We start from the raw sequence: 56,391 nt of genomic DNA, 5'->3' as shown, positions 1-56,391 counted from the left end.
TATCGGCAAAGTAACCGATGTCGATGACTTCCTGAATGACTACCAGCTATACAGTTACGCGATGGAAGCCTACGGGCTTTCGGACATGACCTATGCCAAGGCGTTTATGAAACAGGTGCTGACGAGCGACCTCAGCGACTCCAGCAGTTTCGCCAATAAGCTGACCGATCCGCGCTACAAGGAAATGGCGGCCGCGTTCAATTTCGGCACGGGCAGCACGAATACGGCACAGACCGGCACGCAGGAAGACGATCTCATCGGCCTTTATCAGCAGTCGTTTACGAATGAGGAAACGGCCGCGGCGACCGAGACGAGCTATTACAGCCAGAATATCAGCGCCGTTAAGACGGTCGATGATCTCCTCGGCAATGCCCGCCTGCGCAATTATGTCCTGCAGGCCTATGGCATCGATCCGACCTATGCCTCGAACTCGATTCTGAAGCAGATGCTGACGAGCGATCCCAGCGACCCCAACAGCTATGTCAATCAGAATGGCAGCGCCGCCGACAAGGCGATGGTCGCGGAATTCAATTTCAACGCCGACGGCACGGTCAAGACATCGACCGCGGACAGTGATACGGCCTATTACGAGGCCAATATCGGCAAGATCACCTCGGTCGATCAGCTGACGTCCAATCTGCAGCTGTTCCAATACGTCAAGACGGCATTCAATATCCCCGCCTACATCACGGCCGATCAGTTCAACGCTTCGGCCAAGGATGCAGGGACGGCGAGTTCGAACGGGCTGACGGATGTCATGGCCCAGTTCAACTTTGAGAGCGATGGAACGGTCGCCTCCGGCTCGCAGGCGCAGACCGCGGGTCAGATCAGTGCCACAACGGCGGCCTATGCCGCAAACTATCCGGGAGGACCCCAGACCCTCGGCCAGCAGGCCGATGTGATGAGCGCCTATAATTCCACCGTGCCCTCCTTCGTCACGAGCGTCGGTGCGGCCGACAATGACCTCTACTACAAGAACCACATCGGTTCGATCACCTCCGTCGACCAACTGACCTCGGATACGCGCCTCTTCGATTACATCAAGCAGGCCTACAACATCGATCCGACAACGCCGGCGGTCGTCTTCAAGAATGCTTTCGCCGATCCGTCGACCGCCGCCATCTTCGGCCTGACCGATGTCGTTTCGCAGTTCAATTTCCAATCGGACGGCACCCTCGCTTCCGGCCAGACCGCGCAGTCACAGGATGAGATCGACGCGGCATCCAAGGCCTATATGAGCACCTACAAGTCGTCGCAGTCGGCGCTGACGACGGATGCCGTCAACAACTACAAGAACCGCATCGCCGACGTGAAGACCATCAAGGATTTCTTCACGAGCAACACGGCCGACAGCGATTCCTCCAACGACAGTGCGCCGGAACTCTACGAGATGGCGCTGCGGGCTTATGGCATCGGCGAGGACGAAGTCACGAAGTCGCAGCTGACGAAGATCCTCGAAAGCGATCCCTACGATCCGAAGAGCTATGTCAACTCGCTGAAGGATCCGCGCTTTACCGAGCTTGCCAAGGCCTTCAACTTCGACAGCAAGGGTAATCTGAAGGCGCCCGTCCAGTCTCTGTCGCAGACGCAGATCAACAGCTATATCTCCGATTATTCCAGCCGGACTAGGACCGGCCTGACGGGTGCCGAGCTGACCAAGGCGACCAGCGATGCCAAGGACGCCGGCACCTATTTTGCGACCAATATCGTCAAGATCACCAGTGTCACGGATCTGCTGGCCGACAGCAAACTGACCAATTTCATCCTGACCGCCAACGGCATCGATCCCAAGACCGTCGATACGGCGACGTTGAAGAAGGCGTTTGCTTCCGATCCGTCCGATCCGAAAAGCTTCATCAACACGAATGACGGCGCCAAATTCAAGAGCATCGTCGAGGCCTTCAATTTCGGCACCGACGGCAACCTGACGGACAGCAAGCTCGGCGCGGCGCAAAACCAGGGCGCTCTTGCGGCGACCAATGATCTCTTCCTGCATCAAACGCTGGAAGATCAGCAAGGCGAGACCAATGCCGGCGTGCGCCTGGCCCTCTACTTCCAGCGCAAGGCGTCGGATATCAATTCGGTTTACGACATCATGGGCGATCCGGCGCTTTATGAAGTCATTACCACGACCTACAACTTGCCGAGTTCGATCTCCAACATGGATGTCGATACCCAGGCCAAGATGCTGAGCAAATTCATCGACGTTACCGACCTGCAGGATCCCGACAAGGTCACCAAGCTGCTGCAGCGATTCTCCGCGATGTACGACCTTGAGAACAAGACGACCTCCTCGACATCGCCGGCACTTTCGATTCTCACGGGCTCCTCTTCCGGCTCCGGCATCAGCGCCGACACGCTGTTTTCCATCGCGCAACTGTCCTCATCGCGATAGCAGGCTCCAGCAAAAAATTTAACCGGTCTTCCCTTCCCCGTTCCGTGCGGGGAAGGGGCCGCCATGCGCTTGTTTCCGTAGGATTTTCTGGGATGCGCAGGTCCGTTCGACGGGTGCAGGATGGCTGCTTTCCACAACGGCAGGAAGGAACTTATTAACCATCCTTGCCCTATTCGATTTGGGAAGCCAACGGCAATATCAATGACTGGGTTGCAGGTCTCATGCGTCTTTCCCGAACGACACTTTCCAATGCGTCTCAAGGCGTCCAGCCGGAGGGCGATCTCGACCCGGAGCAGGCGGCCGAAGAGGCACGCCGGGCCGAGCAGATCGCTGCTCGCCGTGCCTTCCTGGAAGAGAAGATTCGCAACGCCCGCGAAGCCAAGCGCAAGGCTGAAGAGCAGCGCCGCGCCGAGGATAAGCGCCTTGCCGAAGAGGTAAGGAGGCGCACCGCCGCCGCGCCGCCGCCGGTCGTGGAAGCGCTCAAGGCAGCCGCCGCTACGAGCGAGCAGGAAATGCCGGTTCTGCCGCAGGGAATCTCCGCGGAAGACCTCGCATCACCGGATTGGCAAAACGCGTTCCTGATGGGTCCCAACGTGCGCTTCACCCGCACGCGCGAAAACGAAATCATCAGCCGTCGCCCGCCGGTCGAGCCGAAGGCCGAGGTTCGGCAACAGGTCTCCGCGCACGCTACCATGCGCGTGATGGAGCCGCCGGTTGTCGAGGCGGCCGCAACCCCGCCCGCAACCATCGTTCCGTCCGCGCGGACGGACGAATTCCATCTGCCGCCGCTGGAGGACATGCCCTTTGCGGTGCAAAACTACATGCCGACAGTAATTCAGAATTCCCCGGCAACCGAGCCGGACGCATTGGAGATGACCGTTATCGCTACCGCATTTTCGAAAGCTCCCGCGATCGCGCTGGATGCTTCCCCTGTTCAGTCGAGTGTTCCCGAGTCCCTAGCCGCGCCTGTGGTCGAGTCGCGTCTTGCCCATCTTTCCGATTTCGCTTTCTGGGATGCGATGCCGTTCGACGGTGAGTTCGTCTCCGCCCTCAAGGGTGAGCCGAAGCAGCCGGCGACGCCGTCCAAGCCGGAAGTCGATGCTGAATCGATCATCGCCAAGTTCCGCGTCGTCGAGTGCCGTCGCCCGACTGTCGCCGTCGAGGCGCAGCCTGTCGTCATGTCGGCTCCGGCGGTCGAAGTTGCGGCACCCGCCGAACCCGCTTCCAGCCAGGCGGCGGCGCATTTGAGCAATCCCGCCCTGGATGAACTCGCCGCATTGGAAGCCGTCGTTTTGGCTCCCGCCATCGAAGAAACGCCGGTCGTCGCTGAAGCTCCTCCAGCCGAGCAGCAGATTGTGGCGGAGCCGGCCGAGACATTCGTCCCGCCTGCCTTTGTCACCACCGTTTATGGCGCTGAAAGCGCTCCTGCCGTCGAAACTCGCCCCGCTCCGGTCATGGTTGTGGCACCAATGCCGGCGAAAGTCGCCGCTCCGGCTGCCGTTGAACCGGTCGCCAAGGCTGTATCCACCATTCCAGCGGTCGAGGCCGCTGCTCAGCGTTTGATCGATGCTCCACCGTCGCCGATCTCGCCGCGCCGGCCCGTCTCCCTGACGCCGCCCGAATGGCGCCCGATCGCCCGTACTATGGACGGCGAATACGAACTGCCGCCGCGTGAATTGCTGCAGGAACCCGTTGCCCGTTCCGGCGTGATCATGACGCAGGAAACGCTGGAGCAGAATGCCGGCTTGCTGGAAAGCGTGCTGGAGGATTTCGGCGTCAAGGGCGAGATCATCCATGTCCGTCCCGGCCCGGTCGTCACTCTCTATGAATTCGAACCGGCGCCCGGCGTCAAATCCTCGCGCGTCATCAATCTCGCCGACGATATCGCTCGTTCGATGTCGGCCCTCTCGGCCCGCGTCGCCGTCGTTCCCGGCCGCAATGTCATCGGCATCGAACTGCCGAACGTCAATCGCGAGACGGTCTATTTCCGCGAGATGATCGATTCGCCCGATTTCGAGAAGAGCGGTTACAAGCTGGCGCTCGGCCTCGGCAAGACGATCGGCGGCGAGCCGGTCATCGCCGAACTTGCGAAGATGCCGCATCTGCTCGTGGCCGGCACCACCGGCTCGGGTAAATCCGTCGCGATCAATACGATGATCCTGTCGCTGCTCTATCGCATGACGCCGGAGCAGTGCCGTCTGATCATGGTCGATCCGAAGATGCTCGAACTCTCCGTCTATGACGGCATTCCGCACCTCCTGACCCCCGTCGTCACCGATCCCAAGAAGGCCGTCATGGCGCTGAAGTGGGCGGTGCGCGAAATGGAGGATCGCTACAAGAAGATGTCGCGTCTCGGCGTGCGCAATATCGACGGCTACAACAGCCGCGTTGCCTCCGCCAAGGAAAAGGGCGAGACGATCCACGTCATGGTCCAGACCGGCTTCGACAAGGGCACTGGTGCCCCGATCGAGGAGCAACAGGAAATGGACCTGACGCCGATGCCTTACATCGTCGTCATCGTCGACGAAATGGCCGATCTGATGATGGTCGCTGGCAAGGAGATCGAAGGTGCGATCCAGCGTCTGGCACAGATGGCGCGTGCCGCAGGTATCCATCTGATCATGGCGACGCAGCGTCCGTCCGTCGACGTCATCACCGGCACGATCAAGGCGAACTTCCCGACGCGCATCTCCTTCCAGGTGACGTCGAAGATCGACAGCCGCACGATCCTCGGCGAGCAGGGTGCCGAACAGCTCCTCGGCCAGGGCGACATGCTGCACATGGCCGGCGGCGGCCGTATCTCCCGTGTCCACGGCCCCTTCGTTTCGGATGAGGAAGTCGAGAAGGTCGTGGCGCACCTGAAACTGCAGGGCCGTCCGGAATATCTCGACACGGTCACCGCCGACGAGGATGAAGAAGACGAGGAAGAAGATACGGCCGTCTTCGACAAGGGTGCGATTGCCTCGGAAGACGGCGACGATCTCTACGAGCAGGCGATCAAGGTGGTCATGCGCGACAAGAAGTGCTCGACCTCCTACATCCAGCGCCGCCTCGGCATCGGCTACAACCGCGCTGCATCTCTTGTCGAGCGCATGGAAAAGGACGGTCTGGTCGGCCCCGCCAACCATGTCGGCAAACGCGAGATCATCTCCGGCAACCGCAATGGCGGCGGCAATTCGGGCAATGAGGATTTCGATTGATCCAGCTGGGGGGCGACGCTGGCCGCGGTCGTCGCGGAGAGTGCGCACCCCCTCTGTCCCTATCGGGACATCTCCCCCACAAGGGGGGAGATTACCGGCCCACAGCACTCTTTCGCCTCAAGCTGATATCGCGTCTGTTGAAATCGAAGTTCTGTTTTTAACGAGCGCGGCCGTCAAACTCCCAACGATCTCCCCCCTTGTGGGGGAGATGTCACGAAGTGACAGAGGGGGTCTCGGACGCTCGGCATATTCAAAGCTGACTTCTCCCTGCACAGAACGCATCACATCGATCTCGATATCAAACGCGCTCAAGCTTCACATGCGGCAGTGGCGGCAGCTCGACGCGGATCGCATCATTGCGCTGCACCCGGCCGCCCTGTACGACAATACTCATGATCCCCGCCTTGCGGACCAGACCGCCGTCGGCATCCTTGTCGAGCACCGCGTGCAGCAAGCCCTTCCGGAAATTGTCGATCTGCTTGCAGGGGTTGCGCAGGCCCGTGACCTCGACGATCGCTTCCGCGCCGATATGCAGGCGTGTCCCCTGGGGCAGCGAGAGCAGGTCGATCCCTCGGGTCGCAATGTTCTCGCCCATGTCACCCGGCGAAACGGAAAAACCCTTTTCAGTAAGCTCGTCGAACAGCTCTTCCTGAATGAGGTGCACCTGGCGCAGGTTGGGTTGGGTCGGATCGATCGCGACGCGTGAGCGATGCTTCACCGTCACCCCCATATGCGCGTCGCCCTCCACGCCGAGCCCGGTCAGTAGTTGAATGTAATGTTTGGTCTGCTTGCTGAACTCGTGCACGCCGCTGCTGCTGACCGAAGTCACATATATGCGCTTGTCGCCCATGCCGAACCCTTCCATAAATGATCTGGATCTTTATAAATTGGTATATACCAATTTCAAGGCGACAGTATTGTGATGGACGAGAAAAATCGACAGGGCGAAGGCGCAAAAGTTGCTGGAGGCTGGGTGAGCGTTGCCGCGGAACTCCGACGCGCTATCGACAAGGGCAGTCATGCTCCAGGCAGTCGCCTGCCGAGCGAGCGGACCCTGTCCGAACAATTCGGCGTCTCCAGGGTGACGATGCGGCGTGCGATCGCAGAACTGGAAGGGGAGGGCTTGCTGCGAGTGGCGCGCGGCAGCGGCGCCTATGTCCGCGCCGACATGCCCGTCCGTTTCCAATTGGGCGACAAGGTGCGGTTCAGCAAGGATCTGACTGCGACGGATGCGAACCTCACGCGCAAGGTTTTCTCGGCGAAGGAGGGGCCGGCATCCGCCGATATCGCCGCAAGGCTGAATTTGCAGCCGGGCGAGGCCGTGCTGGACATGTGCCTGGTCGCCTATGCCGATGCACTTCCCGTCTCGGTCGTCATGCGCAGCTGCTCGGCAAAGCGCTTCCCCGGTCTAGCGGAGAAGTTCGCCGCAATGGGCTCGTTCACGGCAGCCCTGAGAGATTATGGCGTGACGGATTATTGGCGGCGCTCCACCGACATCACGGCGCGCATGCCGACTGAAGCCGAAGCACGCCTGCTGCAGCAATCGCGCCTGACACCAGTGCTGGCCTATGCCGGCGAGGATATTGATGCCGATGGTACCGTCATTTCCTGCCAGATCGGCTGCTTCGCTTCCGAGCGGGTCGTCGTCACGGTCTAAACCTCAGATATTGAGGACCTTGCCCGGATTCATGATGCCTGCCGGGTCGAAGGCCGTTTTGATCCGCCGCATCAGGTCGATCTCGATATCGGAGCGGATCGAAGCCAGTTCGTCGCGCTTCAGCTGGCCGATGCCGTGCTCGGCGGAGATCGAACCGCCATGCTGCAGAACAAGCCCGTGCACGATCTTGTTGATCTCGCGCCAGCGGCCGATGAACTCGGCCTTGTCGGCGCCGACGGGTTGCGAGATGTTGTAGTGGATATTGCCGTCGCCCATGTGGCCGAAGGCGCAGACGCGCGCGCCGGGCATGGCGGCGACAACGGCCTTTTCGGCTTCCGCCATGAATTGGGGGATTTGCGCGACCGGCACGGAAACATCGTGCTTGATCGAGCCGCCCTCCGGCTTCTGGGCGTCCGACATGCTCTCGCGCATATGCCAGATGGCCTTCTGCTGCGCTTCGGAGCTGGCGATGGTCGCATCCTGCACCAGACCGTCTTCGTAGCCCTTTTCCAGCAGCGTCGTCATCATCCGCTCGGCCGTTTCGGCCGAATCCGAGGTGGAGATGTCGATCAGCACATACCAGGGATGGGTCGTCTCCAGCGGATCGCGCACGCCCGGAATATGTCGCGTGGTGAATTCGACGCCGATGCGCGGCATCAGCTCGAAGCCGGTCAGCGCCGTGCCGCAGAGGCTGGAGGCATTCTTGAATAAAGTCAGCGCGTCATCGACCGATTGCAGGCCGGCAAAGGCCACCTGATGGCCGAGCGGCTGCGGAAAGAGTTTTAGCACTGCGCCGGTGATGACCCCGAGCGTGCCTTCCGCGCCGATGAAGAGATCGCGCAGATCGTAGCCGGTATTGTCCTTCTTCAAACGGCGCAGGCCGTTCCAGATCTCGCCCGTGGGCAGCACGACTTCGAGGCCGAGGCAGAGCTGGCGCATATTGCCATAGGCGAGAACGGCCGTGCCCCCGGCATTGGTGGAAAGATTGCCGGCGATGCGGCAGGAGCCTTCGGAACCGAGCGAAAGCGGAAACATGCGGCCGTGCTCGGCCGCAGCCTTATGAACATCGGCGAGAACGCAGCCGCCGTCGACGATCATGGTATTTCCGACCGGATCGATATCGCGCACGCGGTTCATGCGTTCCAGCGACAGGATGATGTCCGAGCCGCCCTCGCGCGGCGTCTGGCCCCCGACAAGGCCGGTATTGCCGGTCTGCGGAACGATGGCCGCGCCGGTTTCGCTGGCAAGCTTGAGGATGGCCGAAACCTCTTCCACCGAGCCGGGCTTCAGCAGCATCGGCGAGGCACCGTGATAGAGCCCGCGATTTTCTACGAGATGTGGCGCGATTTCCGCAGGGTCCCGCACGGCATGTTTTTCGCCGACGATGGCGGTGAAGCGGTCGAGAAGGTCGGAAGAGGGGGCGGAGCTGCTCATGGCGTGTCCTTTGCCTGATGGTGTCGGGCGGATTTATTCTCTGGGCGCGGCCGCACGGCGCAGCCGGTCGTTGATGGCCTCGCCGAGGCCCTCGTCAGGAATATGCGAAAAAGCAATGGTCGCGGCTCCCGTAGCATCGGCGCGCTTCATGAAATCGAAAAGATTCGCGGCGGCTTCCGAGAGATCGCCGTTGGCGCTCAGATCCAGCACGGCAATAGCCTTTTCGGTGCCAGGAATATCAGGCGTCCCGAAGCGGATCAGCACCTCGCTTGCGGAAACCTCCGTCGCGTCGAGCCGCACCGCCGCTCCCGGCGCATAATGCGAGGCTAGCATGCCGGGTGCCTCAATGGCAGCCGAAGCCTTTTTCTTGCGCTTCAGCGCCTTGCCGGCCACCCGTTCGATCTCGCTTGCCGCGAGGCCACCCGGCCGCAGGAGGCGCATCTCGCCATCCTCGACCTTGACGATGGTCGACTCCACGCCGACAGCTGACGCTCCGGCGTCGAGGATGAGCGTGATCCGCTCCCCGAGGTCGTCACTAACATGATCGGCGCTTGTGGCGCTGATCTTGCCCGAAGTATTGGCGCTCGGCGCCGCAAGCGGCCGGTCGAAGGCGCGGATCAGCTCGCCGGCAAAGCCCTGCGGTACGCGGATGCCGACCGTGTCGAGGCCGGCGGTCGCCAGCGGATGGATGCCGCTGTCGGATCTCAGCGGCAGCACCAGCGTCAGCGGGCCGGGCCAGAAGGCTTCCGCCAATTTACGGGAGATAGGATCGAAGACCGCATAGCGTTCGGCCATGGCGAGATCACTCATGTGGCAGATCAGCGGATTGAAGCGCGGACGGCCCTTCGTCTCGTAGATCCGGGTAATCGCGGCAGGATTGGTGGCATCGGCGGCAAGGCCGTAGACCGTCTCCGTCGGCAGTCCGATCGGCAGCCCCTCGGCAAGGGTCGCCGTCGCCACTTCTATCGCCGTTTGCGGATGTTCGAGAATATCTATGTGTCGTGCCATGGCCTGCCTGCTTGCAGTTCAGGCCGTTTCTTATGCTCTTCGAGTTTTCGGATCAATCGTCAAAGCTGGCGAATGATGTCGCGAAGCTGCTCGTTGCGGGCGCCGAGGAGAAGAACATTGCGGATGGCGATCTGCGGATCGTGGGTATGAAAAAGCACGCCATTGCCGCGGATGTCGCGGTTGATCGTCAGCTTCTTGTCTTCGGCTTGCCTGTCCGGATGGATGGCGATGGCGAAATACATCCGCGAATATTTCAGGCTGATGTCTTCGAAGAAGTTCTCTTCCTGGCCGATGCGGGCAAAGAAGTTGGCGATATAGAAAGCCCAGTTCACTTCCTCATATCGTGCGAACTGCGTCCGCGCCGCCGTGACATGGCAATAGCCGAGATGCGGCGTGTCTTTCAGCGTATGATGAAAGATAAGCTTCGGAAAGCGGATGGACTTATGGAAGTTGTTGAGCCGGTCATGGGTCTTTTCGCCGGCATTCCTTAGCTTCTGTGCCGTACGCTCAGCCACCTGTTCATGGGTGAGGTATTCCCGCTCTTCCGCCAGCCAATGCGGCCTGTTGCGGTTGATGCGGCCGGTGCGCAGGAATTCGCTGTACCCCGTCGTCGATACCGGTGGCGCCGGTTCGGGCTCGGCGGGCTTCCCAGCGTCGAAATATCTGAGTTTGGCCATGCCGGATCTCGCTTTAGATGTCTCTGGACGGCATTGTAGAGGGAATAGCTTGAGCCGGGCTTAACCGTTTTGAGACGCCGAACCTTGAGGAGACAGAGAACATGCCTGGAATAATCGATCTCAAGCAGCTTCTGTCCGAGATGAAACCGAATCTCGCCGAGGGCGAATTCGTCTATTGCAGTGTGCCGGCATCGACACTGGCGGATCATTTGCATCTGGATCCGATCGGGCTGTTCCGGGAAAAGGAGGGTGTGACGCTGATCCTTCCGCTGGAGACGGCCCGCATGGCGGGATTTCCAGCCGCTCCCGCCATGCGCATGATCACGCTCGAAGTGCATTCGTCCCTGGAGGCGGTCGGACTCACCGCAGCCTTTGCCACGGCCCTTGGAAATGAAGGCGTTAGCGCCAATGTCGTCGCGGCCTATTACCACGATCACATCTTCGTTCCGGCCGCCGACGCGGATCGCGCCATGACCGCGCTGCTGGCGCTTGCCGCCACCTAGGCGACCCGTCGATAACAGCCCTGTCGCATTCAGGATAAAGCGTCATCAGTTAGGGGCGGATTGACCGCATGCCCGCATTTTGGTGCGGCCGTATAAGCGATTGAATTATTTTTCTATATCGCTTCTTTCTGGAACCGTCCCGGCGTCCCGTTTCGCCTGTCGTCAATTTCGAAGCCGATGTCGCATTGCAGCACAGCGGGCGCTCGGGCCGAGCGATATGATGACATCAATCTCAAGGTGCCGTCTGCTAGGGAGACGGAGAATTGGGAAGCCGGTCAAAATCCGGCGCTGCCCCCGCAACGGTGGTGGAGTGAGGCATGGCGAATAAAGCCACTGGGTCGATCGACCTGGGAAGGTGCCATGGGGCTCTGGAAACAGGGCCGCTCCAGAGCCCGGAAACCAGCCTTGGGCACATATGGTTTACTGACCGCGGCGGGCGGCCGGGACATTGCTTTCGGCTGTCTTCAACCAGCCATGCATGTCCTTCGCCCGTTTCCTGGTACTGCGAAGGATAGGCAAATGGATATCGGCAGCAAAGTTCTGCGGCAATTGAAGAACCACCGGACAGGTTTCAGCCTGGAGCAACCATTCTATACCGACCCGGATTACTTCAAACTCGATATGGAGACGATCTACTATCGCGACTGGCTGTTCATCGGTCATGATTGCGAAGTGCCGCGCGCGGGCAACTACTTCACCGTCCAGATCGGCGATTATCCCGTCGTCATCGTCCGTGGCCGCGATCAGGTCATCCGCGCCTTCCACAACAGCTGTCGCCATCGCGGCTCGCGTGTCTGCACCACCGAGCGCGGCTCCTCGGCGAAGCTCGTCTGCCCTTATCACCAGTGGACCTACGAGCTCGACGGCTCGCTGCTCTTTGCCCGTCAGATGGCCGAGGATTTCGACAAGAGCCAGTATTCGCTGAAGCCGGTTCACTGCGAAAGTGTCGGTGGCTACATCTTCATCTGCCTGGCGCAGAACGCTCCGGATTTCGCACCGGTTCGCGCCACGATCGAGCCCTACATGGCCCCACACCGCATCAGCGAAGCCAAGGTCGCCTTCCAGAGTACCATCATCGAAAAGGGCAACTGGAAGCTCGTCTGGGAAAATAACCGCGAATGCTATCATTGCGCGGCCAACCACCCCGAACTTTGCCGCACCTTCCCGGAAGCGCCGACCGTGACCGGCGTGCAGGGCGCGATGAGCGATCCTGTCATCACCGAGCACTGGCAGCGCTGCGAAGCTGCCGGACTGCCGAGCGAGTTCAAGATTTCGCCGGATGGCCAGTTTCGCGCCGCGCGCATGCCGCTGATCGAAGGAGCCGAGAGCTACACCATGTCCGGCCAGAATGCCGTCAGGCGGCCGCTTTCACCGGATGTGACGATCAATGGCATCGGCACGATGCTGCTGTTCCACTACCCGACCACGTGGAACCACATGCTCGGCGACCATGCGATTTCCTTCCGTGTCCTGCCGATCAGTGCCGAGGAAACCGCCGTCACCACGAAGTGGCTCGTCCACAAGGATGCCGTCGAGGGCGTCGACTACAATCTCGAGGAATTGACCCACGTCTGGACCGAAACCAACGATCAGGATCGCCGCATCGTCGAGGAAAACGCCTTCGGTATCCGCTCGCCGGCCTATGAGCCTGGCCCCTATTCGGAAATCCACGAAGGCGGCGTCATGCAATTCGTCGAATGGTACACGACGTTCATGATCAACCGGCTGCAGGGTGACCAGTCCAAGCTGTCGGCGGTTGCCTGAGCATGAACATGACCGTCTCCCTTCCGCATCGTCACCTCGATCAGATGCAGCCCTGGAATGACAGGCAGCATGTGCTCGAATGCCTCTCGGCAACGCCCGAAGCGCCCGAAGTGATGACCTTCACGTTCCGCTCCGACAAGGATAACTGGTTCCGCTATCTGCCGGGCCAGTTCGTGACGCTGGAGCTGCCCACGGCTCCGGAGCCGGTCATGCGCACCTATACGCTGTCGTCGACGCCGTCGCGGCCCTTCTCGGTCGCCGTGACGGTGAAGGCGCAGAAGGACAGCATCGGCACGCGCTGGATGTTCGAGAACCTGAAGCCCGGCATGCGCATCAAGGCGTTCGGCCCGCTCGGCGATTTCAGTCATATCCGTCATCCCGGCGAGAAATACCTCTTCATCTCCGCCGGCTCCGGCATCACGCCGATGATGTCGATGACCCGCTACATGTCCGATACCGCGCCGCTGTCTGATATCACCTTCGTCAACTGCTCGCGCGGCCCGGCCGATATCATCTTCCGGTCCGAGCTCGAATATCTCGCGCGCTTCATGCCGAACCTCAATCTCGGCTTCATCGTCGAGGGCTGCGGCCGCACCGATCTCTGGTCGGGATTGAAGGGACGCATCGACAAGGCGAAGATCGGCCTGCTGGCGCCCGATTTTATGGATCGGACGATCTTCTGCTGCGGCCCGGAAGTCTTCATGGATGCCGTGCGCTCCATGCTGGAAGCCCATGGCTTCGACATGTCGCGCTACCATCAGGAAAGCTTCCAGCCGGCCAATGCGGCGACACCGCTTGCGGAGGTTTCCGATGATGCATCGGGCGAGGCCGCGACGACGATTCGCTTCACCATGGCTGGCAAGGATGTCGTCTGCGCGGCGGGACAGACCGTGCTTCAGGCGGCGCGCGGTGCCGGCGTGCGCATCGGTGCGGCCTGCGAATCGGGGCTCTGCGGCACATGCCGGGTGTTGAAGCTTTCGGGCGAAGTCGAGATGAGCCACAATGGCGGCATCCTCGATGACGAGATCGACGAGGGCTATATCCTCGCCTGCTGTTCGCGTCCGAAGACGGACGTCCAGGTCGAGGCCTAGAGCCGGACGATTTTAGGTCTATTCGACCTAAAATTTGAATCCGCTCTAGAAGCAAAGAAGTAGAGCGTGATGTTGTCCGAAAACCGCCCACACTTTTCGGCATCACGCTCTAGAAATCCTGATAGTTCAGCTCGTTGATCTCGACCGGCGTCGATTGCGGCGTTGACGCCGTGACGACCGGGTCGATATCGGCCACGAGCGAAACGAGCGTCTGCCGCGGCCCGTTGCACATCCGTGCAAGCGCGATCGTCAGGTCCGGCGCGGGCAGCGGCTTGGCCGGCAGGAGATCGCCCTGGGGCCAGACCTTGGCGAGCTGAACCTTCGTCATCGGCACGACATTGACATCGATGTCGGTGAGCGTGCCCGGCACGCGATAGGGACAGCTCTTCTCCGAGCAATTGTCCGAAGAAGCGAACTGCCAGATGGCATAATTGTCCCAGTTGCCGAGCGGGAATGTGCCTTTCAAATCCGGCTTGTAGCGCGCATACCACAAGGGCAGCCGCGACAGCAGCGGATAGGTGCCGCGGTGGTCGGCTATGTATCGCGCCGTGTTGTGATTGACGTAGAGAATGGGGTAGCGGCCGGTTCTGACCTTGATGTGGGCGACGTAGATCTGCGCATCGTCGAGTGACATGAACTGTGTCGTGTCCATGCCGTCGATATCGAGCACCATCAACTCATCGGGCTGCGGATCGGCATAATCGAGAAAATGATTGGCCTGATTGATCGGATTGCCGGGTCGCCCCAGATGATAGGCGCCCCACAACAGGCCATTCGCCTTTGCCAGCATGCGCCGCGTCTGGAACAGCTCGCGGCTGACAGCATATTTGCGCCACATCGTCCTACAATGGGCCACCGTATCGCCGCCGTGGTCCCCGGTGCAGCTGAAGCTTTCGGGCAACCCGTCTGAGGCCTTGGAGATGAAGCCGGCTATCCGTTTGTCCTGTAGAAACGCGTTCCAGTCGATGGTGTTCAGCTCGTAAGCATCGACGATCAGGGCGTTTTTGGGATCGCCCCAGGGCTGGCTTTCACCGGCCGAAGGCTTGGAGACCGGCCCCATCAGGGTCAGGATCGTCAGCAAGCCGTAAATGAGGAGGTTACTCTTTCGGTATCCTTTCATGAAATAATAGTAAGGATTGCTGGTTAATCTTGGGTTAAGAAAGCGATCACTATAAATTCATCGTGGAGCCCCTCGTAACTCCTTAAATCGGTAGGGATTTGAGGAACTAAATAACGCGCTGCCGCGTTTCTTGCCATCTATTCGGATATGCGACGAAGCAGGCGGCGAAACCTTGCTCGGGAAGCATTCCCGACATGAAACGCTACAGGCTTGAGTACAAGTCGAACCAGGGAATGGAGATGAAAATGCTTGGTTTCCGTGCAAAAATCGCGACTGTCGCCTTAACGGCCGCCGTCGCTCTGACGAGCTTCACACCGTCTTTCGCCATGCAGATGCCCGCCGCACCGATCGTAAAACAGTCCGCGCCCACCCAGGCCGCGCCCGGTAATGTCGAACAGGTGCAGTGGCGCCATGACGGTTACTATCGCCGCGGCTGGTATGGCGGCTACCGCGGCTATCGCGGCGGCTATCGCCATGGCTATCGCTACCACGACGGCTATTGGTTCCCGCTGGCAGCCTTCGGCGCAGGCGCGCTGATCGGCGGCGCGATCGCCAGCCAGCCGCGTTACTATGCGCCGGCTCCGGCTCCGAGCGCCGGGATCAATCCGCGTCACGTTGCTTGGTGCGAGTCGCGTTATCGCTCCTACCGTGCTTACGATAATACGTTCCAGCCGAACTACGGTCCGCGCCGCCAGTGCTATTCGCCGTATTTCTAAGCGGCGGTTCCAGATTGCCGATACCAGCCGTCCGGTCCCTTCCGGGCGGCTTTTCCATGTCTCAGCCCTAGAGAATGTTGACCCGCTTGAGCAGCCACCATGCCAGCAGCATGGAGGCGACGATGAAGCCGACGGCATATTCCGTACCACCCACGCCGCCGGAAAGCGGCAGGTTTGAGGTGTTCATGCCGAAGAAGCCGGTCACCAGCGTCGGCGGCAGCAGAAATGCGGTCATGATCGACAGGATGTAGAGATGTCGGTTGATCTCGGACCCAAGCTTCGAATCGATTTCTTCATGCAGCAGCCTGGCTCGCTCCTGCAATGCATAGACATCGTGTTCGACTGCCTCGAGCCGGCCCGTCAAGCGCGCGGCGACGTCCTCGAAACCGAGCGGCATTTCCTCATCGTCGGAGGCGGCCGCATGGCGCATCAGCGACAGCACCGTGCGCAGATGCCGATGGAGCCGTACGATCGTCCGCCGCACGGGCGGCAGCCGCGCGCGTTCGTCGCGTGACGTATTTCCATGGACGAAGTCTTCGATGAGGTTGAGCTCTTCGCCGATCTCGATGACGACCGAAATCAGGGTGCGCTGGAATTCGACGACCAGCAGCTCGAAAATATCGAGGGGACGGGAAAACTTCGTGGCATTCTTGTCGATCAGCATTCGCGCCCGATCCAGGCTACGAAGCGGCTGCAGCCGGCTGGTGATGAGCATGCGATCGGTCACGGCAAAATGCAGCCAGCCGATATCATGGGTATCCCTCGCAAAGTCGCGTTGAAAATCGACCAGCGTGCCGAAGAGCATCTGTTCGTCGACGGTGACTGCTGCATGTGTCTCGTGGCTTGTCAGCGCGATGCGTGCGGCTTCGTTCAGGCCCGGCGCATCCTCCAGAAAAGCCGGAACGCGCGCATCGACAAGATTGAGATGCAGCCATAGGAAGCCGTCGCCGCTAAAGAGCGTTGAACGATCGGTATCGTCGGGCAACCGCTCCGGCTTGGCTTCGCCCGGGCGGAGACGATAGGCCCAGATGAAGCCGGGTATCGTGTTGACTGACGTGATCGTGTTCATGGCTGTATCATTCGGTTTCTGAACAGTTGCCTTAGTCTTCGTTCATGACGATTGTTTATGCAAGTCCGCGCGCTGGTGGAATAATCGCGGCTGCGGGCGGCGATGTCACAGCCGTGCGGCGCGCGCAAGACGTATGGGAGCTGAAGGTTCGCAAGGCGGTGGAATCAACATCTTTGCCACCTCACTTAAATTGACGTTTACGTAAAAATAAACTAGCTATGACCACAGACGAGCGATGATCCGGGTGAGGCGGGTCATTGCCGGCACCAATGCGGAGGAGGCAGCATGTACAAGGCGCCAGTCGAAGAAATCGCGTTCACGCTAAAGCATATCGCGGGCATGGAGCGCGCGATGGACGAGGGCATTCTTGGCGATTTGAGCGCCGATGTCGTCGATGCCATCCTGTCGGAAGCCGGTCGTTTTGCCGGCGAGGAGATGGAGCCGCTTGCCGAGATTGGCGACAAGCAGGGGGCGAAACTGGTCGATGGCAAGGTGGTGCTCCCGGATGGCTGGGAGAAGCTCTATCGCGACTGGATCGCCGGTGGCTGGAACGGCTTGACCGCGCCCGAGGAATTCGGCGGGCAGGGCCTGCCGCATATGCTGAATGTCGCGACGCTGGAAATGTGGAACTCCGCTTCCATGGCATTCGGTCTCGCCCCGACGCTGACCATGGGCGCGGTCGAGGCGCTGATTGCCCATGGCAGCGACGACCTCAAGAGAAAATACCTGGAAAAGCTCGTATCCGGACAATGGTCCGGCACGATGAACCTGACCGAGCCGCATGCCGGCTCCGATGTCGGGGCGCTGCGCACCCGCGCCGAACGCCGCGACGACGGCACCTATCGCCTTTTCGGCCAGAAGATCTTCATCACCTGGGGCGATCACGAGGCGGCGGAGAATATCGTTCATTTCGTTCTCGCCCGTCTTCCCGATGCGCCCGCCGGCACGCGCGGCATTTCGCTGTTCCTCGTGCCGAAATTCCTTGTCAACGACAATGGCTCGCTCGGCGCGCGCAACGATTATTTCGCCCATTCGCTCGAACACAAGCTCGGCATCCACGGTTCGCCGACCTGCACGATGATCTATGGCGATGGAAAATACGGGTCGGAAAAGGGCGCCGTCGCCTGGCTCGTCGGCGAGGAAAATAAAGGCCTCGCCTGCATGTTCACGATGATGAACAACGCGCGTCTCGCTGTCGGCATCCAGGGTGTCGCGATTGCCGAGGCTGCGACCCAAAAGGCTATTGCCTATGCCCGGGAGCGTACGCAGGGCCGCGCGCCCGGCACGGCATCGTCTGGCATGAGCCCGATCATCGAGCATCCCGATGTCGCACGCATGCTGCTGACGATGAAAGCCCTGACTCAAGGGGCGCGCGCCATCTGCTACGCCTGTGCCGAGGCGATCGACATGTCGCATCGCGATCCGCAGAAGGCCCGTTTCTGGCAGGAGCGCGCCGCGCTGCTGACGCCGATCGCCAAATCCTTCTCCACCGATGCCGGCGTCGATGTCGCCTCGCTCGGCATCCAGGTTCATGGCGGAATGGGCTTCATCGAAGAGACCGGTGCGGCGCGCCTGCTGCGCGACGCGCGCATCGCGCCGATCTACGAGGGCACCAACGGCATCCAGGCCATCGATCTGGTAACGCGCAAGCTGACGATCGCCAATGGTGATCACGTGCGCGGCTTCATCGCAGAACTGCGTGATATCGCCGATATGGTCGCCAAGTCCAATCTCGACGGTTTCGGGGAGACTGCGCCGCGGCTGCGGGCGGCCATTGCCGATCTCGAAAAGGCGAGCGATTGGCTGTTGTCGAAGCAGGCCGAGGGCGCCATTGCTGAGGCCCTTGCGGGCGCCACGCCTTACCAGCGGCTCTTCGGACTGGTGCTGACCGGATCCTATCTCGCCAAGGGCGGCCTCGTCGATGCGGGCGACGGCGAGGGTGGCAAGCGCATCGCGCTTTGCCGCTTCGCCGCCGAGAACCTTTTGGCTGAAACCACCGCCCTTGCCGATCGCGTCGTTGCCGGAGCCGGCAGCCTTGAAGCTGCTCGCATCGCGCTTGCCTAAGGATATATGATGACCGACCATATCCTCATCGAACGCCCCGAGACCGCGCCGCAGGTCCAGGTCATCCGGTTCAACCGACCGGAAAAGAAGAATGCCATCACCCGCGAAATGTATCGGACGATGACCGCTGCGCTAACAGCAGCGGAGGACGCGGCGGATATCCGCGTTCATGCCTTCCTCGGCACGGAAGGCTGTTTTTCCGCCGGCAACGATCTGGCCGATTTCCTCGCCTTCGCCATGAGCGGCAATATGGGGCGCGAAGTGATTGATTTTCTCGTCGCGCTGGCGAGCACGAAGAAGCCGGTCGTCTCCGGCGTCGATGGCCTCGCGATCGGCATCGGCACCACGATCCATCTGCATTGCGATCTGACTGTTGCCTCCGACCGCAGTCTGTTCAAGACACCCTTCGTCGATCTCGCGCTGGTCCCCGAAGCGGCTTCGAGCCTGCTTGCTCCGCGCGTCATGGGGCATCAGCGCGCCTTCGCCCTGCTCGCCCTTGGTGAAGGCTTTTCCGCCGCTGACGCCAGGGAAGCCGGACTGATCTGGAAGGTAACGTCGGCGGACGCGGTGGAGGCCGAAACGCTGTCGCTGGCCGCAAAACTCGCCACCAAGCCGCCAGAGGCGCTTCGGATCGCCCGCGACCTGATGCGCGGGTCACCGGATTCTGTTCTCGACCGAATCCAGAAAGAAGCCGAGCATTTCGCCGCCCAGCTGAAAAGCGCCGAAGCCCGCGCGGCTTTCGAAGCCTTCATGAAGCGGTGAAGCTCACCCGCTCTCGTGCTTCGAGACGGCCCTTCGGGCCTCCGCATGAGGGCTAATCTCTGGCGCATCTCGATCGTGAGCGACTCCGCCCTCATGGTGAGGTGCGAAGCCCGAAGGGCGTAGCCTCGAACCACGAGGGTCGGCCACCCGACTTCTGGCGAAGAGAGCTACTTCTCCAGCGCCGCAACCACTTCGACATGCGAGGTCCACAGGAACTGGTCGATCGGCGTCACCCGCGTAATGCGGTAACCTCCCTCGACCAGAATGGCGAGGTCGCGGGCAAGCGTCAGCGGATTGCAGGAGACGGCGACGATCTTCTTGACCTGCGAGCGGGCCAACTCCTTGCACTGGAATTCCGCGCCGGCGCGCGGCGGGTCGAAGACGACGGCGTCGTAGACCTTCAGTTCCTGCGCCATCAAGGGTCGGCGGAAGAGATCGCGGCGTTCCACGGTGACAGGCTTCAGCCCCTGCGTGTTGCGCGCGGCGTGATCCAATGCGGCGAGCGGCTTTTCTTCACCTTCCACCGCATGCACCCGCCCGATCCGCGCCAGGCGAAGCGAGAAGGTGCCGCTGCCGGCGAAGAGATCGGCGATGCGCTTGGCCTTGCCGACATGGGTTGAGACCAGCTCGGCCATGGCATCCTCGGCCTGCTTGGTCGCCTGCGTGAAGGCGCCCGGCGGCGGTGCGACCGGCACGCCGCCGAAATCGATGATCGGCTTCACCGGTTCCACCAGGATCTCGCCGTTCAGCGAAAGGCGCGCGATGCCGCGAAGCGACAGCACCGTTTCGATCGTGCTGCGGCGCTGCTTGTCCGAAAGCGATTTGATGCCGTCGACGGCGAGATCGAGGCCGGTCTGTGTCTCCAAGACGGAAATGCGGAAGGCTTCGGCGTTAATGGCGATTGCGGCGGCGATCGTCTTGATCGCCGGCAGACGGGCCATGATGCCGGCCGAAGCGATGGGACATTCCTCGATGGCGACGATATGATGGCTTTCAGCCTGGTTGAAGCCGATCAGCATATCCTTTTCAGTCTTACGCGCGGCGAAGACGACCCGGCGCCGTTCGCCCGGATGCGCGGCGACGATATCGTCCACTTCAGGTGTCAGACCCTTCGACCGCAGGGCATCGACGACGAGCTGGCGCTTGAAGGCGCGATAGGGGGCGTCGGCATAATGCTGCAGGGTACATCCGCCACAGGTCCCGTTGACGCCATGCGGGCCGAAGTGCCGACAGTGCGGCTCCTGGCGATCCGGCGAGGCCGCCGTGATCGACATCAGCGTGCCCTGGCTCTTCACCCGCGCGATGGCGACACTTTCGCCCGGCAGCGTGAAGGGTACGTAGATCGGGCCATCGGCGCCCTGCGCGATGCCGTCGCCCTGGGCGCCGAGCTTCTGGATGGTAACGGTTTCGGTGCTCATGGCTTGATCCCTGCGAGAAGAAATTCCTGATTGCCGTCACCGCCAGCGATGGGCGAGGCGATGAGGCCGAGGCTTTGCCAGCCCATGTCTTCGGTGAACCAGCGCTCGAGTTCGGCCGCCACCGCCGGAGCGGAGGTGGGGTCCTTCAAGAGGCCGGCCTTACCGATCGCATCGCGGCCCGCCTCGAATTGCGGTTTTACGAGCAGTACCGCCCGCGCGCCCGGTTCGGCAAGCGCAAGGGCCGGCGCCAGCGCCAGCTTGAGCGAAATGAACGAGACATCGGAAACGACGAAGGAGAAGGGCTCGCCTATGTCCTCGGCGGTCAGATTGCGCGCGTTCAAACCCTCGATATTGGTCACGCGCGGATCGGCGACTATGCGCGGATGCATCTGGTCGTGACCGACATCGATCGCCGTGACATGGGAAGCACCACGCTGCAGCAGCACCTCGGTAAAGCCTCCGGTCGATGCGCCGACATCGAGACAATGCTGCCCTTGCGGATCGAGGCCGAAATGGTCGAGTGCCGCCACCAGCTTCAAGGCCGCACGTGAGACGTAATCCTGCGCGGGATCATCAATGCTGATCTGTGCGTCTTCGGTGAACAGCGCGCCGGGCTTCGTGACGATCCTGCCGTTCACGGTCACCGTGCCGCGCTGGATCGCATCGCGAGCGCGAGAGCGGCTGGCGAAGAGCGAAAGGGTGACGAGGAGCTGGTCGAGGCGTTGCGGTTCGGACATGGGCTGTCCATGCCGGGCAATGGGCCATGTTGCAAGCCCTTTATGTTGATATCGGCGTTGACGACGGATCGCAACCGGCCATAATCGCTGCAATCAACGGGCGAGGGCATCATGCGGAAGATCGGTGGCTATGCGGCGCTAATGGCGATGTTCGCCGTTCCGGCTATGGCAAATGACACGATGGCCGAGTTGAGGACGGGTGGTCTCGCCTATGTCCGCACTGGAGATATCAGCATGGCGCAGGAAAAGCTGTTCATTTCGGCGGAACAGGTCCGCGTCGATTACATCTTCGAAAATACCTCCGACAAGGATGTCGAAAGCGTCGTCGCTTTTCCGATGCCCGATATCAAAGGCGATATAGACAGTATGGTCGATGCAGGGAATGTCGATTCCGACAATTTCCTGGGTTTCACCGTGACGCAGGATGGCAAAGCCATCACGCCGACCTTACAGCAGCGCGTATCGGTCGCCGGGGTCGACATGACGGATGAGCTGAACGCTCGCGGTGTCCCGCTGCTGCCGCTGAGCAAGGCGGCGGCAGATGCTGTCGCCAAGCTGCCAGCCGACGTGCTCGACGATTGGACGGCCCGCGGCCTGATCGCCGATGACGAATACGACGCTGACGGTCAGGGCATGAAGCACCACCCAACGCCGATGTGGACGCTGCACACCACCTATTGGTGGCGCACGAGGTTTCCGGCCAAGGTGAAGATCGCGGTTGAACATCGCTACAAGCCCAGCGTCGGCGGCACCGTGGCGATCACCTTCGCCGGCGAGGAAGACTATCAGAAGCAGCAGCTGCAGGCCTATCGCGCCAAGTATTGTCTCGATGAGCCTTTCCTGAAGACGGCGACCAAGCTTGCCGCCGCAGTCGATAAGGGCGGGCGCGGCTATACCGAAAGCTGGATCTCCTATGTGCTGACGACGGGCGCCAACTGGTCCGGTCCGATCAAGCATTTCGAGCTGACGGTCGATAAGGGCAGTCCCGACAACTACATCAGCTTCTGCGGCAAGGATGTGAAAAAGACCGGCGCGACCACCTTCCAGATGACGGCGCAGGATTTCTATCCCGAACACGATCTGGATATTCTCATTCTCGCTGCCGTGCGGTGAATTAGAGCGGCCGGAAGACGAAACGCACCGTGGTTCGGCGGCATCTCAGTGCGGTTGCGCGGAGTTAAATAAATTTAAAGCCCGAGCCTCTACTGATGCCTGTGATTACGGTGATCGTTTTGAGATCATCGCCTGCCATGAAGGCTTCGCGCGTCTGCGTCCCAATCATGCCCCTCCCTGAATTCTTCGAGCATCGGTCGCGTTTCCTCCCAATCGCGGCCTAACGAGGCTCGCCAGGACCGGCGCTCAGGAGGCGCTCGCCCATGTTTGCGAAAAAACTCTCGCTGAATGGCAAGCTTGCCATCACGTTCACGGCATTGATCGCCATCTTCGCCTGCGTTTCCGCATTCGTCTATTCCAAGGAAGAAGCGTCGGCCGGTGCCGCCGCCGAGCAGACCAAGTCGCAGCAACTCGTCAGCCTGATCGACGACTCCCTGCAGGCGATGCTGGAACAGGCCGTCAATCTGCGCGGCTTCCTGCTGCTGCATAGCGAAAGCACCTATGGCGATATCTTCAACAATCGCGAGCGGATGCTGAAGAGCATCGCCAGCGCCAAGCAGATTGCGGCAGATTCCCCCGATCTGTTGCAGGCGATCGACAATATGCAGAAAGCCGCTGATGTCTATTTCCATCAGCTGGCAGAGCCGCAGGCCAAGGCACGCAAGGAAACCGAGATGCCGCTCGACCAGATCGTCAAGCTCGGGCAGAACGAAACCAAGGGCCAGCTCGATAGTTTCCGCGACGCCGCCGCCAAGATCAAGCAGGCCGCCCGCGCCAAGGCGAGCGATCTGGCAGCCATGCAGGATGACGCCAATGGCGATCTGCGCATGACGCTTATCGTCGGCGGCATCTTCGTATCGCTCGCCGCCGCCGTTCTCGCTTGGCTGCTGTCGCGCCTCATCGTGCGCCCGATCGTCGGCATGACCGCTGCGATGGGCCGACTGGCGAATGGCGAGCATGATGTCGAAGTCCCGGCCGTCGGCCGTGGCGACGAAGTCGGCCGCATGGCCGATGCCGTCCTGGTCTTCAAGCAGGCGGGGATCGAGAAGCTGCGCCTCGCCGGCGAGACCGAGCGCATGCGTGGCGATGCCGAGCGCGAGCGTCAGATGAATGACGAACAGAAGGCGCGTGAGGAGGGCGAGATCCGCTTTGCCATGGAAGCGCTCGCGGATGGGCTCTCCGCCCTGTCTTCCGGCAATGTCGCGACCCGCCTGCGCAACAGCTTTGCGCCGCAGTTCGACAGTGTCCGTAACGACTTCAACAATGCGGTGGAAAAGCTGGAAGCCGCTCTGCAGTCCGTCGGCCGCAATGCTTCCGCCATCAATGCCGGCGCCGACGAGATCCGCTCTGCAGCCGATGATCTGGCGCAGCGCACCGAACAGCAGGCCGCTGCCGTCGAGGAAACGGCGGCCGCACTGGAGCAGGTCACCATAACGGTCCGCGACTCCGCCAAGCGTGCCGAAGATGTCGGCCATCTCGTCGAGCGCGCCCGCCAGGGTGCGGAACGGTCGGGCGAAGTGGTTCGCAACGCCGTCTCGGCCATGCAGCAGATCGAAAAATCCTCGGGCGAGATCAGCAACATCATCAGCGTCATCGACGACATCGCCTTCCAGACCAACCTGCTGGCGCTGAACGCTGGTGTCGAGGCGGCCCGCGCTGGCGAGGCCGGCAAGGGCTTTGCGGTCGTTGCCCAGGAAGTGCGTGAGCTCGCCCAGCGCTCCGCCAACGCCGCCAAGGAGATCAAGGCGCTGATCACGACTTCAAGCGATCAGGTCAATACCGGCGTCTCGCTGGTCGGCGAAACCGGCAAGGCCCTCCAGTTGATCGTCTCCGAAGTGCAGGAGATCAACCGCCATGTCGGCGCGATCGTCACGGCGACCCGCGAACAGTCGACCGGTCTGCAGGAGATCAACACGGCCGTCAACAACATGGATCAGGGCACGCAGAAGAATGCGGCCATGGTCGAAGAACAGACGGCCGCAAGCCATGCGCTCGCCCGCGAAGCCGCGGCGCTCAACGAGCTGCTGCAGCAGTTCCGCCTTGGCAACTCCATTCAGGCGGCGCCCGCGCAGCCAACGCTTGCCCGACCCGTCGCGGCAACGGCGCGTTCGAAGCCGGCGGTGTCTCCGGCCCGCGCTCTCGGGCGCACGGTCGCCAAGGCCTTTGCCGGCAAGGCAACCGCTGCCGCTGCCGCGCCCCAGGACGATTGGGAAGAATTCTGATCGATCTCTGCGAATCGCTGCCGTTAACGTTCTCGGCCCGCCGCTTTGCGGCGGGCCGTTTCGTTTTTCATGGATGATACTATTCCATTGCCACAACTTGCCCAGTTTTGCTGGGGCAATGCGTCTCCCTTTCGGGGATAGGTTGTTTGAGCCGTGGGATCGTTCTCGCGCGCTGGTGAGTCATCCTTTCGGTCGAGATTTGTTAGATATTTTATCGGCGGCAGGGTTGCCCTGAGCGAAGAACCGCTAATTCCGTAAGTCGCACGCTGATCGCAGAGGGAGATTCGAATGGGACAGCTGGTCCGAGTTCCGGCCAATGAAACACAGAGGCTTTTGGCCGTACGGTCCCTGAATGCGATTCACAACAGCCCGACACCCGAGCTTGCGATCCTTGCCGAACTGGCGAGGAGTGTGTTCGAAACGCCCTATGCAGCCATCAATATCATCGATGAGGACTGGCAGCGCATCGCAGGGCAGGCGGGTTTGAAGATTGCCGAATGCTCGCGCGACATGTCGATTTGTACGCGGGTGGTGTTTGACGACGAACTGCTGGTCCTTCCAGATCTTATGGAGGAACCGGAGCTGAAGGCTGCCCCCTTCGTTCTCGATGATCCCTATTTCCGCTTTTATGCCGGCGCTCCGGTGCGACTGGAGAACGGCTTGCCCGTGGGTGCCTTCTGCGTTCTCGATCAGAAGCCGAGGCGGTTCTCTCCAGGCGAAGAAGAGAGTCTCATGCGGTTTGCACAGATTGCCAGTGCGCTTCTGCGGCTGCAGAAGTCAAACCTGCTGATGGGAATCGCCGAGAACAGCTTGCGGGCGGCTGCCATGACCGATCCGCTGACCCGTTTCTTCAACAGGTCGGCACTGGAAAACCTGGTTGATAGCGCATTGAGTTCAGCCATTGCTGCTGGCCGCCACTTCGGCGTTCTCTATCTCGACATGGACGGCTTCAAATCCATCAATGACCGCTTCGGTCATAATGTCGGCGACGAAGTTCTCTGTGAGGCGGCATCCCGCATCCGCTCTGTCATCCGCACCGATGACATCGTCGTTCGTATGGGAGGCGACGAATTCGCCATCTTCGTGCCGGACCCGACCGACAGGAGCGCGCTTGTCTCCCTGTCCGAGCGTTTGTTGGCTGCATTCCGAGCGCCATTCGCGGTAGAGGGCGTATCCGTCTCCGCACGATTGAGCATCGGCGCAGCACTGGCGCCGGATGATGGCGCGACACGTGCCTTGCTGTTGAGAAATGTCGATTCCGCGCTCTATCAGGCCAAGGCCGCCGGTCGAGACCGCGTGGCGATCTTCAACGGGCTCGATGGTTGACGACATCAGGCAGCCCCGGGGCCGCCTGATGTTTGCGTTTATCCAGCGGCTTCGACGATGCGGCCGTGGCCGAGCGTGCGGAATACTGTCTGCACGATGCCGGCACGGTCGAGACCGGCTCTGGCATTCATGGCTTCAGGCTTTGCCTGATCCATCCACATATCCGGCATGACGAGCGAGCGGATCTTCAGGCCATTGTCGAGCAGGCCCTCATTGGCGAGGAACTGCATGACCTGGCTGCCGAAGCCGCCGACCGAACCTTCCTCGACGGTGATCAGCATTTCATGGTGAGCCACGAGTTGTCGGATGAGGTCGTGATCGAGCGGCTTGGCGAAGCGCGCATCGGCGACCGTCGTCGACAGGCCGGCGGCATCGAGATCCTCGGCTGCGGCAAGGCTGTCGGCCAAGCGCGTGCCGAAGGACAGCAGCGCGACTTTCGAACCCTGCTTGACGACGCGCCCCTTGCCGATTTCGAGGATCTGGCCCCGTTCCGGCAGCTCGACGCCGACGCCTTCACCGCGCGGATAGCGGAAGGAAATCGGGCCGAGATCATAGGCGGCGGCCGTGCGCACCATATGCTTGAGTTCCGCCTCGTCGGCGGCGGCCATGACGACGAAGCCGGGCAGGGTGGCAAGAAAGGCGGTATCGAAGGACCCGGCATGCGTCGGTCCATCGGCGCCGACGAAGCCGGCGCGGTCGATCGGGAAACGGACGGGCAGGCCCTGGATCGCCACGTCATGCACCACCTGGTCATAGGCACGCTGCAGGAAGGTGGAATAAAGAGCGGCAAAGGGCTTGTAGCCTTCGGCAGCAAGGCCCGCGGCGAAAGTCACGGCATGCTGCTCGGCAATGCCGACGTCGAAACAGCGCTTGGGGAAGAATTCCTGCAGCTTGTCGAGGCCGGTGCCGTTTGGCATGGCGGCGGTGATACCGACGATTTTGTCGTCGAGGGTTGCCTCCTGGACCAAAGCGTCCGCAAAGACGCTTGTGTAGCTCGGCGCATTCGGCTTCACCTTCGTCTGCGCGCCGGTAATGACGTCGAACTTGTTGACGCCGTGATATTTGTCGGCAGCTGCCTCGGCCGGCGGATAACCCTTGCCCTTTTGCGTCACGACATGGATCAGCACCGGGCCTTGCGCATTGTCGCGCACATTGCGCAGCACGGGCAGCAGATGCTCGAAGGAGTGACCGTCGATCGGGCCGATATGATAGAAGCCCATCTCCTCGAACATGGTGCCACCGGTCACATAGCCCCGTGCGTGCTCGACTGCCCGCGTGATGGCGCGGTCGACCTTCTTGCCGAGATAGGCGGTCAGTTTCTTGCCGAAATCCCGGAAGCCCATATAGGTGCGGCCGGAGGCGAGGCGCGCGAGATAGGCGCTCATGGCCCCCGTCGGCGGGGCGATCGACATGTCGTTGTCGTTGAGGATGACGATCAGCCGTGCATCGAGCGCACCGGCATTGTTCAGCGCCTCATAGGCCATGCCGGCCGACATGGCGCCGTCACCGATGACGGCGATCACACGGCGGTCGGTATTATCGAGCTCGGCGGCAACCGCCATGCCGAGGCCGGCGGAAATGGATGTCGAGGAATGCGCGGCGCCGAAGGGATCGTACTCGCTTTCAGCCCGGCGCGTGAAGCCGGAAAGACCGTTTTCCTGGCGAAGCGTGCGAATGCGGTCCCGCCGGCCGGTCAGGATCTTGTGCGGATAACACTGATGCCCGACATCGAAAATCAGCCGGTCGTCGGGCGTGTTGAAGACGCTGTGGATCGCGATGGTCAATTCGACGACACCGAGGCCGGCGCCGAGATGTCCGCCGGTACGCGACACCGCATCGATCATCTCATCGCGGACTTCGCGGGCGAGTTGCGGCAATTCCCGGTCCTCCAGCTTTCGCAGGTCGGAAGGATATTGGACCCGGTCCAGCAGGGGCGTCTGTGGCATTTGTGTCAAGGCTGATGCCTCTTTCTTGCTATTCTTGGGCGGTGGTCCGCCTTTACGTCAAAACAGATTGCGACAAAAGGCGCCGAATTCAAGGTGCTCCCGAACAAGAAACATGTGGGAGTGTTATGAACCCGTTAGCCTTCCGGCAGGGGAATGAACTCTTCCTCGTCGCCCGGCACGATATCGAAGCGGCCTGTGCGCCATTCTTCCTTGGCCTTTTCGATGCGCTCCTTTGAGGACGAGACGAAATTCCACCAGATATAGCGCTTCGAATTGAGCGCTGCACCGCCAAAAAGCATGAGATGACAGCCTTTTTCGCCTGCCTCCAGCGTTATCGCATCGCCGGGACGGAAGACGAGGAGCTGATCCTGCTCGAAACGGTCGCCCGCGACGATGAGCGAACCGGAGAGAATATAGAGGGCCCGCTCCTCATGCGCTGACCCAAAAGGAAACGTCGTATTGGGCTGAAGCTGCAGATCGACATAGAGCGTGTCGGAGAAGGATTTCACCGACGATTTCAGACCCTCGAATTCGCCGATGACAACGCGCCCGGTCACGCCGCCATCGGCGATCACAGGCAGCTCGTCCTTCTCGGTGTGGGCAAAGGAGGGATCGATCTCCTCCTTGTCGTCGGGGAGCGCCAGCCAGGTCTGCAGGCCGGACATGGCGAAAGGGTGATCGCGCAGGTTCTCCGGCGTGCGCTCGGAATGCACGATACCGCGCCCGGCCGTCATCAGGTTCACGTCGCCGGGACGGATCACCTTGGCCGTGCCGAGGCTGTCCATATGGCGGATCTCGCCGTCGAAGAGATAGGTGACCGTGGAAAGGCCGATATGCGGATGTGGGCGCACATCGAGCGCCTGGCCCGGCCGTAAAATCGCAGGTCCCATGCGGTCGAAGAAGATGAACGGTCCTACCAACCGGCGCCGGCTGCTCGGAAGCGCGCGCCGCACGGAGAAGCCGCCAAGGTCGCTGGTGCGCGGAATGATAAGGTTCTCGATCGCATCGCAGGCGAAGGCATCGCCGGCCTGAGGATCGTTGCCTGGGAAGAATGACATGAAGGCTCTCCTTTCGGTTGGGGCTCAACCTATCGGGAATGCGTGCCAAACTCAAATTTCCCGTTTTGATCCTATGCGCCGTCCAGCGCTTCCGTACCCTGTGGCTTGCCGGCGCGGTCGAGCCGGATCTTCTCGATGCGGTTTTCCGCCGCTGAAAGCAACGCTTCGCAGTGCTTCTTCAGCGCTTCGCCGCGCTCGTAGATCGAGATGGATTCGTCCAGCGCCACATCGCCGCGCTCAAGCCGGGCAACGATGCTTTCAAGCTCCGCCACAGCCTTCTCGAAGGAATAGCCCGAAACATCTGCCTTGGCGTTCTCGCTCATCGTCAACCTTTCATCATGCGTAGAATATGCATCCCCGCCGACTCGGCGAGACCTTCCAGATCATAGCCGCCTTCGAGCAGGCTGACGACCCGGTTCTTGGCGCTGCGGTCTGCAACTTCGAGCAGCCGCCCGGTCGCCCAGTCGAAATCCTCGCCCGTTAGGTTCAATTGCGCCAGGGGATCGCGGTGATGGGCGTCGAAGCCGGCCGAGATGATGATGAGATCGGGGCTGAAGTCGGCGAGCGCCGGCAGGATGCGCGACTTGAAGGCCTCTCGGAAATGATCGCCGCCGGTATTGGGAGAGAGCGGCGCATTGACGATGGTATTGTGGGTGCCACTTTCATCCTTCTTGCCGGTGCCTGGATAGAGCGGCATCTGGTGGGTGGAACAGAAGAGCACGGACGGATCGTCCCAGAAAATATCCTGAGTGCCATTGCCGTGGTGCACGTCCCAGTCGACGATGGCGACGCGCTCGGCGCCGTGGGCCTTTTGCGCATGGCGGGCGGCGATTGCGGCATTGTTGAAGAAGCAGAAGCCCATGGCCTTGGTCTTCTCGGCATGGTGCCCCGGCGGACGGGCCGCGACGAAGACATTGTCGGCCGCACCGGAAAAGACGTCGTCGACCGCCGCCATGGCTCCGCCGACGCCGTGCATGATTGCCTGCAACGTCTTCGGGCTGGCATAGGTATCGGCTTCGAGCTGGTTGATCTCGCCGTCGTCGCCTCTGTCCGGCATCGAACGCAGCACGAACTCCAGATGCTCCTCGGGATGCGCAAGCAGGACTGCATCCTCGTGTGCGGCAGGCGCTTTCCGCCGGTCCAGTCGCTCGAAATTCGGATGCTCCAGCGCGATATTCAGCGAGCGCAGCCGATCCGGCCGCTCCGGGTGGCCAGGCGGAACAATATGTTCCAGGAAGATCGGGTGTTCGTAAAGACGTGTGCTCATGGGGCCAATCTATAAATGAGGTGTGACGCCTATTACAGGACATGGACCATGTCACTACAATGTCAACAATCCATCTTAACCACTTTGGCGTGGCGCCGTTTACTTATCGAGGCGCGGTGTTAAGCTTTCATTAAGGCGAGTATGGCGTCGGCCAGGGTTATTGCGTGATGGCGAGAGCAGAACGATCCGATGTCGTCGAGGTAAGGGTGCCGCCGCGCGATGTCGACCGGCACGGCCAGATGTTTGTCGCCTCCTATATCTCTCAGGCAGAAACGGCGCTCTCGAATTTCTGGCGCACCCGGCCGCTGGTCGAGGACGAACCGCTCTACATCGCCAGGAAGGCATCCTGTTCGCTGCACCGGGCCTTGCACTATGACGATCTTGCCCGCTTTTCGATCAGCGTCAACAAGATCGGCGGCAAGTCGATCGGCTTCATGATCATGGTCGAAACCGGCAACGAACTGGCGGCGGAAGTGGAAATTCTCTGGCTCGCGGTCCGTGGCGATGAACACGATCCGGCGCCGCTGCCGGAAGACACGCGCGACTGGCTCTATAAATACCTGACGTAAGTCACGCTGAGACGCACGTCGCTGCCGTAAAACCGCCGCGCATTTTTAGGCGACGTGCCCTAGCTCCGCTGCGGCAGAAGCGGATAGCCGACCATGACGGCACGGCCGACGAGAGCCGCGACGACGGCCTTGATGACATCTCCCGGCACAAAGCCCAAGGACCCGAGAAACGCCTTGCTGAAACCGATATTGATCGTCAGCCAGGCGATGCCGAACGCATAGAGCACGACCACGCCGCCGATGACGGCAGCGATGAAGAAGCCGACGCCCTGAACGAGGCCGCTCTGTTCCGGCTTTACCAGCCTCTCCGAGAAATAGCCGGTGACGAAGGCCGCGAAGATCCAGCCGACGAAGAAGCCGGCCGTCGGGCCGGCGAAGACGGCAAGGCCACCGCGACCGCCCGACAGCACCGGCAGGCCGATGCTGACAAGGACGACCACCAGCAGCACCGCGATCGCCCCGCGCTTGGCGCCGAGCACGACGCCGGCTAGCATGACGCCGAGCGATTGTGCCGTGATCGGAACCGGAATGATGCCGATCGGGATGAGCGGCAAGAGCCCGAGCGCCACGATGATGGCGGCAAAAAGTGCCGAGAGGACGAGATCGCGGGTGTTCATGGCGGCTCCTTCCGAAAAAGATCTATGTTCATTGACGCCGAATGCCGCGCGCGTCAATCGCGGCGGCGATATTGTCCGCATCGCGCAGCGTCAGGATGATCAGCGGCGCGAGCGTGGTCGCCAGGCGAACCTTGATCCCGCGCGCCTGATGCGCCTCGCGGATCGCACGGTAGCGATCGAGGATCTCGGGGACGAACCGGATGACGAGGCCGATCGCCAATCCAATATCGGCGGCCTTCAGCAGGCCGAACTTTTGGAGCGGCATGGCAAGCGCCGTGATCTCGTCGATGAAAGCAGCCATCGATGTCGTCGCCGTCACCGTGGCGGCAAACAATGCGAGCGCGGTCAATCGCAGGGCGGTGACGATGGCGGCGTGCAGCGGGCCGACGAGTGCGGCGAAGACGGCGAGCACGGCAATCGAGATCAGGATCGGCCGCAGCCGCTTCAATGCGTCTCGGATCGGCAGGCCACTGCGGAAATAGAGGCCGGCGCCGACAAGATTTGCACAGGCAAGCACCGCGACGGACTGCGTCAGGAAAAGCAATACGCCGAATGCAGTCAACGTGAGGAGCTTTACGCGCGGCGAAAGCCGGTGCAACCATGTATCGACATCGACATGCAGCGTCTGCATCAGCCTGCCATCCCCCTGTAGCGAGCGATCGCCTCCTCTGCCGGAGCGTCGGCGACGAGCCGGCCCTGGTCGAACAAAAGCACCCGCTCGAAATCCTCGAGCAGGGGCAGATCGTGGCTGATGACGATGATGCTTTCCGGCAGCTCCATCATGGTCTTCCGCACGAGCGCCCGGTTCTTGAGATCGAGCTGGTTGGTCGGTTCGTCGAGAATGAGGATATCGGGTCCGGTCACGAGTACAGAGCAGAGCGCGGCCATCTGCAGCTCGCCACCGGAAAGCTCATGCGCCCGCCGCGCGCCGAGATGGCCGACGCCAAAGCGGCCAAGAATACCCTCGACCGCCGCCTCGATTTGCGTCTTGTCATATCCGCGCGCCTTCAGCCCATAGGCGATATCGTCGCGCACGATGGGCAGGATGATCTGGTTCTGCGGCGACTGGAAGATATAGCCGACTTTTCCAAGCACCTCGCTGGCGTTGCCGACCGTGTCGAGCCCATCGACCAAGACGCGTCCCGTCGTCGGCTTGACGAGCCCGTTGATCAGCCGCGCGAAGGTCGTCTTGCCGGAGCCGTTGAGGCCGATCACCCCGATGCGGCGCTCCTGAAGCGTGAGATTCAAAGGAAACAGCGCAGTGCGCGTGCCATAATCGACGCCGGCGTTGTCGAAGCGGATATCCAAGCGCTTTCCCTGTTCAACAGTGTGATCGCGGAGCTATAGCGCATCGCTTCGATTTATCAAATCAGGGCCTCTTTGAAAGCATGGGAATTTATGCCTATGATCCGCTTATGACGAATCTGCTTTCGAATCGTGATGCCCGCCGCGTGTTTCTTGCCAAACAGGGGCTTGCCAATCCGCCCAACCGCGCCTTGACAAAGGCGGGGCTGCTGCAGCTCATCCATGACATCGGCTTCGTGCAGGTGGACAGCATCGCAACCGTCGAGCGCGCCCATCATCAGATCCTGTTTTCGCGCAACCAGACCTATCGGCGCGAACATCTGACGGAGCTTCTGGAAAAGGATGGCGCGCTTTTCGAGAACTGGACGCATGATGCCTCGATCCTGCCGAGCGCCTTCTTCGTCTATTGGAAGCACCGCTTTCGCCGTGAAGAGGAGGCGATCATTGCGCGCTGGCGCAAATGGCGCGGAGAGGGGTTCGAGGCGGCTTTCGAGGAAACCTACGAGCGCGTGCTGAAGAACGGCGCCATTACCGCCCGCGAGGTCAAGGCGGAGGATCACGTCTCCGGCGGCTGGTGGAACTGGCACCCGAACAAGACGGCGCTCGAATATTTCTGGCGCACCGGCAAGTTCGCCATTGCCGGCCGCACCAATTTCCAGAAGGTCTACGATCTCGTCGAACGCGTCCTGCCGGCCCATTTCCATGAGCCGGAAGTGGAGCATGACGAATTTGTCGATTGGGCTTGCCGCAGCGCGCTGCAGCGCCTCGGCTTTGCCACCTCGGGCGAAATCGCCGCTTTCTGGGATCTGGTGACGCCGCAGGAGGCCAAGAGCTGGGTCGAGACCCATCGCGACGAATTGACCGATGTGCTGATCGAGCCTGCCGGTGGCGGCAAGCCTCGACCCTCCTTAGCTTTCCTCGACTTTCATGACACGCTCGATAGTCACGCCGAAGCGCCGGCGCGCATCCGCGTTCTCAGCCCCTTCGATCCCACGCTACGCGATCGCAACCGCACCGAACGCCTCTTCGGCTTCTTCTACCGCATCGAGATTTTCGTGCCCGAGCCGAAGCGCGAATATGGCTACTATGTCTTTCCGCTCCTGGAAGGAGACCGTCTGATCGGACGGATTGACATGAAGGCCGACCGCAAGGCGGGAACACTGGATGTCAAACGCCTGTGGCTGGAACCGGGTGTCAAAGCATCTTCCGGCCGGCTGGAGAAGCTGGAAGCAGAGCTGGAGCGCGTTGCCCGTTTCACCGGTGTCGAGAAGGTTGTGTTTCTCGACGGCTGGCGAGAATGACCGATATTCCTTGTTCGGGAAATCGCCTGCGGATTGCGTTGACGGGAGAGCGAAGCGGCCTCTGATCTATGGGAACTGCGATCGCATGGACACTATTCGGATTTTCGATGGGCATAACGACGCGGTCCAGTTCATGCTGGATTATAGACCTGACGGCCGCGATTTTCTGGTTCGGTCCGAGGCCGGGCATCTCGATCTTCCGCGAGCACTCGAAGGCGGCTTGGCCGGCGGATTATTCGCGATGTATGCCGCGCCGGAACATAAGCCGGTGGACGATCTGACGATCACCCATGATGGCTACGAAGTCCGCTATGCCGAGGCCCTGCCTCCGGACCATGCCCACCGGCAAATCGACGGGCAGCTTTCGGCCATAAGGAAGCTGATCGGGCGCTCGGGTGATAGAATCCGTCTGGCAACGAGCGTCAGCCAGATCGAGGCGGCTCGATATGACGGCGCCTTTGCCATTGTGCTCCATATGGAAGGCGCCGACGCAATCGGCCCCGATCTCGCCTATCTGGATAGCCTCTATGATGCCGGCCTTCGGTCCCTGGGTATTGTGTGGAGCCGTCCGAATATCTTCGGCTATGGCGTTCCATTCACCTATCCGAGATCGCCCGATACCGGACCCGGCCTCACCGATTTGGGAAAGGATCTGGTTAGAAGATGTAACGAGCTGGGGATCATGATCGATGTTTCCCATCTGAATGAGCGCGGATTTTGGGATGTCGCCGCATTGAGCACCGCTCCGCTCGTCGCCACGCATACCTGCGCCCATGCCATATGTCCGTCGACCAGGAACCTGACCGATCGGCAATTGGACGCCATTCGAGATACAGGCGGCGTCGTCGGGCTGAATCTTGCCGTCAACGATATCCGCGCGGATGCCAATCTTGACGAGGACACCCCGCTCGAAGCGGTCATCCGCCAGATTGACCATCTCAGCGCCCGCATCGGCGCGGATGGGGTCGCGCTCGGATCAGATTTTGACGGAGCGGTCATGCCTCGTGAGATCGGAGATGCAAGTGGCCTGCCACGCCTCATAGAGGCCATGAGCAAGAGCGGATTCGATGAACAGGCTTTGCGAAAATTCGCCTATGATAATTGGCTTCGCGTATTCGGCCGCACGTGGCGGAATTGATCCCAGGCTTTGTCACCTCCCCCTTGAGGGGGGAGGTCGCCGCGTAGCGGCGGGTGGGGGTGATCGTGTGGAGCATCACCCCACCCCGGAGCTACGCTCCGACCCTCCCCATCGAGGGGAGGGTGGAAATCAGCAGATTTCCGTTGTGGCGATCTTGATGCCGAAGCTTTCGAGGCCGACATAGTGCCGCTCAACACTTGCAAGCTGCAGCAAAACCACTTCTATTAGTTCGGATGCAGCGCGTTTCAGACCGCCACCTCTGGTGGAGGGCATGCTCATGGGGGCGAATAGTCGGAGGAGCACCTGAAAACGGAGGGTTCGTTGTCGTCACCAATTCTCGAGGGCAGAAATGTCAGGCTCCGCCCGCCGTGTGCCGACGACGCCGAAGTGCGCTTCGCTTTGGGTACGAATGCAGAGATCGCGGAGATGTATGGCGTCAACAAGGAGGACATCAAGCCCGTCACCCGGGAGGGCGCGGCGCGATGGGTTCAAGGTATTGCCGATCACCTTCACGCATGGGTCATCGAAATCGACGGCGCCTTTGCCGGCGTGATCAGATTGGACAACGTCAATCGCCAGGACCGGCGCGCGACGATGGCAATCGGGATTTATGATCCGGCGTTGCTTGGCAAAGGCTTTGGCACGGAAGCGATTGCGCTTCTGCTGGATCACGCCTTTGGCGAGATGAAGCTGCATCGCATCGGAATACGCGTGCTCGCCTACAACAAGCGCGCCATCCGAGCCTATGAAAAATGCGGCTTCGTCGTTGAAGGAAGGGAGCGGGAGACCGCTTACGTCAATGGCAGCTGGCACGACGACATCATGATGGGCCTGCTGGATCGCGAGTTTTAGGTACCTCCCCCTGGAGGGGGGAGGTCGCCGCGCAGCGGTGGGTGGGGGTGATCGTGTGGGGCATCACCCCACCCCGGAGCTTCGCTCCGACCCTCCCCCTCGAGGGGAGGGTGGAATCAGCAGATTTCCGTCGTGGCGATCTTGATGCCGAAGCCTTCGAGACCGACATAGTGCCGTTCGCGGCTGGTGAGCAGCTTGATCGAGCTGACACCGAGATCCTTCAGGATCTGTGCGCCCAGCCCGATTTCCAGCCATTCGCTGTCGCGCACCTGTGCCTCGGCATGGCTTTCGCGTTCAGCCTGGCGCGCCTTGCGGCCATTGTCGAAATGACCGACACCGACGGAACCTTCGCGCAGGTAGACGATGATGCCGCGGCCTTCCTCGGCGATCTTCTTCATGTAGAAATCGACCGGACGGCGTTTGCCGAACAGATCCTCGGCGACGCTTTCGGGATGCAGGCGCACCGGGATATCGACGCCGTCGCGGATATCGCCGAAGACGACGGCGAGATGCTGCATCGGGTCCCAGGGCAGCGAATAGGTATGGGCGCGTGCCTTGCCGAATGGCGTTTCGATATCGAAGCTGGTGCCGAGCTCGATCAGTGTTTCCTTGCGCTGGCGATAGGCGATGAGGTCGGCGACGGAGACGAGCTTCAGCCCGTGCTGCTCGGCGAATTCGACCACCTGCTGGCCGCGCGTCACCGTGCCGTCGTCATTGACGAGTTCGCAGATGACGCCGATCGGCGGCAGGCCGGCAAGCTTGCAGAGATCGACGGCGGCTTCCGTATGACCGGAGCGCATCAACACGCCGCCTTCGCGGGCAACCAGCGGAAAGATGTGGCCGGGACGGACGAAATCCGCCGGGCCGACATTCGGGTTGGCGAGGTTGCGCACGGTCAGCGTCCGGTCGTCGGCGGAAATGCCTGTCGTCGTGCCGTGCTTGAAATCGACGGAGACGGTGAAGGCCGTGGTATGGGCGGAGTCGTTTTCCGCCACCATGGCGTTGAGGTTCAGCCGTTTGGCTTCCTCGCGCGGCATCGGCGTGCAGACGATGCCGGATGTGTGCCGGACGATGAAGGCCATCTTGTCCGGCGTGCAATGAACAGCGGCGACGATCAGGTCGCCTTCGTTTTCGCGGTCGTTATCGTCCATGACGACGACGATCTCGCCGGCTTCGAAAGCCCGGATGGCATCGACAACACGCTTCTGGTCGTAAGACATTTCGAATTTCCTACCTCTGCCGGCCCGTCTGGCCGCGATCCCTCAGATAATGATCGGCAACGGCGCAGGCAACCATTGCCTCGCCGATCGGCACGGCGCGAATGCCGACGCACGGATCGTGGCGGCCCTTGGTGCGCACATCGACATTGTTGCCGTCGGCATCGATCGACTGACGCTCGGTCAGGATCGAGGAGGTCGGCTTGATGGCGAAGCGCGCAACGATCGGTTCGCCGGTGGAAATACCGCCCAAAATGCCGCCGGCGTGATTTGACAGGAAGATGCGTTTGCCGTCATTGCCCATGCGCATCTCGTCGGCATTTTCCTCTCCGGTCAGCTCGGCGGACGCAAACCCTTCGCCGATTTCGACGCCCTTGACGGCGTTGATCGACATCAGCAGCGAGGCGATATCCTGGTCGAGCTTCCCGTAGATCGGAGCGCCGAGACCGGCTGGCACGCCTTCGGCCACGACTTCGACTACGGCGCCGATCGAGGAGCCGGCCTTGCGGATGCCGTCGAGATAGTCTTCCCACACCGGCACGATCTCAGGATCCGGGGCGAAGAAGGGGTTCTGGTCAACTTGAGCCCAATCCCAGTTGGCGCGGTTGATCTTGTGCTTGCCGATCTGCACCAGTGCCCCGCGGATGGTCACGCCGGGCACGACGAGGCGGGCAATACCGCCGGCCGCGACGCGTGCGGCTGTCTCGCGCGCAGACGAGCGCCCGCCGCCGCGATAGTCGCGGATGCCGTATTTGACGTCATAGGTATAGTCGGCATGGCCAGGACGGTAGCGCCTGGCGATCTCGCCATAATCCTTCGAACGCTGGTCGGTGTTCTCGATCAGCATCGAGATCGGGGTGCCGGTCGAGATCATCGTCTCGCCGTCCTCATCCATCATCACGCCCGAGAGAACCTTGACGAGATCGTCCTCGCGCCGCTGCGTGACGAAGCGCGATTGCCCCGGTTTACGCTTGTCGAGCCAGGCCTGGATGTCTTCGAGCTTGAAGCGGAGGCCGGGAGGGCAGCCATCGACGACACAGCCGAGCGCCGGACCATGGCTTTCGCCCCAGGTGGTGACGCGGAAAAGATGACCGAATGTATTGTGCGACATTGGAAACGACCGGTTTGCTGCAGCCCGATGAACAGACCGCCTTTTCTCTCTTGCAATTGCGGCACACTCATAGAGCATGATGCCGAAAAGTGTAAGCGGTTTTCGGGCGGCTCCGTGCTCTACTTATTTGATTCCAATGCCGGATGATCGAGGCCGGTTCTGCCTTGCTCATTCGGGGGCCAAAAAGCTGGCCAGACAAAATCTTTCTTTTCGCCGCCACGCAAGCGCCGCTCGACGCCGTCTTCCGCGGGCAGCGGTATGGTAAACAAAGATTAATCCGCACTGTGGATTGTGACGGCGCATTCACCAATTGGGCGAGCGAAGCCACTATTGGGGGCAACTTCCGCCATATTCGGCGTGTTTTCTACACCGCATAAGAAATCACAATCAAATCGACCTGAAGGGTGAACGACCATGCGCTTTTTTGTAGCGACGCTTTTGGCCACGGCAAGCCTGCTTGCGCCCGTCGCAGGCTTTGCCGAAAGCGCCGATGTCGAGGCAACGATCAAGAAAGTCGATGCGAAGAACTTCAGCATCACCCTGGATGACGGCAAGAACTATCAGGTGCCGGAGGATTTCGATTTCAATGGCCTGCAGGCCGGCGTGAAGGTCGTCGTTTTCTACACGGAAGTCGATGGCAAGCGCGTCGTCAACGATCTCGATATCGTTCAGTAAATGCTGGTGCCGCCGGGCGGCCGGCGGCTGGGAAGTTATTCGAGCTCGGGAAAGGTCGTTCCGCCACGGTTTCGCAGATCCTCGCCATCCCTGTTCTCGATACGGAACCGCTTTACATCCAGCCGATGATTTTCATATGCGGATCGACCTTCAGGATCTGGTCCTGATGAATCGGGATTTCGGCGGCCTCTTCCTTTTCGACATCGCCGATCAGGCGAAACAATGTGCGGATGACGCCGCCATGCGTGACGCAGACGGTTGGCCGGTCGACGGATGTCAGCCACGAGCCGACGCGCCAGGAGAGGATTTCGTAGCTTTCAGCATCATCGCCGGGCGGGATGAAATCCCATTTGTTCGCCTTGCGCTCGGCAAGACGATCGGGCTCAGTCGCCTTCAGTTCCTTGAGGGTGAAGCCTTCCCACGCCCCGAACGACAGCTCGACCAGCCTGTCGTCGGTGCTGTAGTCCTTGGGCGGCAGGCCCATGGCGTCCCTCGCGATCTCCATGGTCTCGCGCGTGCGGCGCAGGGGGCTGGCGATGAAGTCGAAGGGCCGGTTTTCGAAGGCGAGGATTTCGGCAAGATCAATGCCGTTCTGCCGTGCCTGCTCGCGGCCGATGGCATTGAGATCGATGTCCCTTTGCCCCTGCAGGCGGCGTTCGGCATTCCAGTCGGTCTGACCGTGACGTATCACATAGAGGATGGGCGACACGGTCAGATTTCCTGTTTTCAGTCCTTCGCGACGGAAATGTCAGGCGCGTCCACGGCCTTCATGCCGACCGTATGGTAGCCGGAATCGACGTGGTGGATTTCGCCCGTGACGGCCGTCGACAGATCGGACAGCAGATAGAGGGCGGAGTTGCCGACCTCGTCAATCGTAACGGTCCGCTTCAGCGGCGCATTGTATTCGTTCCACTTCAGGATGTAGCGGAAATCGCCGATACCCGAAGCTGCGAGCGTCTTGATCGGGCCGGCCGAAATCGCGTTGACGCGGATGCCGCGGCCGCCGAGATCGACGGCGAGGTAGCGTACGCTTGCTTCCAGAGCCGCCTTGGCGACACCCATGACGTTGTAATGCGGCATGACTTTTTCCGCACCGTAATAGGTGAGGGTGATCATGGAGCCGCCGTCATTCATGATTCGCTCGGCGCGCTGCGCAACCGCCGTGAAGGAATAGACGGAGATGTCCATCGTCTTCGTGAAGTTGTCGCGGCTGGTATCGAGGTAGCGGCCGGTCAGCTCATCCTTGTCGGAGAAGGCGATGGCGTGCACGACGAAATCGATCTTGCCCCATTTCGCTTCAAGCGTGTCGATGACGCCATCGATCGTTGCCGGCTCGGTGACGTCGCAATGGCCCGCCATGAAGGCGCCGAGTTCCTGAGCAAGCGGCTCGACGCGCTTCTTGAGGGCGTCGCCCTGCCACGTCAATGCGATTTCGGCTCCGGCATCCGAACAGGCTTTGGCAATACCCCACGCTATCGAACGGTTGTTTGCGACGCCGAGGATGACGCCGCGCTTGCCTGCCATGAGGCCAGTGGATTGAGCCATATTCTGCTCCCTTGAACTTTCGAATGACCCTGCCTATGGCATAGGCCGTTCCCCTGTTCAAGCATCGTAAAGATCATCAACTGTTAGGGATCGTAACAAAGGGTGCTGTTGTCACTAAAATTTCACAGGAAAAGCCCTTCACGCATGCTACGCATCAGATCAGTAACCTTATCATCTGGTTTTTCCCAAAGCATCAGCCGCAATTCGACGACGAGATCACCTTTCCCGCCATTGCCATCGGGCAATCCCTCGCCGGGAATGCGAACGATCTGATCCGAACCGGACCAGGCCGGCACCGTCAGCTTGACCGGTCCGTTCAGCCCCTCGACGGTAGCCTCGCAGCCGAGGACGGCGTTCTCGATGGTGACGGGCAATATCGTGCGCACATCGCTGCCGTCGAGCGTGAAGCGCCCGTCGGTCGACAAATGGACGGTGATGGCAACGTCGCCGCGCAGCATGCCCTGCAGTTTCAACCCCTGGCCCTTCAGATGCAGCACCTGGCCGTTGGCGATATCCGTCGTCGCCTGGAAGCGTGCTTCACGGCCATCTGACAGCGGAACGGTGATCCACCGGCTCTTCAACATGTCGTCGAGCGTCACGGTGGCTTCGGCGGCAACCTCGGGCGTCTTTTCCGGCGGCTTCTCCTGGACATTGCCGCCGGTAAAGCGGCGCACGAGCGAACCGAGGATGCCGAAGGTGGAGCGTGGACCGGCGGGAGAGGTTCCCGTCGCCAGCAGTTCCTCCTCCGTGTGTATTTCTTCAGCGGCGGTCGCGTAGGCCTCCTGCTGCTTTCCGGCGTGCTGCGCTGCGGTCTCGGTGGCTGCGGCTTGATCCTGTTGCTGCGCGCGGCCCGACTTTACCCCGAATATGCGCTCGACCATATCTTCAGGTGTCTCGCCTGCCGCATTGTGCTGAGCCGATGCCGCGGAGGCGGCTGCCTTGCGCGCATTCGCCCGGGCAAGCTCCTCCATGATCTTCTCGGCATTGGCGCGCGCGGCCTTCGCACGATCGGCAGCCTCGCGCGCCGCCTGGCGCTGCTGCATGATCGTCTGTTCCTGGCTCTGGCCCTTGGCTTCCGCCATGCGCGCGATCTGATCGTAACGGCTGCGCTTCTGCGGATCCTTCAGCGTCTCATAGGCGCGGCCGATTTCGGCGAAACGCTCCGACGCCGTTGGATCGCCCAGATTGTGATCCGGATGCGCGGACTTTGCCAGTTTGCGCCAGGCAGCCTTGATTTCGTCGGCTCCAGCATCCTGTTTCACGCCCAACACCTTGTAAGGATCGCGCATCTTTCCCGCCATTATTCATGGGTATGCCAGGCTCCGTCGCAGCATCCCAAGCAAAAACCAATTGATCGCGCTTCATCCCCTTGCTTCCCGTTGGGGGAGGCACGGCCGATGCGCGTATGAACCGATCCTGCGGGAAGAGTTGCTAATCAGGCGTTACGCCGGGCGGAAACCATCGGCTTCCATTTCCGCACATGGTTAGCCGATCGCTAACGACGAATGCCGAGAAGCCGTAATGGCATGGCGCATCGATCATCCTGCCGTTCGGCCAGGTCGATGGCACGCGGAAAACGACACGCGGAAAAAGAGGGTAAAGCGATCAGCCGGCTTGCTGGAAACTCAGCAGCTGCCATTCGCCCTGACCAACGAGGCAGGTCCTGCCGGAAAAGTTGGCGATGCCCTGGTAGGAATGGCGGCTGGTGCGGAACTGCCGGCAAACCACGCCGGATGCATTGCTTTCGACGATCGTGTCGATGACGCCGGCGCTGCCCGTGGAAGCGTTAGCCCAGGGAATGGACTGGCCGTTGAGCTTGTGAAGATCCGCGGAAGTGACTGCGTTGCGCACCGTGGTTTCGTCGGAAATGCTGTCGGTGGTCACAGGCGCCGTCGGCACCGTGCCGGTCGATACGCTGCGATCGACCTTGGCCGAGCTCAGGTAGTCCATGCCGCCGCCAACGCAGCCGCCAAGGGTGAAAAGGGAGACAAGGACGACAGCCATCGTCACGCCTTTTGCAAGCTTGCGCTTTGTATGAACGGTCGACTTTGCTATGACTTCCACCCGAACGTTTTTGGCTAGCCAGAGGGGCCGGCGGTTATTGGGAATTGCGGAGTATTTGAACTAATATGTCGGAAAACGAGTTAACAAGCGGTGACTTCACCGAGCAGAACGAACCTTTCGCTCTTTTCGCGGCCTGGCTGCGCGAAGCGGAGACCACGGAGCCGAACGATCCGAACGCGGTCGCCTTGGCAACGGTGGATAAGGATGGATTGCCAAATGTCCGCATGGTTCTTCTGAAGGGTTTTGATAGCGACGGATTCGTCTTTTATACGAACTTCGAAAGCCAGAAAGGTCAAGAAATTCTTTACCACAAGAAAGCGGCCATGTGTTTCCACTGGAAATCGCTGCGCCGCCAGGTGCGCCTGCGCGGCGTGGTTGAAGTGGTGAGCGACCAGGAAGCGGATGAGTATTTCAAGACCAGGGCGCGGGGCAGCCGCATCGGCGCCTGGGCTTCGAAGCAGTCCCGCCCGCTCGAGGGCCGCTTTGCATTGGAAAAGGCGGTTGCCGAATATACCGCCCGCTATGCTATCGGCGACATTCCGCGCCCGCCCTATTGGTCCGGTTTCCGCATCCGGCCGCTGTCGATCGAGTTCTGGCATGACCGGCAGTTCCGCCTGCACGATCGCATCGAGTTTCGCCGCGAGGTGCCGGAAGGCGCCTGGCAGAAGGTGCGGATGTATCCTTAAGATCCATGCCGTTTCTCAGGCCCCATCAATCGCATGGGAATGCCGGAGGCAAGTGCCGATGCATAGCGGGGCTTCTGGTAATGGCCGTTCAGCGATAGCCGCGGCAGGAGCGTGGCCTCCGTGCCGTTCGCCGGCATGATCGTGCCCGGGCGCGTCGTGACGCCGACGGAAAAGCCCAGTTCTGCCGCGAGCCTGCCCTCGCGTGGCGATACGGCTTCAAGCGTGCCGTAAGGATAGGCGATCGAGATCGGCCGCCGTCCGGTGATATCGGCGACATAATCGGCCGAAAGCGCCATTTCCGCCGCTGCCTCCGCCTCCGGCAGCCGCGACAGCGCGCGATGGCTTACCGTATGCGCGCCGAGCGAGGCGAGGGGATGGCGAGCGAGCTGCGTCAACTCGCCCCGATCCATGATCGATGCGCGGACAATGTCGAGCGGTTCCAGACCGTGACGGCGGGCAAGCGCGTCGATCCGGCCGACGGCTTCGCTTTCATCGTGGCCGTGAACGAAGGCGGCGAAGCGGGCAAATGCCGCATGCTTATGGCTTTCCTTGCCCAGCGGCAGGAATTCGTCGCCGGAGCCGAAATCGAATGTCAGCCGATCCAGCCGGCCGAGCAGCTCGGCGAGCGTTTCCCACCATATGCTGTGGCTCCGCTCCGAGAGCCCCTGGGCAACGAAGACGGTGAAGGGCGCACCGTGACGGGAAAGGACCGGCAGGGCGTGATCGAGGTTGTCCCGATTGCCGTCGTCGAGCGTGAAGGCGACAAAGGGCGGCTTGCCGGCGGCATTCGCCAGTCGCGCCGGAAGAGCGTCAAGAGCGATGAATTCATAGCCATCCTTTTTCAGCCGCGCGATCGCTCGGTCGAGAAAATCAGGTGAGACCTCGAGATGTGCATTGGGCGTAAAGCGGCGGGAAAGGGCAGGGCGGACATGATGAAGAGTGAAGATGGCGCCGAGGCCGGCAACGTCGCGCATCAGGCCGGCACCCTTCAGAATTGCGGCAGCTTCCAGCCCGCTGGAAATCATCCTGCGCTTGAGGCGGACCTTGATGCCCTGTTCCATGCGGATCGACCCCGTTGACCAACGTCAACGCTCTAGCGCATCCCCGTTAAACCTTACTGAATCTTTGCCATAATTTCCAATGCGTTAATGGTTATTTTACCAGGAACGGCAAAATTGAAGAACTATCGAGGCTGTTGCCTCAATATCGCACCGGTATCAGGCTTTTTGTCGCAAAATCATACAGGGATTGATGCGGTGTGTTGGCATTCTTTCGGTTGGGGACAATTATGAAAAGACTTTTGATGGCTCTGTCTGCGGCCGTCTTGCTGCTGAGCGCTCCTGCGGCGAGCTTTGCCGGCAGCGCCTATTTCATCATGGATGCGAAGACCGGCAAGGTACTGGCATCAAGCAATGCCGATGACCTCAACCATCCGGCATCGCTGACCAAGATGATGACCTTGTACATGACCTTCGAGGCGATCCATCGCGGCAAGCTCAGCTGGAGTACGAGAATACCGGTATCGCGTTTTGCCGCCGCCAAGCCGCCGACCAAGCTGGGCCTCAAGCCCGGTAGCACAGTGACCGTACGCGAAGCAGTCGACGGCATGATCATCAAGTCCGCCAATGACGCGGCAACCGCCATGGCGGAGGCCCTCGGCGGCAGCGAAAGCGGCTTCGCCCGGCTGATGACGCAAAAGGCGCGGGAAATCGGCATGCGCCGCACCACCTTCCTCAATGCTTCCGGCCTCCCGAACATGCAGCAGTGGACGACGGCCCGCGATATGTCGACGCTCGCCGTCGCGCTCATCAACAACTACCCGCAGGAATACCGGCTCTTCTCGCAGTCGAGCTTCAGCTATCGCGGCCGTAGCGTTCGCGGTCACAACAATCTGATGTATCGCTATGAAGGCATGGACGGCATCAAGACCGGCTATACCAATGCCTCCGGCTTCAATCTCGTCAGCGCAGTGCGTCAGGGCAATCGCCGCGTGATCGGCGTTGTCATGGGCGGCGCCACGGCGCGCGGCCGCGATGCGCTGATGGCATCGCTGCTGGATCGCTATATCCCGAAGGCAACCCCTGTTCCGTCATCGCGCCTGTTTGCAAGTGTCGGCGGCGGCAAGGTTCCGCAGCAGGTCGAAGTGGCTTCCGTCTCCGACGATGTTGCCGTGGATGTCGACGCCCAGACCACCGCGACGACGACGCCGGCGCCGGCGCGCAAGCGCGTCGAGGTCGTCCCGATGGCATTTGCCGCGGCCTCGAACGTCACCGTACCGATGGATCGCCCGGCTGCGATGGATGAGATCCTCGTTGCCAACAAGCCGGCGGCGACGGGCAGCTGGCAGGTGCAGATCGCCGCGACGCCGACCGCGCAGGCCGCCAAGGATCTGCTGTCCGAGGCCAAGTCCAGGGCCGGCAATGCGCTTGCCAACGCGTCACCCTACACCGAAGCTGTCGGCAAGGGCGGCAACACGGTCTATCGCGCCCGATTCGTCGGTTTTGCGAGCCGCGACGATGCGAATTCCGCTTGTTCCGCTCTGAAGCGCAAGGATTTCGATTGCATGCTGCTGCCGAGCAAGGGCTGAGCATAGTTCCAATTCGATAAAGTCGAGCCGGCGGGGCAAACTCTGCCGGCTCGACTTTTTTGTAGGAATCGTTCATGTCTGTTGAGAACATAAGAGGAACGATATCGATGCTGTCAGATCTGATGAAGCAATTCGAAGCGGCTTCGGCAACCTATGCCGCCGATAACGGCCTGGACCGCGACGACGACTGGTTCGTCCTGAAACTCCAGGAGGAAATGGGCGAGCTGATTCAGATCTGGAACAAGATCACCGGCCGGGGGCGCCGCAAGGGCATGAGCGAGTCCGAGCTGGCAACGGCATTGGCCGACGAGACGGCGGACGTGCTCGGCCACATCCTTCTCTTCGCACACCGCAACGGCCTCGATCTCAACGCCGCGGTCGAGCGAAAATGGCGCTTCCGCCCGCACGAATAAGACCCGTACGAATAGGGAAGGCGGTTTAAGCCTTTGTGCCACCGACGGTGATCTGGTCCATCCGCAGATGTGGCTGACCGACGCCGACAGGCACCCATTGGCCCGCCTTGCCGCAGTTGCCGATGCCGGTATCGAGTTTCGTGTCGTTGCCGATCATCGAAACGCGCTTCATGGCATCCGGCCCGTTGCCGATCAGCATGGCGCCCTTGATCGGCGCGCCGATCTTGCCATCCTCGATGAGGTAGGCCTCCGTGCAGCCGAAGACGAATTTACCCGACGTGATATCCACCTGGCCGCCGCCGAAGGAGACGGCGTAGATGCCCTTCTTCACCGAGGCGATGATCTCGTCCGGCGTCTTGTCGCCGCCAAGCATATAGGTGTTGGTCATGCGTGGCATCGGCGTATGGGCATAGCCCTGGCGGCGGCCGTTGCCGGTTGCCTTCATGCCCATCAGCCGCGCATTCTGCCGGTCCTGCATGTAGCCGACGAGCTTGCCGTTTTCGATCAGCACGTTGTAGGCCGAAGGCGTGCCCTCGTCGTCGATGGTGATCGAGCCGCGGCGGTTCTCGATCGTGCCGTCATCGACGACGGTGACGCCGGGAGCGGCCACTATCTGGCCCAGCAGCCCCGCGAATGCCGACGTCTTCTTGCGATTGAAATCGCCTTCCAGCCCGTGGCCGACGGCTTCGTGCAGCATGACGCCCGGCCAGCCGGAGCCCAGCACGACGTCCATCGTGCCCGCCGGCGCCTCGATCGCCTCGAGATTGACGAGTGCCTGGCGAAGCGCCTCATCAGCGCCGTGATGCCAATTGTCCTGTGTGACGAAATCGCCGAAGCCGATGCGCCCGCCGGTGCCGAAGGAGCCGGATTCCTGCCGGTCGCCGTCACCCACGATCACGGAAATGTTGATGCGCGTCATCGGCCTGACATCGCGCACGCGATGGCCATCGGCGCGAAGGATGTCGACCACCTGCCAGCTCGCGGCGATGGATGCCGTCACCTGGCGCACCTTGTCGTCCTTGTCGCGCAGATAGCTGTCGATCCGCTGCAGGAGCTTGGCCTTTTCCTCGAAGCTTGGCGTGCCGATCGGGTTCTCGTCGCCGTAGAGCACCTTATTGGTGCGCTGTGGTGCGGCCGCATAGGAGCCGGCATAACCCGAAGTGACCGCGCGCACGGCATCGGCGGCGCGTTTCAAGGCGGCTTCGGAAAGATCGCCCGCATGGGCATAGCCGACGGCTTCGCCGGCAACGGCGCGAAGGCCGAAGCCCTGTTCCGTGTTGAAGCTGCCGCCCTTCATCCGGCCATTGTCGAATGTCAGCGATTCTGCCTGGACATGCTCGACGAAGAGCTCGCCGTCATCGGCGCCAGACAGCGCCTCGGCGACGATGCCGCGCAGCTTGGCTTCATCGGCATCGAAAAGGGTAAGGAGATCGGTATTCATGGATCAGTGCTCCGTTCAGAGCCGATGTAGGCTTCGCATCGCGCAAGAGCAAGCCCATCGCGTCAGGGAAGCGCGTCGTAGCCGTCCGCAAAGCCCTTCAAGTCCACAGGAATGCCGATGCCTTCCTCCGGCGACTGGAAGACGATGAAGGTTGCCGTCGCGCCGCTGCGCAGCGTCTTCAGCAACTCGTCCTCGAGCACGACCTCGGCATAGCAGCCATCGGAGAAGCAGCGCACGAAATAAGCGCGGCCGATATCCTTGCCGTCGATATTGAGGCCGAGACCGTTCGGCAGCAGCACGCCGAGCGGCGCAAGCACGCGCAGGATCTTCGACTTGCGATCGGCCGTCTTCAGCACGACGACGGAAAGACCGATTTCCGGGCGGTCCTCGGCGATGACATTCTGCATCAGCGCGCATTGCTCGGTCGAGGCGCCGGCCGGCTTGTCGCAGACGACGGACCATGCGCCGTGGCTGGAGCGTACCGTACCCGGAGGTTGCGGAACCTGGCTCGTGGGAACCTGCTGCGTATGCGGTTGCGGCTGGCCCTGCTGTTGGGGCTGCAATTGTTGGGTCTGCTGCGCCGGCGGCTGAGTCTGTTGCGCCTGCTGCGCCCATGCGGGTACCGCGGCTGCAGCAGCAACGCTGCTGGTGACAAGCAAAAGCCGGGCGAGGGAACGAAAGCCCATGGAAACCTCTAGATTCGAATCAGTGCCGCTATTGTTGAAGCCCAGGCCGGCAAATGAAAAGCCCCGGCTGCTGGATTCCAACCGACTACGGCGGAAATACGACGTCTACCCCATTTTGTCCCGGCGGCGCCATGGACCATCATGCAATTTTTCGTATGATGATGAAATGCTTGCCATGTCCGGGGCAGGCATGGGGGATATTCGCGCAAAAATGCCGCACTAACAAATCTCTTGAGTTGTTGCGGAGCATCCCAAACTGTGGTTTGAAGCGCAATGGATTGTAGGGATACTGCGTTTGAGGAAGATCTGGGATCAAACGCTGGAGGGAGAGACATCGTGATTAAAAGAGCTTACGCGGCTCTGACGGCTATGATCTGTCTGCTTTTTGCGACAGGCAGTTATGCCGATCAGCCGAGACCCTGGGAAACCGGTATGCAGCAGGCGGCGACCGGCAACATGCATCAAATCCGCTGGTTTGAGGCATACACGCTTTGGTTTATCATTCCGATCACGCTGCTGGTTCTCGTCCTCCTGGTGGTGGTTATGGTGAAGTTCCGGGCTTCCAGGAACCCGGTTCCGTCCAAGACGAGCCACAACACCCTGATCGAGGTCATCTGGACCATCGGCCCGGTCCTCGTCCTTCTCTTTCTGGCCATTCCCTCCTTCAATCTTCTCACCGATCAGCTGACATTCCCCGAGCAGACTGACGTGACCGTCAAGGCGACGGCGACGCAGTGGCAGTGGAATTATGAGTATGAGAACACCGGCGCGACGCCGGTCGCTTTCGATTCCTTCATGCTGAAGGAGCAGGATCGCACCGCCGCCGGCAAGGACGACAAGTCCAGATATCCACGCCTTCTCGCCGTCGACAACGAAATGGTTGTGCCCGTCGGCAAGAACGTCCGCGTCCTCGTCACGGCAGCGCCGGCCGATGTCATTCATTCCTTCGCAATGCCTTCCTTCGGCGTCAGGATCGACGCCATTCCCGGTCGCCTGAACGAAACATGGTTCAAGGCCGATCGAGAAGGCCTTTATTATGGTCAGTGTTCCGAGCTTTGCGGCAAGGATCACTCTTTCATGCCGATCGCCATCCGCGTCGTCTCCGACGATCAGTACAAGCAGTGGCTGGCCTCAGCCGCAACTGATCTGAGCAAGGCGAACAAGGCTCTGATGGCCGCCGTCGACCAACCGACGACCGTCAAGGTCGCCGAAAACACGGCCAAGTAGGAGGGGTAGGAACAATGGCTGGATCCAAGGCACACGACGATCACTCGCACGCTCTTCAGGACGCGCACGCGCATGACGATCATCACGCGCACAAACAGACCTTCGCCGAGCGTTGGCTGTATTCGACGAATCACAAGGACATCGGCACGCTCTATCTGATCTTCGCGATTTTCGCGGGCGTGATCGGCTTCCTCCTTTCCGTTGCCATCCGCATGGAATTGCAGGAGCCGGGCATCCAGATCTTCAGCGGTCTGGCGTCGATGGTCTACGGCTTTTCGGGCGATGCCGCCATCGATGGCGGCAAGCAGATGTACAACGTCTTCGTCACCGCTCACGCGCTGATCATGATCTTCTTCATGGTCATGCCGGCAATGATCGGCGGCTTCGCCAACTGGATGGTGCCGATCATGATCGGCGCGCCTGACATGGCCTTCCCGCGCCTCAACAATATTTCGTTCTGGCTTCTCGTCCCGGCCTTCCTGCTGCTCATCCTCTCGATGTTCGTCGAAGGCCCCGCAGGCGCCTATGGCGCGGGCGGCGGCTGGACGATGTACGCGCCCCTATCAGGTACGGTCGGACACCCAGGCCCGGCGATCGATCTGGTCATCTTCGCGCTGCATATCGCCGGTGCCTCCTCGATCCTCGGCGCGATCAACTTCATCACGACCATTCTCAACATGCGCGCTCCGGGCATGACGCTGCACAAGATGCCGCTGTTTGCCTGGTCGGTGCTGATCACCGCCTTCCTGCTGTTGCTGTCGCTGCCGGTTCTGGCCGGCGCCATCACCATGCTGCTGACGGACCGCAACTTCGGCACGACCTTCTTCGCGCCGGAAGGCGGCGGCGACCCGCTGCTCTACCAGCACCTCTTCTGGTTCTTCGGCCATCCGGAAGTCTACATCCTGATCCTGCCCGGCTTCGGCATGATCAGCCACATCATCTCCACCTTCTCGCGCAAGCCGATTTTCGGCTATCTCGGCATGGCCTACGCCATGGTCGCGATCGGCGCCGTCGGCTTCGTCGTCTGGGCCCACCACATGTATGTGACCGGCCTCTCGCTCGACACGCAGCGCTACTTCGTCTTCGCGACGATGGTCATCGCCGTGCCCACAGGCGTCAAGGTCTTCTCGTGGATCGCGACGATGTGGGGCGGCTCCATCCAGTTCCGCACGCCGATGATCTGGGCACTTGGCTTCATCTTCCTGTTCACGCTCGGCGGCGTCACTGGCGTTCAGCTCGCCAATGCCGGCCTCGACCGCGAACTGCATGCGACCTACTTCGTGGTGGCACACTTCCACTACGTTCTGTCGCTCGGTGCCGTCTTCGCTATCTTCGCCGCCTGGTACTACTGGTTCCCGAAGATGACCGGCTACATGTACAATGAGCGGATCGGCAACTGGCATTTCTGGATCACCTTCGTCGGCGTGAACATGGTGTTCTTCCCGCAGCATTTCCTGGGTCGTGCCGGCATGCCGCGCCGCTACATCGACTACCCGGACGCCTATGCCGGCTGGAATTTCGTCTCCTCCATCGGCTCCTATGTCGCAGCCGTAGGCCTTTGCTTCTTCTTCTGGGGCGTTATAGATGCATTCTCGAAGAAGCGCGTTGCAGGCGATAATCCATGGGGCGAGGGCGCAACCACGCTCGAGTGGCAGCTTTCGTCGCCGCCGCCCCACCACCAGTGGGAAGAGCTGCCGCGCATCAAGTAGCCTGTTTCCGGACGCCGTGATAAACGGCGTCCGGCTCAACTGACAATTGGAACAAAGAATGACGCTCATCGACAATCACGACGCGCTCGCAAAGCAAGGCGATACCGGCCTGTCGGAAGCGAGTGCGCGCGATTATTTCGAGCTCTTGAAGCCACGCGTCATGTCGCTGGTCGTCTTCACCGCCTTCACCGGTCTGGTGCTGGCTCCCGGTCATATCAATCCGGTGCTCGGCTTCATCGCCATTCTCTGCATCGCCGTCGGTGCGGGCGCCTCGGGCGCCTTGAACATGTGGTATGATGCGGATATCGACGCCGTGATGAGCCGCACCGCGCGTCGGCCGATACCTGCCGGCCGCATCAAACCGTCGGAAGCGCTGGCCTACGGCCTCGTATTGTCAGGCTTCTCAGTGACGATCCTCGGCTTGGCCATCAATTGGCTTTCCGCTGGCATCCTGGCCTTCACTATCTTCTTCTATGCCGTCATCTACACGATGTGGTTGAAGCGTTCGACGCCGCAAAACATCGTCATCGGCGGCGCGGCCGGCGCCTTTCCGCCTGTCATCGGCTGGGCCTGCGTGACCGGCAGCGTGACGATCGAGAGCATCGTGCTCTTCCTCATCATCTTCCTGTGGACGCCGGCGCATTTCTGGGCGCTGGCCTTGTTCAAGATGGGTGACTACGAGGCCGTCGGCGTGCCGATGCTGCCGAATGTCGCCGGCATTCCGACAACGAAAAATCAGATCGTTGTCTATGCCGTTCTGACTGCCATTGTCGGCGTCGTCCCTGCCTTCATGGGCTTTGCGAGCCTGGGTTATGGCGTCGTCGCCGCGCTGCTGGGGGCGATCTTCGTGCACTGTTCCATCGCCGTCTGGCGCATGGCCGACGGCGACGTGAAGATGGTGCCGGCAAAGAAACTTTTCGGCTTTTCCATCTTTTATCTCTTCGCGATCTTTTCCGCATTGCTGATCGACCGGCTCGTTGCCGTGCTGATATCGGGCGGCGTTGGAGGCTGGCTATGATCGATCTGGTCAAGCTCACGGAAGCGCAGAGGAAATCGCGGCGCGGGCGCAATATAGCGCTTGGCCTGGTGCTTGCTGGCCTGGTGATCCTGTTCTACGCGATCACCATCATCAAGGTCGGCTCCGGACACGTTTGAGGAGGCGTGATGGAGGGGGAGGTCACAAAGAGCACGAGAAGCGGCGGCCGTAACAACGGCATGATCGTTGCCATGTGCCTGAGCTTCGTCGTCGGCATGAGCGCCATGTGCGCCGCTGCCGTGCCGCTCTATCGCATGTTCTGCCAGGTGACGGGTTATAACGGCACGACGCAGCGCGTCGAGCAGGTGTCCAACCTCATTCTCGACAGGCAGATCCAGGTTTCCTTCGACGCGAATGTCGCACCCGGTCTGCCCTGGAATTTCAAGCCGCTGCAGAAGTCGATCAGTCCGAAAATCGGCGAAACGGTCGAAGTCAAGTTCGAGATCGAGAACAAGTCGGACAAGATGGAGCGCGGGCAGGCGATCTTCAACGTCTCGCCGCTGGAAGCCGGGGTCTATTTCAACAAGGTCCAGTGCTTCTGCTTCAATGAGACGGATTTAGCACCTGGGGAAAAGCGTGAGATGTCGGTGGTTTTCTACGTTGATCCCGAGATCGCCAGGGCTGTGGAAACCAAGACGATCAACGCGCTGACACTGTCCTATACCTATTACCCGCGGGAGGGCGCAAAGCCCGTCGCATCCAATGACGGCGCTGTAAAGCCGGTGGAAAAGAAACTTTGATGGAGAGTGCTTTCGGTTTGACCGGGAGCAATATGGGAAAAGTTATTCGGGGATTGCTGATATGGCCGAAGTGCATCAGAGAAAACACGATTATCACATTATCGAGCCCAGCGCATGGCCGATTACCGCGGCCATCGGAGCCTTTGTGATCACCTTCGGCGGTGTCTGCTTCATGCGCTATCTCAATGGCGGCGCGATGCATCTGTTCGGGATCAATTGGGCGCAGCCCTGGCTGTTCTTCATTGGCCTCGCCGTAATCCTCTATGTCATGTACGGCTGGTGGGCCGATACGATCAAGGAGGCGCATGAGGGCGCGCACACCCGCGTCGTGTCGCTGCATCTGCGCTACGGCATGATCATGTTCATCGCCTCCGAGGTGATGTTCTTCGTCGCCTGGTTCTGGGCCTATTTCGATGTCAGCCTGTTCCCGAACGAGGCGATCCAGGCATCGCGCACGGCCTTCCTCGGCGGCCAGTTCCCGCCGAAAGGCATCGAGGTTCTCGATCCTTGGCACCTGCCGATCTACAACACCATCATCCTGCTGCTGTCGGGCACGACGGTCACTTGGGCACACCATGCGCTGCTGCATGGCGACCGCAGGGGGCTGCTCCAGGGCCTGACGCTGACGGTCCTTCTCGGCGCGCTGTTCTCCTGCGTGCAGGCCTATGAATATGCCCATGCGCCGTTCGAATTCAAAAATTCGATCTATGGCGCGACCTTCTTCATGGCGACCGGCTTCCACGGTTTCCACGTGTTGGTCGGCACGATCTTCCTGATCGTCTGCCTGGTCCGCGCCATCAGGGGTGATTTCACGCCGAAACAGCATTTCGGCTTCGAAGCGGCCGCCTGGTACTGGCACTTCGTCGACGTGGTCTGGCTGTTCCTGTTCTTCTGCATCTATATCTGGGGCAGCTGGGGCGCGCCGGTCGCGGCTGGCTGATCGGTATCGATCTCTGGAAAACAAAAGGCGGGCGCTCAGCGCCAGCCCCTAACTGAAATGTGGAATGCTTTCTGTCGCGAAACTCTTATTTTGCGAGCGGGTTTTGCGACAGATTTCCCTCTGAAAATCAGCGGTTCCGATTTTGTCGCAAAACTTAGGAGATTTGCGGCTTTTGCACGACACAGAAAAGATTGCCGTCAGGGTCTTGCAAAACCACATAGTCGGCATTTTCCGGATAGCGCCACGGGTACTGTTTCGCTCCGATCGTCAGCAAACGATTGACTTCCTCCTGCTGGCGATCGGTATAAAGGTCCAAGTGCAGCCAGCTTCTCCGCCAGCCGCTTCGGTCGCGAGCCTGAAAGGAAACATTCGGGCCGTGGCCTTCAGGATCATGAAGCACAACCCAGTCATCGCTCACAGGCTCGCGCGCGACGTAATGCAAGGCTTCCTGCCAGAACGCGACCATGCGCTCAAATTCACAGCAATGGATCACGATCGAGCCAATTTTGATCATTGTGGCTGCCTTCTTCGCGACATGGCGTGCTCTCGAGCGGAATAAAGTGATATGGGCTGTCGCAAAAATCCCCGAAACCTGCGACGGGATGTTTGCCAGATTACTTTCTAAGCATAGGCTAGGCACCAGCCGGAACCGCGAACCCAACATTGTTCAGTTGGTAGGTCATCATTACGGTACAGCCGCGTCACTCTCTTGTGCTCCCCGGTCTCGAATGCCACCGCAAGTGCTTTTTCCGATTCCGCGTCGCGCATTCCTTCACACGGGAAGATGGCCACCGGCGAAATCCATTGCGCATGGAATTCCCCACCCCTGCGCGTCACGAGGAACACCGCTCCTCGGAGGTGCATGTTGTTCCAATTGCTGCTGGTGAATCCAAGGTCGGTCGTCAGCGGGAGGATGAGCCTTCCGCCATCATTGAGCCGGTCCAGCCAGATATCTGCCGGTCGCGTTGCTCCCGCGTTCACATAGATCACATCGGCTGCATCGAAAGCCACGGAGCTTCCATCTCCCTGGACCACGGAAACGTTCCGACAGGGAGTAAGATTTGCTTTCGCCTGCGTAGCAAGCTCCGGATCGAACTCGATCGCCGTCACCTTGCCAGAGGCAGCAACGAGGTTCCCCATGATCGCGGAATAATAGCCGGTGCCAGCCCCAACATGCACGATATGCTCACCTGCTCGCGGCGCGGCTTGCGAAAGCAGGAAGGCATGAAGTGACGGCTGCCCGTTGTTGATGTGGCGCTCCGGGACGATGCCAACGATCTCATCCGTATAAAGGTAGACAGGATCGGCGGTCGGGGTCTGAACATAGGCTTTCCGCATTCGGAAGATCGGCCAGGGGCCAGAACCAAGAAAATCTTCTCGCGGCACTTCGGCAAACGCTCTTTCGATACGCTCATCGACAATTCTAACAGCCGCCGTGATCTGCTTCGCATAAGCTCGACGCACGATCTTCAATTCGTCCGGTGTCATCGGCAGAACCAACTCCAAAGAATAATTTTCCCGTCGCGAAATTCCTAGTCAAAGCGACAGTTCTGCGACGCACGCAGAATGCCCCACGAAGATACTTCCAACAAGATAAACCGCCTGAAACGCTCATGTCACAAGGGGTTCGGTAGCGGCATTTACTTGGATTCCACGTTAGGTCAGGGGCGGGCGCTCAGAATCCGCCCTTTGTTTTGGTATCCTCACTCTCTTGAGGCAATCTTCTCGAATGCCGTCGGATGAGGCAGATCTCTAGCAAGCAACTGCCGGATTTGCTCGGCGCATGCCTTCGGGCTGCTCATGGACGTATCGACCTCCAGATCGTAGATCCCGGGCAGGTGCACCTGTTCCTGCCAGGCGATGACCGGCGCGGGGATGGGCATATCCGCTCCGACAGCGACGTAAGTGCCCTGTCTTTCCGGTCCTTCCGCCAGCCGCCGCTGCATCACGACATCGAGCGGGCAGCGCACGCCAACGAACAGAGC

Annotated in this window: 54 protein-coding genes and 1 riboswitch (2 of these 55 cut by a window edge); of the genes, 26 read left to right on the top strand and 28 right to left on the bottom strand. The window is 60.8% G+C overall.

Annotation, left to right across the window (positions count from 1 at the left end; translation table 11 throughout):
• On the top strand, window positions 1-2,395 hold the 3' portion of the coding sequence (locus tag PH552_RS23125) for a DUF1217 domain-containing protein (protein ID WP_183763285.1). 113 nt of this gene lie to the left of the window's left edge; 2,395 of the gene's 2,508 nt are visible here — the last part of the coding sequence; the start codon falls outside the window, past its left edge; its stop codon occupies window positions 2,393-2,395.
• A gap of 221 nt (window positions 2,396-2,616) precedes the next feature.
• Window positions 2,617-5,595: a DNA translocase FtsK gene (locus tag PH552_RS23120; RefSeq protein WP_285166309.1), complete on the top strand. Its 2,979-nt coding sequence runs from the start codon at window positions 2,617-2,619 to the stop codon at window positions 5,593-5,595.
• A 298-nt stretch (window positions 5,596-5,893) separates the two neighbouring features.
• On the opposite strand, the gene PH552_RS23115 is transcribed toward PH552_RS23120, so the two are convergent.
• Window positions 5,894-6,445 carry an MOSC domain-containing protein gene (locus PH552_RS23115; RefSeq protein WP_112341148.1) on the bottom strand — a complete coding sequence of 184 codons (552 nt, stop codon included), beginning with the start codon at window positions 6,443-6,445 and terminating at the stop codon, window positions 5,894-5,896.
• A 72-nt stretch (window positions 6,446-6,517) separates the two neighbouring features.
• On the opposite strand from PH552_RS23115, the gene phnF reads away from it, so the two are divergent.
• On the top strand, window positions 6,518-7,252 hold the full coding sequence (phnF, locus tag PH552_RS23110) for a phosphonate metabolism transcriptional regulator PhnF (RefSeq protein WP_169644643.1): 735 nt from the start codon (window positions 6,518-6,520) through the stop codon (window positions 7,250-7,252).
• Window positions 7,253-7,255: 3 nt separating this feature from the next.
• On the opposite strand, the gene PH552_RS23105 is transcribed toward phnF, so the two are convergent.
• From PH552_RS23105 to PH552_RS23095, 3 genes are read right to left on the bottom strand one after another with little or no spacing between them, the layout of a single operon-like run.
• Window positions 7,256-8,686, bottom strand: coding sequence for an FAD-binding oxidoreductase (locus PH552_RS23105; RefSeq protein ID WP_183763291.1), 1,431 nt, complete (start codon window positions 8,684-8,686; stop codon window positions 7,256-7,258).
• Between the two features lie 33 nt (window positions 8,687-8,719).
• Window positions 8,720-9,694: an L-threonylcarbamoyladenylate synthase gene (locus PH552_RS23100; protein WP_112341151.1), complete on the bottom strand. Its 975-nt coding sequence runs from the start codon at window positions 9,692-9,694 to the stop codon at window positions 8,720-8,722.
• 59 nt (window positions 9,695-9,753) lie between these two features.
• Window positions 9,754-10,371, bottom strand: a complete 618-nt coding sequence (locus PH552_RS23095; protein WP_285166307.1) for a DUF6656 family protein — start codon at window positions 10,369-10,371, stop codon at window positions 9,754-9,756.
• Window positions 10,372-10,472: 101 nt separating this feature from the next.
• Between PH552_RS23095 and PH552_RS23090 the strand changes: the two genes are divergently transcribed.
• The 3 genes from PH552_RS23090 to PH552_RS23080 all read left to right on the top strand — a co-directional run bounded on the left by PH552_RS23090 (window position 10,473) and on the right by PH552_RS23080 (window position 13,729).
• Window positions 10,473-10,874 (top strand): ACT domain-containing protein, encoded by a 402-nt coding sequence (locus tag PH552_RS23090; RefSeq protein ID WP_112341153.1) that lies wholly within the window; start codon window positions 10,473-10,475, stop codon window positions 10,872-10,874.
• Between the two features lie 218 nt (window positions 10,875-11,092).
• A riboswitch (cobalamin riboswitch) is annotated at window positions 11,093-11,296 on the top strand.
• A 97-nt stretch (window positions 11,297-11,393) separates the two neighbouring features.
• Entirely contained in the window at window positions 11,394-12,638 is a 1,245-nt protein-coding gene (locus tag PH552_RS23085; RefSeq protein ID WP_112341154.1) for an aromatic ring-hydroxylating oxygenase subunit alpha, read from the top strand.
• Between the two features lie 2 nt (window positions 12,639-12,640).
• The gene (locus PH552_RS23080; RefSeq protein WP_112341155.1) at window positions 12,641-13,729 is read left to right on the top strand and encodes an FAD-binding oxidoreductase; all 1,089 of its coding nucleotides are present in this window, start codon (window positions 12,641-12,643) and stop codon (window positions 13,727-13,729) included.
• A gap of 109 nt (window positions 13,730-13,838) precedes the next feature.
• On the opposite strand, the gene PH552_RS23075 is transcribed toward PH552_RS23080, so the two are convergent.
• Window positions 13,839-14,849, bottom strand: coding sequence for a glycoside hydrolase family 25 protein (locus tag PH552_RS23075; protein ID WP_112341156.1), 1,011 nt, complete (start codon window positions 14,847-14,849; stop codon window positions 13,839-13,841).
• Window positions 14,850-15,094: 245 nt separating this feature from the next.
• On the opposite strand from PH552_RS23075, the gene PH552_RS23070 reads away from it, so the two are divergent.
• Window positions 15,095-15,565: a BA14K family protein gene (locus PH552_RS23070; protein WP_112341246.1), complete on the top strand. Its 471-nt coding sequence runs from the start codon at window positions 15,095-15,097 to the stop codon at window positions 15,563-15,565.
• Between the two features lie 67 nt (window positions 15,566-15,632).
• Here the strand turns inward: PH552_RS23070 and PH552_RS23065 are convergent, their stop codons facing one another.
• Window positions 15,633-16,634 carry a transporter gene (locus PH552_RS23065; protein WP_112341157.1) on the bottom strand — a complete coding sequence of 334 codons (1,002 nt, stop codon included), beginning with the start codon at window positions 16,632-16,634 and terminating at the stop codon, window positions 15,633-15,635.
• A gap of 285 nt (window positions 16,635-16,919) precedes the next feature.
• Between PH552_RS23065 and PH552_RS23060 the strand changes: the two genes are divergently transcribed.
• Window positions 16,920-18,698 (top strand): acyl-CoA dehydrogenase family protein, encoded by a 1,779-nt coding sequence (locus PH552_RS23060; protein ID WP_112341158.1) that lies wholly within the window; start codon window positions 16,920-16,922, stop codon window positions 18,696-18,698.
• Between the two features lie 9 nt (window positions 18,699-18,707).
• On the top strand, window positions 18,708-19,460 hold the full coding sequence (locus PH552_RS23055) for a crotonase/enoyl-CoA hydratase family protein (RefSeq protein ID WP_112341159.1): 753 nt from the start codon (window positions 18,708-18,710) through the stop codon (window positions 19,458-19,460).
• 167 nt (window positions 19,461-19,627) lie between these two features.
• Here the strand turns inward: PH552_RS23055 and PH552_RS23050 are convergent, their stop codons facing one another.
• Together PH552_RS23050 and PH552_RS23045 are read right to left on the bottom strand one after the other, a co-directional pair.
• Window positions 19,628-20,878 carry a class I SAM-dependent RNA methyltransferase gene (locus PH552_RS23050; protein WP_113251058.1) on the bottom strand — a complete coding sequence of 417 codons (1,251 nt, stop codon included), beginning with the start codon at window positions 20,876-20,878 and terminating at the stop codon, window positions 19,628-19,630.
• On the bottom strand, window positions 20,875-21,615 hold the full coding sequence (locus PH552_RS23045; RefSeq protein ID WP_112341161.1) for a TlyA family RNA methyltransferase: 741 nt from the start codon (window positions 21,613-21,615) through the stop codon (window positions 20,875-20,877). The genes PH552_RS23050 and PH552_RS23045 overlap by 4 nt, the downstream gene beginning before the upstream one ends.
• Before the next feature lie 111 nt (window positions 21,616-21,726).
• Here PH552_RS23045 and PH552_RS23040 point away from each other — a divergent pair, with 111 nt between their 5' ends.
• The 3 genes from PH552_RS23040 (at window position 21,727) to PH552_RS23030 (ending at window position 26,276) form a co-directional block, all read left to right on the top strand.
• The gene (locus tag PH552_RS23040; RefSeq protein ID WP_183763294.1) at window positions 21,727-22,728 is read left to right on the top strand and encodes a DUF4424 domain-containing protein; all 1,002 of its coding nucleotides are present in this window, start codon (window positions 21,727-21,729) and stop codon (window positions 22,726-22,728) included.
• 263 nt (window positions 22,729-22,991) lie between these two features.
• Window positions 22,992-24,950, top strand: coding sequence for a methyl-accepting chemotaxis protein (locus tag PH552_RS23035; RefSeq protein ID WP_112341163.1), 1,959 nt, complete (start codon window positions 22,992-22,994; stop codon window positions 24,948-24,950).
• A gap of 288 nt (window positions 24,951-25,238) precedes the next feature.
• Entirely contained in the window at window positions 25,239-26,276 is a 1,038-nt protein-coding gene (locus PH552_RS23030; RefSeq protein WP_112341164.1) for a sensor domain-containing diguanylate cyclase, read from the top strand.
• Between the two features lie 38 nt (window positions 26,277-26,314).
• On the opposite strand, the gene dxs is transcribed toward PH552_RS23030, so the two are convergent.
• From dxs to PH552_RS23010, 4 genes are all read right to left on the bottom strand, one after another.
• Window positions 26,315-28,231, bottom strand: coding sequence for a 1-deoxy-D-xylulose-5-phosphate synthase (gene dxs / locus PH552_RS23025; protein ID WP_112341165.1), 1,917 nt, complete (start codon window positions 28,229-28,231; stop codon window positions 26,315-26,317).
• 125 nt (window positions 28,232-28,356) lie between these two features.
• Window positions 28,357-29,280 (bottom strand): pirin family protein, encoded by a 924-nt coding sequence (locus PH552_RS23020; RefSeq protein WP_112341166.1) that lies wholly within the window; start codon window positions 29,278-29,280, stop codon window positions 28,357-28,359.
• Between the two features lie 71 nt (window positions 29,281-29,351).
• Window positions 29,352-29,603 (bottom strand): exodeoxyribonuclease VII small subunit, encoded by a 252-nt coding sequence (locus PH552_RS23015; protein ID WP_015339025.1) that lies wholly within the window; start codon window positions 29,601-29,603, stop codon window positions 29,352-29,354.
• Window positions 29,604-29,605: 2 nt separating this feature from the next.
• Window positions 29,606-30,547, bottom strand: a complete 942-nt coding sequence (locus PH552_RS23010; protein WP_112341167.1) for a histone deacetylase family protein — start codon at window positions 30,545-30,547, stop codon at window positions 29,606-29,608.
• Between the two features lie 167 nt (window positions 30,548-30,714).
• Here PH552_RS23010 and PH552_RS23005 point away from each other — a divergent pair, with 167 nt between their 5' ends.
• The gene (locus PH552_RS23005; RefSeq protein WP_112341168.1) at window positions 30,715-31,116 is read left to right on the top strand and encodes an acyl-CoA thioesterase; all 402 of its coding nucleotides are present in this window, start codon (window positions 30,715-30,717) and stop codon (window positions 31,114-31,116) included.
• A gap of 59 nt (window positions 31,117-31,175) precedes the next feature.
• Here PH552_RS23005 and PH552_RS23000 read toward each other — a convergent pair whose 3' ends face one another.
• From PH552_RS23000 to PH552_RS22990, 3 genes are read right to left on the bottom strand one after another with little or no spacing between them, the layout of a single operon-like run.
• Window positions 31,176-31,733 carry a biotin transporter BioY gene (locus tag PH552_RS23000; protein WP_183763297.1) on the bottom strand — a complete coding sequence of 186 codons (558 nt, stop codon included), beginning with the start codon at window positions 31,731-31,733 and terminating at the stop codon, window positions 31,176-31,178.
• Window positions 31,734-31,761: 28 nt separating this feature from the next.
• On the bottom strand, window positions 31,762-32,364 hold the full coding sequence (locus PH552_RS22995) for an energy-coupling factor transporter transmembrane component T family protein (RefSeq protein WP_112341170.1): 603 nt from the start codon (window positions 32,362-32,364) through the stop codon (window positions 31,762-31,764).
• Window positions 32,364-33,041 carry an energy-coupling factor ABC transporter ATP-binding protein gene (locus PH552_RS22990; RefSeq protein WP_112341171.1) on the bottom strand — a complete coding sequence of 226 codons (678 nt, stop codon included), beginning with the start codon at window positions 33,039-33,041 and terminating at the stop codon, window positions 32,364-32,366. Before PH552_RS22990 ends, PH552_RS22995 begins: the two co-directional genes overlap by 1 nt.
• Before the next feature lie 107 nt (window positions 33,042-33,148).
• Between PH552_RS22990 and PH552_RS22985 the strand changes: the two genes are divergently transcribed.
• Window positions 33,149-34,339, top strand: coding sequence for a winged helix-turn-helix domain-containing protein (locus tag PH552_RS22985; protein ID WP_112341247.1), 1,191 nt, complete (start codon window positions 33,149-33,151; stop codon window positions 34,337-34,339).
• A gap of 85 nt (window positions 34,340-34,424) precedes the next feature.
• A complete protein-coding gene (locus PH552_RS22980; protein ID WP_112341172.1) occupies window positions 34,425-35,477 on the top strand; it encodes a dipeptidase in 1,053 nt (350 codons plus the stop codon).
• Window positions 35,478-35,606: 129 nt separating this feature from the next.
• On the opposite strand, the gene PH552_RS22975 is transcribed toward PH552_RS22980, so the two are convergent.
• Window positions 35,607-35,756, bottom strand: coding sequence for a hypothetical protein (locus PH552_RS22975; protein WP_181592298.1), 150 nt, complete (start codon window positions 35,754-35,756; stop codon window positions 35,607-35,609).
• Between the two features lie 42 nt (window positions 35,757-35,798).
• Here PH552_RS22975 and PH552_RS22970 point away from each other — a divergent pair, with 42 nt between their 5' ends.
• Window positions 35,799-36,329 carry a GNAT family N-acetyltransferase gene (locus tag PH552_RS22970; RefSeq protein WP_112341173.1) on the top strand — a complete coding sequence of 177 codons (531 nt, stop codon included), beginning with the start codon at window positions 35,799-35,801 and terminating at the stop codon, window positions 36,327-36,329.
• A 116-nt stretch (window positions 36,330-36,445) separates the two neighbouring features.
• Here the strand turns inward: PH552_RS22970 and ribB are convergent, their stop codons facing one another.
• Window positions 36,446-37,549 carry a 3,4-dihydroxy-2-butanone-4-phosphate synthase gene (ribB, locus tag PH552_RS22965; protein ID WP_112341174.1) on the bottom strand — a complete coding sequence of 368 codons (1,104 nt, stop codon included), beginning with the start codon at window positions 37,547-37,549 and terminating at the stop codon, window positions 36,446-36,448.
• Between the two features lie 10 nt (window positions 37,550-37,559).
• Window positions 37,560-38,657, bottom strand: coding sequence for a chorismate synthase (aroC, locus tag PH552_RS22960; protein ID WP_183763300.1), 1,098 nt, complete (start codon window positions 38,655-38,657; stop codon window positions 37,560-37,562).
• Between the two features lie 414 nt (window positions 38,658-39,071).
• Here aroC and PH552_RS22955 point away from each other — a divergent pair, with 414 nt between their 5' ends.
• Window positions 39,072-39,332, top strand: a complete 261-nt coding sequence (locus PH552_RS22955) for a DUF1344 domain-containing protein (RefSeq protein ID WP_112341176.1) — start codon at window positions 39,072-39,074, stop codon at window positions 39,330-39,332.
• A gap of 112 nt (window positions 39,333-39,444) precedes the next feature.
• Here the strand turns inward: PH552_RS22955 and PH552_RS22950 are convergent, their stop codons facing one another.
• From PH552_RS22950 to PH552_RS22935, 4 genes are all read right to left on the bottom strand, one after another.
• Window positions 39,445-40,041: a histidine phosphatase family protein gene (locus tag PH552_RS22950; RefSeq protein ID WP_112341177.1), complete on the bottom strand. Its 597-nt coding sequence runs from the start codon at window positions 40,039-40,041 to the stop codon at window positions 39,445-39,447.
• Window positions 40,042-40,058: 17 nt separating this feature from the next.
• Entirely contained in the window at window positions 40,059-40,877 is an 819-nt protein-coding gene (fabI, locus tag PH552_RS22945; RefSeq protein ID WP_112341178.1) for an enoyl-ACP reductase FabI, read from the bottom strand.
• Between the two features lie 122 nt (window positions 40,878-40,999).
• Window positions 41,000-42,166 carry a DnaJ domain-containing protein gene (locus PH552_RS22940; RefSeq protein ID WP_183763303.1) on the bottom strand — a complete coding sequence of 389 codons (1,167 nt, stop codon included), beginning with the start codon at window positions 42,164-42,166 and terminating at the stop codon, window positions 41,000-41,002.
• Window positions 42,167-42,482: 316 nt separating this feature from the next.
• Window positions 42,483-42,941: an RT0821/Lpp0805 family surface protein gene (locus PH552_RS22935; protein ID WP_112341180.1), complete on the bottom strand. Its 459-nt coding sequence runs from the start codon at window positions 42,939-42,941 to the stop codon at window positions 42,483-42,485.
• Window positions 42,942-43,006: 65 nt separating this feature from the next.
• On the opposite strand from PH552_RS22935, the gene pdxH reads away from it, so the two are divergent.
• Entirely contained in the window at window positions 43,007-43,627 is a 621-nt protein-coding gene (pdxH, locus tag PH552_RS22930; RefSeq protein WP_112341181.1) for a pyridoxamine 5'-phosphate oxidase, read from the top strand.
• On the opposite strand, the gene PH552_RS22925 is transcribed toward pdxH, so the two are convergent.
• The gene (locus PH552_RS22925; RefSeq protein ID WP_113250073.1) at window positions 43,624-44,688 is read right to left on the bottom strand and encodes a polysaccharide deacetylase family protein; all 1,065 of its coding nucleotides are present in this window, start codon (window positions 44,686-44,688) and stop codon (window positions 43,624-43,626) included. The two genes, pdxH and PH552_RS22925, sit on opposite strands and share 4 nt — an antisense overlap.
• Window positions 44,689-44,915: 227 nt before the next feature.
• On the opposite strand from PH552_RS22925, the gene PH552_RS22920 reads away from it, so the two are divergent.
• Both PH552_RS22920 and PH552_RS22915 read left to right on the top strand, forming a co-directional pair.
• Entirely contained in the window at window positions 44,916-46,214 is a 1,299-nt protein-coding gene (locus PH552_RS22920; RefSeq protein WP_112341183.1) for a D-alanyl-D-alanine carboxypeptidase, read from the top strand.
• A gap of 107 nt (window positions 46,215-46,321) precedes the next feature.
• On the top strand, window positions 46,322-46,627 hold the full coding sequence (locus PH552_RS22915) for a nucleoside triphosphate pyrophosphohydrolase family protein (RefSeq protein ID WP_183763306.1): 306 nt from the start codon (window positions 46,322-46,324) through the stop codon (window positions 46,625-46,627).
• 25 nt (window positions 46,628-46,652) lie between these two features.
• On the opposite strand, the gene tldD is transcribed toward PH552_RS22915, so the two are convergent.
• Both tldD and PH552_RS22905 read right to left on the bottom strand, forming a co-directional pair.
• Complete coding sequence (tldD, locus tag PH552_RS22910; protein WP_183763309.1) at window positions 46,653-48,068, bottom strand: metalloprotease TldD; 1,416 nt, start codon at window positions 48,066-48,068, stop codon at window positions 46,653-46,655.
• Between the two features lie 62 nt (window positions 48,069-48,130).
• The gene (locus tag PH552_RS22905; protein ID WP_112341186.1) at window positions 48,131-48,754 is read right to left on the bottom strand and encodes an invasion associated locus B family protein; all 624 of its coding nucleotides are present in this window, start codon (window positions 48,752-48,754) and stop codon (window positions 48,131-48,133) included.
• Between the two features lie 336 nt (window positions 48,755-49,090).
• Here PH552_RS22905 and coxB point away from each other — a divergent pair, with 336 nt between their 5' ends.
• The 6 genes from coxB to PH552_RS22875 all read left to right on the top strand — a co-directional run bounded on the left by coxB (window position 49,091) and on the right by PH552_RS22875 (window position 54,406).
• Window positions 49,091-49,981 carry a cytochrome c oxidase subunit II gene (coxB, locus tag PH552_RS22900; RefSeq protein WP_112341187.1) on the top strand — a complete coding sequence of 297 codons (891 nt, stop codon included), beginning with the start codon at window positions 49,091-49,093 and terminating at the stop codon, window positions 49,979-49,981.
• 14 nt (window positions 49,982-49,995) lie between these two features.
• A complete protein-coding gene (ctaD, locus tag PH552_RS22895; protein ID WP_112341188.1) occupies window positions 49,996-51,690 on the top strand; it encodes a cytochrome c oxidase subunit I in 1,695 nt (564 codons plus the stop codon).
• Window positions 51,691-51,748: 58 nt separating this feature from the next.
• Entirely contained in the window at window positions 51,749-52,708 is a 960-nt protein-coding gene (locus PH552_RS22890; RefSeq protein ID WP_112341189.1) for a heme o synthase, read from the top strand.
• Window positions 52,705-52,845: a hypothetical protein gene (locus PH552_RS22885; protein WP_169644670.1), complete on the top strand. Its 141-nt coding sequence runs from the start codon at window positions 52,705-52,707 to the stop codon at window positions 52,843-52,845. Before PH552_RS22890 ends, PH552_RS22885 begins: the two co-directional genes overlap by 4 nt.
• A 9-nt stretch (window positions 52,846-52,854) precedes the next feature.
• Window positions 52,855-53,466 carry a cytochrome c oxidase assembly protein gene (locus tag PH552_RS22880; protein ID WP_112341190.1) on the top strand — a complete coding sequence of 204 codons (612 nt, stop codon included), beginning with the start codon at window positions 52,855-52,857 and terminating at the stop codon, window positions 53,464-53,466.
• A 61-nt stretch (window positions 53,467-53,527) separates the two neighbouring features.
• The gene (locus PH552_RS22875; protein WP_112341191.1) at window positions 53,528-54,406 is read left to right on the top strand and encodes a cytochrome c oxidase subunit 3; all 879 of its coding nucleotides are present in this window, start codon (window positions 53,528-53,530) and stop codon (window positions 54,404-54,406) included.
• Between the two features lie 154 nt (window positions 54,407-54,560).
• On the opposite strand, the gene PH552_RS22870 is transcribed toward PH552_RS22875, so the two are convergent.
• The 3 genes from PH552_RS22870 to PH552_RS22860 form a co-directional block, all read right to left on the bottom strand.
• Window positions 54,561-54,920, bottom strand: coding sequence for a VOC family protein (locus PH552_RS22870; RefSeq protein WP_112341192.1), 360 nt, complete (start codon window positions 54,918-54,920; stop codon window positions 54,561-54,563).
• Between the two features lie 107 nt (window positions 54,921-55,027).
• The gene (locus PH552_RS22865) at window positions 55,028-55,894 is read right to left on the bottom strand and encodes a protein-L-isoaspartate O-methyltransferase family protein (RefSeq protein WP_246698554.1); all 867 of its coding nucleotides are present in this window, start codon (window positions 55,892-55,894) and stop codon (window positions 55,028-55,030) included.
• A gap of 215 nt (window positions 55,895-56,109) precedes the next feature.
• Window positions 56,110-56,391, bottom strand: the 3' portion of a protein-coding gene (locus PH552_RS22860; protein ID WP_112341194.1) for a chloramphenicol phosphotransferase CPT family protein. The gene runs 369 nt beyond the window's last position; only the last 282 of its 651 coding nucleotides appear in the window; its start codon lies beyond the right edge, outside the window — the gene reads right to left on this strand; the stop codon is at window positions 56,110-56,112.

It is taken from the genome of Rhizobium aureum (assembly GCF_030182495.1).
Taxonomy (GTDB): domain Bacteria; phylum Pseudomonadota; class Alphaproteobacteria; order Rhizobiales; family Rhizobiaceae; genus Rhizobium; species Rhizobium tropici_C.
The sequence above is the reverse complement of the archived record's forward strand: the minus strand, read 5'-3'. Positions and strand labels throughout refer to the sequence as shown.

Coding starts and splice junctions, on each gene's coding strand:
- PH552_RS23120 (WP_285166309.1), top strand. CDS start 2,617: ATGCGTCTTTCCCGAACGACACTTTCCAATGCGTCTCAAGGCGTCCAG.
- PH552_RS23115 (WP_112341148.1), bottom strand. CDS start 6,445: ATGGGCGACAAGCGCATATATGTGACTTCGGTCAGCAGCAGCGGCGTG.
- phnF (WP_169644643.1), top strand. CDS start 6,518: ATGGACGAGAAAAATCGACAGGGCGAAGGCGCAAAAGTTGCTGGAGGC.
- PH552_RS23105 (WP_183763291.1), bottom strand. CDS start 8,686: ATGAGCAGCTCCGCCCCCTCTTCCGACCTTCTCGACCGCTTCACCGCC.
- PH552_RS23100 (WP_112341151.1), bottom strand. CDS start 9,694: ATGGCACGACACATAGATATTCTCGAACATCCGCAAACGGCGATAGAA.
- PH552_RS23095 (WP_285166307.1), bottom strand. CDS start 10,371: ATGGCCAAACTCAGATATTTCGACGCTGGGAAGCCCGCCGAGCCCGAA.
- PH552_RS23090 (WP_112341153.1), top strand. CDS start 10,473: ATGCCTGGAATAATCGATCTCAAGCAGCTTCTGTCCGAGATGAAACCG.
- PH552_RS23085 (WP_112341154.1), top strand. CDS start 11,394: ATGGATATCGGCAGCAAAGTTCTGCGGCAATTGAAGAACCACCGGACA.
- PH552_RS23080 (WP_112341155.1), top strand. CDS start 12,641: ATGAACATGACCGTCTCCCTTCCGCATCGTCACCTCGATCAGATGCAG.
- PH552_RS23075 (WP_112341156.1), bottom strand. CDS start 14,849: ATGAAAGGATACCGAAAGAGTAACCTCCTCATTTACGGCTTGCTGACG.
- PH552_RS23070 (WP_112341246.1), top strand. CDS start 15,095: ATGCTTGGTTTCCGTGCAAAAATCGCGACTGTCGCCTTAACGGCCGCC.
- PH552_RS23065 (WP_112341157.1), bottom strand. CDS start 16,634: ATGAACACGATCACGTCAGTCAACACGATACCCGGCTTCATCTGGGCC.
- PH552_RS23060 (WP_112341158.1), top strand. CDS start 16,920: ATGTACAAGGCGCCAGTCGAAGAAATCGCGTTCACGCTAAAGCATATC.
- PH552_RS23055 (WP_112341159.1), top strand. CDS start 18,708: ATGACCGACCATATCCTCATCGAACGCCCCGAGACCGCGCCGCAGGTC.
- PH552_RS23050 (WP_113251058.1), bottom strand. CDS start 20,878: ATGAGCACCGAAACCGTTACCATCCAGAAGCTCGGCGCCCAGGGCGAC.
- PH552_RS23045 (WP_112341161.1), bottom strand. CDS start 21,615: ATGTCCGAACCGCAACGCCTCGACCAGCTCCTCGTCACCCTTTCGCTC.
- PH552_RS23040 (WP_183763294.1), top strand. CDS start 21,727: ATGCGGAAGATCGGTGGCTATGCGGCGCTAATGGCGATGTTCGCCGTT.
- PH552_RS23035 (WP_112341163.1), top strand. CDS start 22,992: ATGTTTGCGAAAAAACTCTCGCTGAATGGCAAGCTTGCCATCACGTTC.
- PH552_RS23030 (WP_112341164.1), top strand. CDS start 25,239: ATGGGACAGCTGGTCCGAGTTCCGGCCAATGAAACACAGAGGCTTTTG.
- PH552_RS23020 (WP_112341166.1), bottom strand. CDS start 29,280: ATGTCATTCTTCCCAGGCAACGATCCTCAGGCCGGCGATGCCTTCGCC.
- PH552_RS23015 (WP_015339025.1), bottom strand. CDS start 29,603: ATGAGCGAGAACGCCAAGGCAGATGTTTCGGGCTATTCCTTCGAGAAG.
- PH552_RS23010 (WP_112341167.1), bottom strand. CDS start 30,547: ATGAGCACACGTCTTTACGAACACCCGATCTTCCTGGAACATATTGTT.
- PH552_RS23005 (WP_112341168.1), top strand. CDS start 30,715: ATGGCGAGAGCAGAACGATCCGATGTCGTCGAGGTAAGGGTGCCGCCG.
- PH552_RS23000 (WP_183763297.1), bottom strand. CDS start 31,733: ATGAACACCCGCGATCTCGTCCTCTCGGCACTTTTTGCCGCCATCATC.
- PH552_RS22995 (WP_112341170.1), bottom strand. CDS start 32,364: ATGCAGACGCTGCATGTCGATGTCGATACATGGTTGCACCGGCTTTCG.
- PH552_RS22985 (WP_112341247.1), top strand. CDS start 33,149: ATGACGAATCTGCTTTCGAATCGTGATGCCCGCCGCGTGTTTCTTGCC.
- PH552_RS22980 (WP_112341172.1), top strand. CDS start 34,425: ATGGACACTATTCGGATTTTCGATGGGCATAACGACGCGGTCCAGTTC.
- PH552_RS22975 (WP_181592298.1), bottom strand. CDS start 35,756: ATGAGCATGCCCTCCACCAGAGGTGGCGGTCTGAAACGCGCTGCATCC.
- ribB (WP_112341174.1), bottom strand. CDS start 37,549: ATGTCTTACGACCAGAAGCGTGTTGTCGATGCCATCCGGGCTTTCGAA.
- aroC (WP_183763300.1), bottom strand. CDS start 38,657: ATGTCGCACAATACATTCGGTCATCTTTTCCGCGTCACCACCTGGGGC.
- PH552_RS22955 (WP_112341176.1), top strand. CDS start 39,072: ATGCGCTTTTTTGTAGCGACGCTTTTGGCCACGGCAAGCCTGCTTGCG.
- fabI (WP_112341178.1), bottom strand. CDS start 40,877: ATGGCTCAATCCACTGGCCTCATGGCAGGCAAGCGCGGCGTCATCCTC.
- PH552_RS22940 (WP_183763303.1), bottom strand. CDS start 42,166: ATGCGCGATCCTTACAAGGTGTTGGGCGTGAAACAGGATGCTGGAGCC.
- pdxH (WP_112341181.1), top strand. CDS start 43,007: ATGTCGGAAAACGAGTTAACAAGCGGTGACTTCACCGAGCAGAACGAA.
- PH552_RS22925 (WP_113250073.1), bottom strand. CDS start 44,688: ATGGAACAGGGCATCAAGGTCCGCCTCAAGCGCAGGATGATTTCCAGC.
- PH552_RS22920 (WP_112341183.1), top strand. CDS start 44,916: ATGAAAAGACTTTTGATGGCTCTGTCTGCGGCCGTCTTGCTGCTGAGC.
- PH552_RS22915 (WP_183763306.1), top strand. CDS start 46,322: ATGCTGTCAGATCTGATGAAGCAATTCGAAGCGGCTTCGGCAACCTAT.
- tldD (WP_183763309.1), bottom strand. CDS start 48,068: ATGAATACCGATCTCCTTACCCTTTTCGATGCCGATGAAGCCAAGCTG.
- PH552_RS22905 (WP_112341186.1), bottom strand. CDS start 48,754: ATGGGCTTTCGTTCCCTCGCCCGGCTTTTGCTTGTCACCAGCAGCGTT.
- ctaD (WP_112341188.1), top strand. CDS start 49,996: ATGGCTGGATCCAAGGCACACGACGATCACTCGCACGCTCTTCAGGAC.
- PH552_RS22890 (WP_112341189.1), top strand. CDS start 51,749: ATGACGCTCATCGACAATCACGACGCGCTCGCAAAGCAAGGCGATACC.
- PH552_RS22885 (WP_169644670.1), top strand. CDS start 52,705: ATGATCGATCTGGTCAAGCTCACGGAAGCGCAGAGGAAATCGCGGCGC.
- PH552_RS22880 (WP_112341190.1), top strand. CDS start 52,855: ATGGAGGGGGAGGTCACAAAGAGCACGAGAAGCGGCGGCCGTAACAAC.
- PH552_RS22875 (WP_112341191.1), top strand. CDS start 53,528: ATGGCCGAAGTGCATCAGAGAAAACACGATTATCACATTATCGAGCCC.
- PH552_RS22870 (WP_112341192.1), bottom strand. CDS start 54,920: ATGATCAAAATTGGCTCGATCGTGATCCATTGCTGTGAATTTGAGCGC.
- PH552_RS22865 (WP_246698554.1), bottom strand. CDS start 55,894: ATGACACCGGACGAATTGAAGATCGTGCGTCGAGCTTATGCGAAGCAG.